General features: G+C 59.7%; 54 protein-coding genes, 2 tRNA genes and 4 pseudogenes (1 of these 60 only partly in view). 35 read left to right on the forward strand and 25 right to left on the reverse strand.

The window, feature by feature from the left end; genetic code table 11:
* Window positions 1–150: 150 nt before the first annotated feature.
* A complete protein-coding gene (locus tag ACODSJ_RS08745; RefSeq protein ID WP_489101341.1) occupies window positions 151–432 on the reverse strand; it encodes a DUF3077 domain-containing protein in 282 nt (93 codons plus the stop codon).
* A 577-nt stretch (window positions 433–1,009) separates the two neighbouring features.
* Here ACODSJ_RS08745 and ACODSJ_RS08750 point away from each other — a divergent pair.
* Window positions 1,010–1,204: a hypothetical protein gene (locus ACODSJ_RS08750; protein ID WP_489101342.1), complete on the forward strand. Its 195-nt coding sequence runs from the start codon at window positions 1,010–1,012 to the stop codon at window positions 1,202–1,204.
* A gap of 115 nt (window positions 1,205–1,319) precedes the next feature.
* On the forward strand, window positions 1,320–1,505 hold the full coding sequence (locus tag ACODSJ_RS08755; RefSeq protein ID WP_489101343.1) for a hypothetical protein: 186 nt from the start codon (window positions 1,320–1,322) through the stop codon (window positions 1,503–1,505).
* Window positions 1,506–1,592: 87 nt separating this feature from the next.
* Here ACODSJ_RS08755 and ACODSJ_RS08760 read toward each other — a convergent pair whose 3' ends face one another.
* From ACODSJ_RS08760 to ACODSJ_RS08790, 7 genes and pseudogenes are all read right to left on the reverse strand, one after another.
* Window positions 1,593–1,982: an SH3 domain-containing protein gene (locus tag ACODSJ_RS08760; RefSeq protein WP_489101344.1), complete on the reverse strand. Its 390-nt coding sequence runs from the start codon at window positions 1,980–1,982 to the stop codon at window positions 1,593–1,595.
* Window positions 1,983–2,222: 240 nt separating this feature from the next.
* Window positions 2,223–3,134, reverse strand: a pseudogene (locus ACODSJ_RS08765) (DUF3800 domain-containing protein).
* A gap of 357 nt (window positions 3,135–3,491) precedes the next feature.
* A tRNA-Gly gene (locus tag ACODSJ_RS08770) sits at window positions 3,492–3,565 on the reverse strand.
* A 156-nt stretch (window positions 3,566–3,721) separates the two neighbouring features.
* A complete protein-coding gene (locus ACODSJ_RS08775; RefSeq protein ID WP_489101345.1) occupies window positions 3,722–4,606 on the reverse strand; it encodes an alpha/beta fold hydrolase in 885 nt (294 codons plus the stop codon).
* 311 nt (window positions 4,607–4,917) lie between these two features.
* Window positions 4,918–5,610, reverse strand: coding sequence for a pseudouridine synthase (locus tag ACODSJ_RS08780; RefSeq protein WP_489101346.1), 693 nt, complete (start codon window positions 5,608–5,610; stop codon window positions 4,918–4,920).
* A 33-nt stretch (window positions 5,611–5,643) separates the two neighbouring features.
* Window positions 5,644–5,862 (reverse strand): cysteine-rich CWC family protein, encoded by a 219-nt coding sequence (locus ACODSJ_RS08785; RefSeq protein WP_489101347.1) that lies wholly within the window; start codon window positions 5,860–5,862, stop codon window positions 5,644–5,646.
* Window positions 5,855–6,463, reverse strand: a pseudogene (locus ACODSJ_RS08790) (GGDEF domain-containing protein); the annotation flags it as partial. The pseudogene ACODSJ_RS08790 and the gene ACODSJ_RS08785, both read right to left, overlap by 8 nt.
* Window positions 6,464–6,843: 380 nt before the next feature.
* On the opposite strand from ACODSJ_RS08790, the gene ACODSJ_RS08795 reads away from it, so the two are divergent.
* Window positions 6,844–7,230 carry a hypothetical protein gene (locus ACODSJ_RS08795; RefSeq protein WP_489101348.1) on the forward strand — a complete coding sequence of 129 codons (387 nt, stop codon included), beginning with the start codon at window positions 6,844–6,846 and terminating at the stop codon, window positions 7,228–7,230.
* 280 nt (window positions 7,231–7,510) lie between these two features.
* Here ACODSJ_RS08795 and ACODSJ_RS08800 read toward each other — a convergent pair whose 3' ends face one another.
* Window positions 7,511–8,623, reverse strand: coding sequence for an enoyl-CoA hydratase/isomerase family protein (locus ACODSJ_RS08800; protein ID WP_489101349.1), 1,113 nt, complete (start codon window positions 8,621–8,623; stop codon window positions 7,511–7,513).
* Window positions 8,624–8,754: 131 nt separating this feature from the next.
* On the opposite strand from ACODSJ_RS08800, the gene ung reads away from it, so the two are divergent.
* The gene (gene ung / locus ACODSJ_RS08805) at window positions 8,755–9,447 is read left to right on the forward strand and encodes a uracil-DNA glycosylase (RefSeq protein ID WP_489101350.1); all 693 of its coding nucleotides are present in this window, start codon (window positions 8,755–8,757) and stop codon (window positions 9,445–9,447) included.
* Between the two features lie 52 nt (window positions 9,448–9,499).
* Here ung and ACODSJ_RS08810 read toward each other — a convergent pair whose 3' ends face one another.
* The 4 genes from ACODSJ_RS08810 to ACODSJ_RS08825 are packed head-to-tail and all read right to left on the reverse strand — an operon-like array spanning window position 9,500 to window position 13,560.
* Window positions 9,500–10,540, reverse strand: a complete 1,041-nt coding sequence (locus ACODSJ_RS08810; RefSeq protein WP_489101351.1) for an AbrB family transcriptional regulator — start codon at window positions 10,538–10,540, stop codon at window positions 9,500–9,502.
* Window positions 10,533–12,047, reverse strand: coding sequence for a tripartite tricarboxylate transporter permease (locus ACODSJ_RS08815; RefSeq protein WP_489101352.1), 1,515 nt, complete (start codon window positions 12,045–12,047; stop codon window positions 10,533–10,535). The genes ACODSJ_RS08810 and ACODSJ_RS08815 overlap by 8 nt, the downstream gene beginning before the upstream one ends.
* Before the next feature lies 1 nt (window position 12,048).
* Window positions 12,049–12,510: a tripartite tricarboxylate transporter TctB family protein gene (locus ACODSJ_RS08820; protein ID WP_489101353.1), complete on the reverse strand. Its 462-nt coding sequence runs from the start codon at window positions 12,508–12,510 to the stop codon at window positions 12,049–12,051.
* A gap of 57 nt (window positions 12,511–12,567) precedes the next feature.
* Window positions 12,568–13,560 (reverse strand): Bug family tripartite tricarboxylate transporter substrate binding protein, encoded by a 993-nt coding sequence (locus ACODSJ_RS08825; RefSeq protein ID WP_489101354.1) that lies wholly within the window; start codon window positions 13,558–13,560, stop codon window positions 12,568–12,570.
* 394 nt (window positions 13,561–13,954) lie between these two features.
* Here ACODSJ_RS08825 and ACODSJ_RS08830 point away from each other — a divergent pair, with 394 nt between their 5' ends.
* Both ACODSJ_RS08830 and ACODSJ_RS08835 read left to right on the forward strand, forming a co-directional pair.
* Complete coding sequence (locus ACODSJ_RS08830) at window positions 13,955–14,626, forward strand: response regulator (protein ID WP_489101355.1); 672 nt, start codon at window positions 13,955–13,957, stop codon at window positions 14,624–14,626.
* The gene (locus ACODSJ_RS08835) at window positions 14,619–16,010 is read left to right on the forward strand and encodes a sensor histidine kinase (protein WP_489101356.1); all 1,392 of its coding nucleotides are present in this window, start codon (window positions 14,619–14,621) and stop codon (window positions 16,008–16,010) included. The genes ACODSJ_RS08830 and ACODSJ_RS08835 overlap by 8 nt, the downstream gene beginning before the upstream one ends.
* A 135-nt stretch (window positions 16,011–16,145) precedes the next feature.
* Here ACODSJ_RS08835 and ACODSJ_RS08840 read toward each other — a convergent pair whose 3' ends face one another.
* Both ACODSJ_RS08840 and ygfZ read right to left on the reverse strand, forming a co-directional pair.
* The gene (locus ACODSJ_RS08840) at window positions 16,146–16,967 is read right to left on the reverse strand and encodes an HDOD domain-containing protein (RefSeq protein WP_489101357.1); all 822 of its coding nucleotides are present in this window, start codon (window positions 16,965–16,967) and stop codon (window positions 16,146–16,148) included.
* A 35-nt stretch (window positions 16,968–17,002) separates the two neighbouring features.
* Window positions 17,003–17,944: a CAF17-like 4Fe-4S cluster assembly/insertion protein YgfZ gene (gene ygfZ, locus ACODSJ_RS08845; RefSeq protein WP_489101358.1), complete on the reverse strand. Its 942-nt coding sequence runs from the start codon at window positions 17,942–17,944 to the stop codon at window positions 17,003–17,005.
* A gap of 149 nt (window positions 17,945–18,093) precedes the next feature.
* Here ygfZ and ACODSJ_RS08850 point away from each other — a divergent pair, with 149 nt between their 5' ends.
* A complete protein-coding gene (locus ACODSJ_RS08850; protein ID WP_230153101.1) occupies window positions 18,094–18,348 on the forward strand; it encodes an FAD assembly factor SdhE in 255 nt (84 codons plus the stop codon).
* Window positions 18,332–18,784, forward strand: a complete 453-nt coding sequence (locus tag ACODSJ_RS08855) for a protein YgfX (protein ID WP_489101359.1) — start codon at window positions 18,332–18,334, stop codon at window positions 18,782–18,784. Before ACODSJ_RS08850 ends, ACODSJ_RS08855 begins: the two co-directional genes overlap by 17 nt.
* On the opposite strand, the pseudogene ACODSJ_RS08860 reads toward ACODSJ_RS08855, so the two are convergent.
* Window positions 18,753–18,944, reverse strand: a pseudogene (locus tag ACODSJ_RS08860) (L-aspartate oxidase); the annotation flags it as partial. The gene ACODSJ_RS08855 and the pseudogene ACODSJ_RS08860 overlap by 32 nt on opposite strands.
* Window positions 18,945–18,987: 43 nt before the next feature.
* Here ACODSJ_RS08860 and ACODSJ_RS08865 point away from each other — a divergent pair.
* The 6 genes from ACODSJ_RS08865 to ACODSJ_RS08890 all read left to right on the forward strand — a co-directional run bounded on the left by ACODSJ_RS08865 (window position 18,988) and on the right by ACODSJ_RS08890 (window position 28,292).
* Entirely contained in the window at window positions 18,988–20,448 is a 1,461-nt protein-coding gene (locus ACODSJ_RS08865; protein WP_489101360.1) for a tyrosine-type recombinase/integrase, read from the forward strand.
* Window positions 20,445–21,728: a site-specific integrase gene (locus ACODSJ_RS08870; RefSeq protein WP_489101361.1), complete on the forward strand. Its 1,284-nt coding sequence runs from the start codon at window positions 20,445–20,447 to the stop codon at window positions 21,726–21,728. The genes ACODSJ_RS08865 and ACODSJ_RS08870 overlap by 4 nt, the downstream gene beginning before the upstream one ends.
* A gap of 219 nt (window positions 21,729–21,947) precedes the next feature.
* The gene (locus tag ACODSJ_RS08875; protein WP_489101362.1) at window positions 21,948–22,193 is read left to right on the forward strand and encodes a hypothetical protein; all 246 of its coding nucleotides are present in this window, start codon (window positions 21,948–21,950) and stop codon (window positions 22,191–22,193) included.
* Between the two features lie 263 nt (window positions 22,194–22,456).
* Complete coding sequence (locus tag ACODSJ_RS08880) at window positions 22,457–23,185, forward strand: BRO-N domain-containing protein (protein ID WP_489101363.1); 729 nt, start codon at window positions 22,457–22,459, stop codon at window positions 23,183–23,185.
* A gap of 3 nt (window positions 23,186–23,188) precedes the next feature.
* On the forward strand, window positions 23,189–27,286 hold the full coding sequence (locus ACODSJ_RS08885) for a transglycosylase SLT domain-containing protein (RefSeq protein WP_489101364.1): 4,098 nt from the start codon (window positions 23,189–23,191) through the stop codon (window positions 27,284–27,286).
* A gap of 424 nt (window positions 27,287–27,710) precedes the next feature.
* Window positions 27,711–28,292, forward strand: coding sequence for a hypothetical protein (locus ACODSJ_RS08890; RefSeq protein WP_489101365.1), 582 nt, complete (start codon window positions 27,711–27,713; stop codon window positions 28,290–28,292).
* Between the two features lie 317 nt (window positions 28,293–28,609).
* Here the strand turns inward: ACODSJ_RS08890 and nadB are convergent, their stop codons facing one another.
* Window positions 28,610–30,214: an L-aspartate oxidase gene (nadB, locus tag ACODSJ_RS08895; protein WP_489101366.1), complete on the reverse strand. Its 1,605-nt coding sequence runs from the start codon at window positions 30,212–30,214 to the stop codon at window positions 28,610–28,612.
* Window positions 30,215–30,773: 559 nt separating this feature from the next.
* On the opposite strand from nadB, the gene rpoE reads away from it, so the two are divergent.
* The 4 genes from rpoE (at window position 30,774) to ACODSJ_RS08915 (ending at window position 34,593) form a co-directional block, all read left to right on the forward strand.
* Complete coding sequence (rpoE, locus tag ACODSJ_RS08900; protein ID WP_085585129.1) at window positions 30,774–31,355, forward strand: RNA polymerase sigma factor RpoE/AlgU; 582 nt, start codon at window positions 30,774–30,776, stop codon at window positions 31,353–31,355.
* A gap of 31 nt (window positions 31,356–31,386) precedes the next feature.
* Window positions 31,387–31,974 carry a sigma-E factor negative regulatory protein gene (locus ACODSJ_RS08905; protein ID WP_489101367.1) on the forward strand — a complete coding sequence of 196 codons (588 nt, stop codon included), beginning with the start codon at window positions 31,387–31,389 and terminating at the stop codon, window positions 31,972–31,974.
* A gap of 10 nt (window positions 31,975–31,984) precedes the next feature.
* Entirely contained in the window at window positions 31,985–32,932 is a 948-nt protein-coding gene (locus ACODSJ_RS08910) for a MucB/RseB C-terminal domain-containing protein (protein ID WP_489101368.1), read from the forward strand.
* A gap of 230 nt (window positions 32,933–33,162) precedes the next feature.
* The gene (locus ACODSJ_RS08915) at window positions 33,163–34,593 is read left to right on the forward strand and encodes a DegQ family serine endoprotease (protein WP_489101369.1); all 1,431 of its coding nucleotides are present in this window, start codon (window positions 33,163–33,165) and stop codon (window positions 34,591–34,593) included.
* Window positions 34,594–34,656: 63 nt separating this feature from the next.
* Here ACODSJ_RS08915 and ACODSJ_RS08920 read toward each other — a convergent pair whose 3' ends face one another.
* Window positions 34,657–36,090 (reverse strand): M48 family metalloprotease, encoded by a 1,434-nt coding sequence (locus ACODSJ_RS08920; RefSeq protein WP_489101370.1) that lies wholly within the window; start codon window positions 36,088–36,090, stop codon window positions 34,657–34,659.
* A 241-nt stretch (window positions 36,091–36,331) separates the two neighbouring features.
* On the opposite strand from ACODSJ_RS08920, the gene ACODSJ_RS08925 reads away from it, so the two are divergent.
* Both ACODSJ_RS08925 and ACODSJ_RS08930 read left to right on the forward strand, forming a co-directional pair.
* Window positions 36,332–36,571 carry a sulfurtransferase TusA family protein gene (locus ACODSJ_RS08925; RefSeq protein WP_260963081.1) on the forward strand — a complete coding sequence of 80 codons (240 nt, stop codon included), beginning with the start codon at window positions 36,332–36,334 and terminating at the stop codon, window positions 36,569–36,571.
* A 29-nt stretch (window positions 36,572–36,600) separates the two neighbouring features.
* Window positions 36,601–37,671, forward strand: coding sequence for an AI-2E family transporter (locus tag ACODSJ_RS08930; RefSeq protein WP_489101371.1), 1,071 nt, complete (start codon window positions 36,601–36,603; stop codon window positions 37,669–37,671).
* A gap of 81 nt (window positions 37,672–37,752) precedes the next feature.
* Here the strand turns inward: ACODSJ_RS08930 and ACODSJ_RS08935 are convergent, their stop codons facing one another.
* A complete protein-coding gene (locus ACODSJ_RS08935) occupies window positions 37,753–38,226 on the reverse strand; it encodes a peroxiredoxin (RefSeq protein WP_489101372.1) in 474 nt (157 codons plus the stop codon).
* 10 nt (window positions 38,227–38,236) lie between these two features.
* Complete coding sequence (locus ACODSJ_RS08940) at window positions 38,237–38,797, reverse strand: glycine cleavage system transcriptional repressor (RefSeq protein WP_489101373.1); 561 nt, start codon at window positions 38,795–38,797, stop codon at window positions 38,237–38,239.
* A 313-nt stretch (window positions 38,798–39,110) separates the two neighbouring features.
* Between ACODSJ_RS08940 and dapA the strand changes: the two genes are divergently transcribed.
* From dapA to ACODSJ_RS08975, 7 genes are all read left to right on the forward strand, one after another.
* The gene (dapA, locus tag ACODSJ_RS08945; RefSeq protein WP_489101374.1) at window positions 39,111–39,989 is read left to right on the forward strand and encodes a 4-hydroxy-tetrahydrodipicolinate synthase; all 879 of its coding nucleotides are present in this window, start codon (window positions 39,111–39,113) and stop codon (window positions 39,987–39,989) included.
* Window positions 39,990–40,007: 18 nt separating this feature from the next.
* Window positions 40,008–41,123: an NlpB/DapX family lipoprotein gene (bamC, locus tag ACODSJ_RS08950; RefSeq protein ID WP_489101375.1), complete on the forward strand. Its 1,116-nt coding sequence runs from the start codon at window positions 40,008–40,010 to the stop codon at window positions 41,121–41,123.
* A 4-nt stretch (window positions 41,124–41,127) separates the two neighbouring features.
* A complete protein-coding gene (locus tag ACODSJ_RS08955) occupies window positions 41,128–41,886 on the forward strand; it encodes an MBL fold metallo-hydrolase (RefSeq protein WP_489101376.1) in 759 nt (252 codons plus the stop codon).
* 28 nt (window positions 41,887–41,914) lie between these two features.
* Window positions 41,915–42,628 (forward strand): phosphoribosylaminoimidazolesuccinocarboxamide synthase, encoded by a 714-nt coding sequence (purC, locus tag ACODSJ_RS08960; protein WP_489101377.1) that lies wholly within the window; start codon window positions 41,915–41,917, stop codon window positions 42,626–42,628.
* 83 nt (window positions 42,629–42,711) lie between these two features.
* A tRNA-Ser gene (locus ACODSJ_RS08965) sits at window positions 42,712–42,801 on the forward strand.
* A gap of 331 nt (window positions 42,802–43,132) precedes the next feature.
* A complete protein-coding gene (locus ACODSJ_RS08970; protein WP_489101378.1) occupies window positions 43,133–43,333 on the forward strand; it encodes a hypothetical protein in 201 nt (66 codons plus the stop codon).
* A 2-nt stretch (window positions 43,334–43,335) separates the two neighbouring features.
* Window positions 43,336–43,845: a type II toxin-antitoxin system YhaV family toxin gene (locus tag ACODSJ_RS08975; RefSeq protein ID WP_489101379.1), complete on the forward strand. Its 510-nt coding sequence runs from the start codon at window positions 43,336–43,338 to the stop codon at window positions 43,843–43,845.
* A gap of 201 nt (window positions 43,846–44,046) precedes the next feature.
* Here ACODSJ_RS08975 and ACODSJ_RS08980 read toward each other — a convergent pair whose 3' ends face one another.
* Window positions 44,047–44,319, reverse strand: a complete 273-nt coding sequence (locus ACODSJ_RS08980) for a short-chain dehydrogenase (protein ID WP_489101424.1) — start codon at window positions 44,317–44,319, stop codon at window positions 44,047–44,049.
* A gap of 320 nt (window positions 44,320–44,639) precedes the next feature.
* Here ACODSJ_RS08980 and ACODSJ_RS08985 point away from each other — a divergent pair.
* The 3 genes and pseudogenes from ACODSJ_RS08985 to ACODSJ_RS08995 all read left to right on the forward strand — a co-directional run.
* Window positions 44,640–45,416: pseudogene (locus tag ACODSJ_RS08985) on the forward strand (MCP four helix bundle domain-containing protein); the annotation flags it as partial.
* Between the two features lie 78 nt (window positions 45,417–45,494).
* Entirely contained in the window at window positions 45,495–46,274 is a 780-nt protein-coding gene (locus ACODSJ_RS08990; protein WP_489101425.1) for a methyl-accepting chemotaxis protein, read from the forward strand.
* 13 nt (window positions 46,275–46,287) lie between these two features.
* Complete coding sequence (locus tag ACODSJ_RS08995; RefSeq protein ID WP_489101380.1) at window positions 46,288–47,034, forward strand: phytanoyl-CoA dioxygenase family protein; 747 nt, start codon at window positions 46,288–46,290, stop codon at window positions 47,032–47,034.
* A gap of 11 nt (window positions 47,035–47,045) precedes the next feature.
* On the opposite strand, the gene ACODSJ_RS09000 is transcribed toward ACODSJ_RS08995, so the two are convergent.
* The 3 genes from ACODSJ_RS09000 to ACODSJ_RS09010 form a co-directional block, all read right to left on the reverse strand.
* Window positions 47,046–47,417, reverse strand: coding sequence for a cupin domain-containing protein (locus ACODSJ_RS09000; RefSeq protein ID WP_489101381.1), 372 nt, complete (start codon window positions 47,415–47,417; stop codon window positions 47,046–47,048).
* A gap of 92 nt (window positions 47,418–47,509) precedes the next feature.
* Window positions 47,510–48,322, reverse strand: coding sequence for an AraC family transcriptional regulator (locus ACODSJ_RS09005; protein WP_489101382.1), 813 nt, complete (start codon window positions 48,320–48,322; stop codon window positions 47,510–47,512).
* Between the two features lie 173 nt (window positions 48,323–48,495).
* Window positions 48,496–48,687, reverse strand: a complete 192-nt coding sequence (locus tag ACODSJ_RS09010) for a YegP family protein (protein WP_489101383.1) — start codon at window positions 48,685–48,687, stop codon at window positions 48,496–48,498.
* Window positions 48,688–48,909: 222 nt separating this feature from the next.
* Between ACODSJ_RS09010 and ACODSJ_RS09015 the strand changes: the two genes are divergently transcribed.
* On the forward strand, window positions 48,910–49,824 hold the full coding sequence (locus tag ACODSJ_RS09015) for a LysR family transcriptional regulator (protein ID WP_489101384.1): 915 nt from the start codon (window positions 48,910–48,912) through the stop codon (window positions 49,822–49,824).
* A 123-nt stretch (window positions 49,825–49,947) separates the two neighbouring features.
* On the forward strand, window positions 49,948–50,313 hold the full coding sequence (locus tag ACODSJ_RS09020) for a 5-carboxymethyl-2-hydroxymuconate Delta-isomerase (RefSeq protein ID WP_489101385.1): 366 nt from the start codon (window positions 49,948–49,950) through the stop codon (window positions 50,311–50,313).
* Window positions 50,314–50,316: 3 nt separating this feature from the next.
* Here ACODSJ_RS09020 and ACODSJ_RS09025 read toward each other — a convergent pair whose 3' ends face one another.
* On the reverse strand, window positions 50,317–51,249 hold the full coding sequence (locus ACODSJ_RS09025; protein ID WP_489101386.1) for a LysR family transcriptional regulator: 933 nt from the start codon (window positions 51,247–51,249) through the stop codon (window positions 50,317–50,319).
* A gap of 280 nt (window positions 51,250–51,529) precedes the next feature.
* Here ACODSJ_RS09025 and ACODSJ_RS09030 point away from each other — a divergent pair, with 280 nt between their 5' ends.
* The 3 genes from ACODSJ_RS09030 to rnd form a co-directional block, all read left to right on the forward strand.
* Entirely contained in the window at window positions 51,530–53,179 is a 1,650-nt protein-coding gene (locus ACODSJ_RS09030) for a phosphoethanolamine transferase (RefSeq protein ID WP_489101387.1), read from the forward strand.
* 70 nt (window positions 53,180–53,249) lie between these two features.
* Window positions 53,250–53,891 carry a class I SAM-dependent methyltransferase gene (locus ACODSJ_RS09035; RefSeq protein WP_489101388.1) on the forward strand — a complete coding sequence of 214 codons (642 nt, stop codon included), beginning with the start codon at window positions 53,250–53,252 and terminating at the stop codon, window positions 53,889–53,891.
* A 134-nt stretch (window positions 53,892–54,025) separates the two neighbouring features.
* Window positions 54,026–54,768, forward strand: partial view of a ribonuclease D gene (rnd, locus tag ACODSJ_RS09040; protein WP_489101389.1) — the 5' portion only. The gene runs 391 nt beyond the window's last position; the window shows 743 of its 1,134 coding nt (coding positions 1–743); its start codon is at window positions 54,026–54,028; its stop codon lies off the right edge, out of view.

Below are 54,768 nucleotides of genomic sequence, written 5' to 3' on the forward strand. Positions count from 1 at the left end.
GAGGGAGCTTGCTCCCGCTGGGCCGCGAAGCGGCCCCAAAACCTGCTGAATGCGGAGCATCAGGCCCACCGCATCCAACCGGGTCACGACTGCTTCGCAGCCGAGCGGGAGCAAGCTCCCTCACCACAGTGTGCCTACTGTTGCTCAGCGTTAACGGGTTTGCGCTTCTGGCCTGGGCGTAATGACTTTCACCACGTCATCGATCACCGCCTTGCTCATCTCCAACAAAAAATGCGCGGCCCAGGCGTAGCGGTCGGTGCTCTTTTCAAATGCCGCGTCTTCGGCAAGCCGATGGGCGAGATGCAAAAGATCCGATGCCCGCTCCAAAGCTTCTTGGATGGGCACGCCGCTGTTGACACGGAACAGTGCTCGATCAGCGGAATAGTTGAAGGGGGTGTAGCCGATGGTTTTGAGGGAGGAGGCTTCGTTCATGGCCTGCCTCCGAAGATTGGAAGGTTGTTGGCCTGCAACTGAAGCTTGTTTTGGTAAAGGTGGAAACAGGATGGAATTACGTTTTGCATGGTTTCACTCCTTGATTTGAGAAACCGCCGCCATCCTTTCCTAGATTCGGGTGGCGACCGTACGTGGGCTAGGAACCGGGAATCAAGGCACCCGGCACACCCGAAGGTGTCCCACGCACAGCCGCCATAAAACGTCATCGCAAACACAAAAAGCGCCTGCAATTTTATGGGCGCTGTGCGCCTTGATTCAACGGGTTCCTAGGCCCGGTCGCTGAATTTGCAGCGACATCGAAAGAGTAGCCATCGAAAGACAAGGGCAACAAGGCGAAAACTCGCCGAAAAAGCAAAGAAGGCACACCCCTACGCAACTCTCGGATTTTGCCCACAAACTAAGCGGGAGCCGACCGCTATCCACCGCCACTCAGATAGGAAATAGTGCTTCGCGAACGGACTACAGGATTGGCAATGAGCGATTGACGTCCGACGGATTTTGCCGGCTTCGCAGAAAGCGACGCTTAGGACGGCGGCTCAAGCTGGAAGGATGATCGATGCTTCAGAACGACCGCGATAATTTAGAACTCGATAAACTCTTGGTCGAGACCCGAAAATTGTTGGCTGAAACTCGCAAGCTTACGGCTGAGGAAACGAAGCTGAAGCACGAAGCCTTTTGGTACCCATACGCAGTAGGGGCAGCGGTAGCGACCGCCATTGTCGCCATTGCGGGTTTTGGGATTAAAATTTGAGCGCGGGTTCGCTCTACCCAACATTACGGGGACTTGAGTGTTGCAAGCACACGACTCATATTGCTCAAATGGTCCACAAACTCACCACGGCCCGCAGCCTCGAAGGGAAAGAGACATGCCCACACATCGCAGTTATCAAGCCAGCATCGAGCAATTGCATCAAGAGGTAGAGGCGTTAGCTGAAGAGATGAGGCGCCCGACCCCGACCGCGATCCGCGTTACGTTGCTGCCGTTCAGCATCGGCGCTGCCTTCGCCCTGACCCTGTTTGCCGTTGTCGCGTTTGTCGCAAAGCATGTTTGATTCTCTGTCATGCGCCGACGAATAAGGCCAGATGGGCATCAATAACGGACATCCGTGTTCTCCTTCACATGGCCTCGACGGCCCGGATCACTGGGCGTCATCCGCCGGCGCGTCGTCCTCACCCTCCGGTGGCGCCCCGTAAGGCCTGCCAATCTCGACCCGGTCGGCCTTCACCCAACCGGTATAGTCCTCGCCATCTTTTGCGATGTAATTCACCTCCAGCCATGACTCGTCTTCAAGACTGGAATAAACAGTGAGGGAGTCGCCGGGTATGACGAAAATCTTCTTATTGGCACAGGCCTCGTCCGGCGCTTCGTGGAAATGCACACGCCCGGTGCCAATGACTTTGCCTTGCACGGACGGATGAAACTCAGGAACCGTTCCCGAGAGTTTCTCCGCCAAGGCAGAACAGTCGACAGCCGCCTGGCTCAGGCTGCTGAAAAGGCACAGGCACAACAAGCTTGAACGCAGCTGCATCTTGGCAAATTCCGTTTTTGAGGGAGGCGTAGGATAGAGAAATCGGGAGTTATTGGGGAAGCAGCGTCTACCGAATGATCAACAGCGGTGTTGGAATGACGCTAGGAAAAAACAAAAAACCGGATTTTTTACATCCTCTGTCCCGTGCCCCCTCAATGTTTCACTGTCTATGCAGAAAAAACTCCCTCCTTAGACGGGTATGGCTTTCAATCCGGGCCGCAAATAATAGCGCCAGACAATCTATGCGCTCCCATCATTGGAGCTGGCTTGTAGTGGGACGGCAACTTGTGCCGGTGCTCGTGCCGGAGATCGTGATTGAGGGAAAATCGAAGTCCGGCGACCGTGCGGGTCTTCCACCGTGATTCCCCAGCGCCGTTGACCGTTCTCTGCGCAGTGATATTGCATAGCTTTGATGCGACGCGAGTATCGCTGGACAATCGCGTCATAGTTGGCATGGGTATGGACGTTGGTAAAAGGACCATCACAAACAGTGCGACCGGCGATCGGGTAAAGGATGGTCGAACAGATCAAGTCAGCGATTTGCAAGCAGGCGTGGTTGTCGCTGATACCGAAAACGGCGGCTTCCTCGACCGAGGGATAGGCATCTCCGCCTCTGCCGAGTTTGTGCTTCTGGGTGAAGATTGAGTGAGCCACGTAACGGTTGCGCGCAGGGTCGCGAAAGTCCGCGATGATCATGCCCCGAGACTCTTGGTCGATCAGGAAATGCTGGAACCGCTTCGCAATGTTCTGCGCGGTGATAGTGTAGATTGATCGGTCTTCGAGGGCTTGACCGTACTGTTTCACTCAGACTCGCGCTACTAGCTTGATGTCGTGCGTCTTGCAGATACTCAACACGCCATCCATAAACTTGAAATGATGCTCGACCAGTGAATGATTTGCGGGATGGCGTCTGATGTCGCTCCTCAGATCCGACCCTTTGATTTCCTTGAGTAGCACGTTAAGCGCGTGTCGTTCATCTTTGAAGAGCTTGGGGTAAAACTGACGCTTGAGGCTGATGAACTCATCAGTGATCCTGCTGATTCGTTGCGCATCTACAAAGAGCCCTGCAATGATCAGCATGGGTTGCTTGTTGTCAACGTCACTTAGGATAGGTTGTGAATCACCAGATTCGTCGATATAGCAGATATGCATAACGAACCCCAGAAATAGAACAGCCACCTTAAAGGTGGCTGTGGTCTGCTTTCGCAGTATGTTGCATCGGACTTAACCGATACTTAGGTCAACCGTTCGACGGTTGTGAGCGCATCTTGGGCAGAGTCTATCTGCTTGTCAACCCTTGTGGCTCCTTGCAGACCGGAATTGGATATCTAATCAGCTCAAAACGGGTAGGTGCCACTGAGGCTTTCTAGACGCGTTGCGATTTTGCGACGGCCATGGGGCAAGGGAGGGCAGCAGGCTGGCGTTTCCGCACGAATCGGGTAACTGTCACGAAACTGTCACCTGTTTCGCCTGACGCCGATTGGATATCGCTGGAGGCCTTGAAAACAGTGGAGCGGGTGAAGGGAATCGAACCCTCGTTATCAGCTTGGGAAGCTGGAGTAATGCCATTATACGACACCCGCTCGGAGCGGCTGACTTTGTACCAGAAGTGGACACGGATTTGAAGTTTTTCTTTACCGGCGGTGAAGTGACTCGTTTGCGCAGGCCCCAAACCAGAGCGGTCGTTCGCGGCAACCCCCGTCGCTGAAGAGACGGGGGTTGCTCGCGAGGACGCGGCTTCAGATTGCCAGTGCATGGTAACCCTGCACGTAGTTGTAGCGCGGGCGGCTTTCGTGATGGGCCGGGGTGAGGAAGCCCAGCAGCGCGTCGCGGCTGTCGCGGCAGGCGGCCTTGTGTTCCATGTCCAGGAAGTGCCCGGTGGCTTGCACGGTGCTGAAGCTGCTGTGCTGCACGTGGTTGGCAAAGAGCCTGGCGTCGCCGGCGGTGGTGTATTCGTCCCATTCGCCGTTCAGGAACAACACCGGTATGTTGATTTTTTTCGCGGCCTCCACGTAGCACTGCTGGTTGCTTTGCAGCACATCAGTGATGTGGAAATGCATCTGCCCGTACTCATGCTCGGCCAGGCTGCTGACGTGGCGATAGTTGAAGCGCTTGAACAACGGCGGCAGGTGTTTGCCGATGGTGTTGTTGACCAGGTGCCCCACGCGATCGCGGTCCAGGTTGCCCAGGTAATCGACCCCGCGTTCCAGATAGTCGCGCATCGGTGCGTTGAGCACCGGCGAGAACGAGCTGATCACGGCTTTCTCGATGCGCCGCGGACGCTGGGCGAGGGCGCTCAGGGTGGCAGCGCCGCCCCACGAGAACGACAGCACATGCTCGGCCGCGAAGTGGTCGATCAGTTCCAGGAGGATCTGGCCTTCGATTTCCTTCGTCAGCATTCTCTCGTGCCGGTTGTGTGCTTTTGACTTGCCCGCGTAGGGCTGGTCGTACAACACGACGTTGAATTGCGGATGGAGGTTTTTGACGGTCTGTGCAAACGACGCAGTAGTGGCCATCGAGCCGTTGACCAGGATGATGGTCTTTTGTGCGGCATCTGCGCGATAGAACTCCGTGTAAACCCGATACTGACCCTGTATATCCAGCACAGCGATTTCTGGCCTCATGTCATAAGACTCCTGGCAAGCGGGTATGCGCGCAATGAGATTGCACGACCAATGTGACAGCTAGGCATACGCCTGGAAGATAAGGCCCATGTCGATCCGAGCAGACTGGTCGACGGGTATTGTTATAGGCGGGCATTTCGCCGGCTAACGAAGCGGAAACCGAGGGTTCCGACCGGCAAAAGGTTTCTTAGAGGTATAAGGTGACTCATCGGTCACATTTTGTCCGACGGTTTGATTCAAGCAGGGGGTCGGCAGATGCGCAAGTCCCCATTTGAAAATTGTTCGACACTTCTGCCCAGCGGTAGTGGGCTTCAGATAAGACCGATTTCTTCCGGACTCAGCGCGCGGTATTGGCCGGGCGCCAGGTTGGCGTCCAGCAACAACGGGCCCATGCGCTCGCGATGCAGGCGCAGCACCTTGTTGTCGAAGTGGCCGAACATCCGCTTGACCTGGTGATAACGCCCTTCAACGATGCTCAGTCGCGCCGACCTCGGCCCCAGCAGCGTCAGCTCTGCCGGTTGTGTGGTGAGGTCTTCGAAGGTGAAGTACAGGCCCTGGGCGAACGTGGCGGCGTACTCGGCGGTAATGTCTTGCTCAGTCTCGACGTAATAGACCTTGGGCAGTTTGGTCTGCGGTTGGGTCAGGCGCCGCGACCAGGCGCCATCGTTGGTGATCACCAGCAAACCGGTGGTGTTGAAATCCAACCGCCCGGCGATGTGCAGGTCTTGTTTATCCGGTTCCTCCAGCCAGTCGAGCACGGTGCGATGTTGCGCATCGCGGGTCGCACTGACGCAACCGGGCGGTTTGTGCAGCATGAAATAGCGCGCCGGACGACCGGCTTGCAGCACCTCGTCGTTCACTTCGACGCGACTGAATTCGCGCACTTGAGCATGAGGGTCGCTCACGGTTTGGCCGTCGATCCGCACCCGGCGTTCCACCAGTAACAGGCGGACCTGCTGACGATTGAAACGCGGCAGATTACTGAGAAAACGATCGAGGCGCATGAGCAGTACGGGCAAGAAATTAGGCGGGGTATCTTACGTGATCGATCGGGGCGTGGCGTTTAATTGGGCTTGGACCTGGGCGCAACGCGGGCACAGGCAGGATTGATCCCGCAGCTCGGCCGGCAAAGCTTCGAGCACCGCCGGGTCGATGCGCACGCTGTAGCACCAGCAGGCTCGGTCAACGGTTTGCGGGTTGGCCAGGGTGCAGTCATTGGCCCCGCCGCAGGCTGGGCAACATTCGGGTTTATTCATAACTGGAGTGAGGCATTTCCACGCAGGTTCGGTTGCACCCAGTCTGTCGGGCGCGTTGCAAGGCATGATCGGCCCGGCAGAGCAGGCTGTGCAAGGAGTCTTCGTCCTGCAGTGTCGTCAGGCCGATGCTGACGGTGACCTGCAATTGCTTGCCGCTGCAGAAATAGCGCTGTTTTTCGATGTACAGGCGAATCTTCTCGGCGACGGTCAGGCCGGTGTGTCCGTCGGTGTCCTTGAGCAGTATGACAAAAGCCTCCGTGCTCCAGCGACAGACAATGTCGGAGTGCCGCAGGTTGTCTGCCAAATCCCGAGCGAAACCGGCCAGCAACTGATCACTGGCGATGTGGCCGTAGAGGGTGTCCAGCCGCTTGAAATCATCGAGCTCCAGCAACAACGCGGACAGTGGTTTCGGTTCGCGTTGGGCTTCGTGCAACGCTTGCACCGCCAACAGGTTGAAGCCATGGCGGTTGGGCAGCTCGGTCAGGGTGTCGAGGGTGGCTTGGGCTTCGATGCGGCGTTGGTAGCTGTTGATCAATCGATAAACAATGACCACCACGGCCAGCGTCACGAGCAGGCCGAGCAGCAGGCTCAGGTACAGCGCCTTGAAAAGATTGTCCCTCGCCGAGGCTGGGGCGGCGTTGTAGCCCAGCCATGCCGTTATCAGGAAACCCGTACCCAGCAACAGTGCCACGGCGATGAGCGGCTTGTGCCGGGCATGCAAAGGTGAGCGAAGCGACATGGCGATCCCCTTGGCGCAGACCCAATGGAGTCAGTTTAGTGGCGTTGCGGGAAAAGACAGGCGGATTTCGGTTTGAGTGTCGGGGGTGATGGCCGAAAAACGGCAAAGCGCTACATGTTTCAACTTATTGCAAAAACGCACCAGATTCCGATTTTGCTGTCTGAATATTCGTCAGTCACCCAAAGATGACTGCCGCTCATCAGCGTTGCTGATGTGGCCCATTCGCGGTCCAGGAGGCCGCCATGTATCGACGACTGCTTCTCCTTGCGCTTCTCGGTTTGACTCTTTCGGCCTGCGTGCCTTACTACGACGGAGACTCGAGCTATTACCGTTCCGAGGTCTACACCTCACCGACACCCATCTATTACGGCGGAAGCTATTATTCGTCGCCGCGCGGCTACTACGCTCCGCGGTACTACCAGCCGGCGCCACGTTACTATTCGGCACCGCGCTACTACCAACCCGCTCCCCGCTATTATTCACAACCGCGGGGGGGCTACTGGTCTAATCCCGATAGAGGTGGCTGGGGCGGCCACGACCGGGGCGGCTGGGATAACGACCGTGGTGGTCGAGGCGGGCGTGATCATTGGGGGCATGGTGATCGCGACGGACGGGGCAACCATCGTTGATCCCGGGGCAGCGAAAAGCGGCGCATTGAGCGCCGCTTTTTTTATGTCTGTGTGCCTGCCCGCGATGACGTCAGCCCAGACAACCCAAACCCCGTGGCGAGGGAGCTTGCTCCCGCTCGACTGCGCAGCGGTCGCAGAACCAGGCAATGGGGTCTACCTGGAACAATGCAGGGGCCTGCTGCGCAGGCCAGCGGGAGCAAGCTCCCTCGCCACGGGGGATCGGTTGAGGTTTGCGATCGCGAGCAAGCTTTGCTCCCACCGGAGACACTCCCGGGGTTCTTCACTCGTTGGACAAATCCGCCAACGGATGCCGACCTTCCCAGGCCTTGTGAAAATGCGCTTCGACCGCCGCCTCGGGCACGTGGTTGATGTCTGGCCAGTGCCAGTGGGGTTTGTGGTCCTTGTCGATCAGCCGCGCCCGCACGCCTTCGCTGAATTCCGGGTGACGACAGCAGTTGAGGCTCAGGGTGTATTCCATCCGGAACACACCGGCCAGGGACAAATGTCGGGCCCGGGCAATCTGTTCCCAGACCAGATGAGCGGTCAGCGGGGCGCCTTCGGTCATGGTCTTGGCGGCCCGGGCGATCAGCGGATCAGGATGGTCCACCAACAGGCTGAGGGCTTTCCAGGCGCAGTGCACGTCGCTGACGTCCAGCCATTCGTCGATTTGTTGTCGGCGCGGTAGCCACTGGGCTTCGGGCCATTGCGCGACGGCCTCCTGCTGCAAGGCCTTGAGCAAACTGTTGAGCTGCATCTCGGTCTGTTCCTGCCAGTTGAGTTGCAGCAGCCCTTCGATCAGCTCGTCTTGTTGTTCATCCAGCAAGAAACGGTCGGCCAGGCCCAGGTCGATGGCGTCTCGTGCATTCATGTGGGCACCGGTCAGGCCGAGAAACAGCCCGAGCTTGCCCGGCAGGCGCGATAGAAACCAACTGGCGCCGACATCCGGGTACAGGCCGATGCTGATCTCCGGCATCGCCAGGCGACTGCTTGGCGTGACAATGCGGGTACTCGCGCCTTGCAGCAGGCCCATGCCGCCGCCCAGTACATAGCCGTGGCCCCAGCACAGCAGCGGTTTGGGGTAGGTGTGCAGGTTGAAGTCCAAACGGTATTCGGCCGCGAAAAATTGCGCAGCCAGCGGCGGCACTTCTCCGGGATGGGCACGGCAGGCTTCCACCAGGCTGCGCACTTCACCGCCGGCGCAGAAGGCCTTGGCGCCGTTGCCGCGCAATAACACGCAAACAATTTGGGATTCCTTGGCCCAGGCGTCGAGACGTTCGCGCAGGGCGTTGATCATTGGCAGGGAGAGGGCGTTCAGGGACTTTTCGGCATCCAGCGTTGCAATGCCGATGCGGGCACCGTCGATGCCGGTGAGTTCTTCGAAGTGCAGATTCATCGTGACCTCGATCGGAAATTTGAATGATCAGTATGACCGCTGCGTGGGAAAGTGCCGGATCTACGTCAGATCAATTGACAAGCCATGTAGGCTTTCCTAGGGTGCGCCCAATGATTTTACCGAGTGCAACCATGACCTCTGACGACCGTATCAAACTCGAACCAAGCTGGAAGCAGGCATTGCGTGCCGAGTTCGACCAGCCCTACATGGCAGAGTTGCGCGAATTCCTGCGCTTGGAACACGCGGCCGGCAAGGAGATTTACCCACCCGGGCCGCTGATTTTCAATGCCCTCAATTCCACTCCGCTGGATAAGGTCAAGGTGGTGATCCTTGGCCAGGACCCGTACCACGGCCCGGGCCAGGCTCACGGCCTGTGTTTCTCGGTGCAGCCAGGCGTGCCGGCGCCGCCCTCGCTGGTGAACATCTTCAAGGAGTTGAAGCGCGATTTGAACATCGACATCCCGAATCACGGCTACCTGCAAAGCTGGGCCGACCAGGGCGTGTTGCTGCTCAACACCACCATGACTGTCGAGCGCGCCAACGCCAACGCCCATGCGGGCAAGGGGTGGCAGCATTTCACCGATCGGGTCATCGAGGTGGTGAGTGAACACCAGCCACACCTGGTGTTCCTGCTGTGGGGCGCTCATGCCCAGAGCAAGCAGAGGCTGATCGACGCCACCAAGCACCTGGTGCTGACGTCGGTCCATCCGTCGCCGTTGTCGGCGTATCGCGGGTTCCTGGGATGCGGGCATTTCAGCCGGACCAACAAATTCCTCGAACAACAGGGCGAGGCGCCGATCGACTGGCGGTTGCCGCCGGTTTAAGCAATCGGCAGTCAGGGCCTCATCGCGAGCCTCGCGATGAAGGCCTCTCGGTCTATAGTTCCGAACCCGGCCTGCGAACCCAATACCTGAACAACGGTTCCGCCAGGAACAACACGAACAACAGCCGCATCACCTGCAACGCCGTCACCAACGGCACCGACAGTTGCAGCGTCTGTGCCGTCAGGCTCATTTCCGCGATGCCGCCGGGCATCATGCCCAGCGTCAATGAACGCAGGTCCAGGTGAGTCAGGGCGCTCAGGCCCAAGGCCGCCAGGGTGGCGATCAGCATCGTCAGGAACGTGCCGATGAGGGTGCGGCCCATGAACGACGGCGCGCGCCGGAAGAACTGCCGGTTGAAATGGCAACCCAATCCGCTGCCGATCAGCCACTGGCCGATCTGGCTGGCGCCGTTGGGCAGGCCGATGTGCAGGTCCCAGCCAATGCTCACCGCCGCGCTCACCAGCAGCGGGCCGAACAACCAGGGGTTGGGTTGGCGCAAGCGTTCCCAGACCCAGGCGAGCAGGGCGCCCGCGGGGAACAGAAGCGCCAGCCACCACCAGTCCACCGTCGTGGCGTGTTGCGCCGGGGCGCCTTCGCCCAACAGGTACTTGAACGCCGCCGGTACACACAGCACCACCACCAGCACTCGCAAGCTTTGCCCTGCGGCGACACGACTGAGGTCTGCACCATTGCGGGCGCCCAGGTTGACCATTTCACCGGAGCCGCCCGGCATGCTCGAAAAGAAAGCGGTGGCGGGGTCCTCGCCGGTGCGACGCATCAGCCAGACCCCCACCACGCTGGATACGCTGGTGATCAGCGCACCGAAAAAAATCAGGCCGAAGTGGCTCAGCACCTGCTCCATCACCACCGGGGTGAAGTGCAGGCCGATGCCGATGCCGACCACCCATTGGCCGCACTTGCGGCCGCCGGGGATTTCCATCAACTGCCACGGCGTCAGGCAGCGCACGAGGATGATCGCCAGCAACGAGCCGACCATCCACGGCAAAGGCCAGCCAACCAGGCTGGCCAGATAACCGCCGGCCAGGCCGACCAGCGGTGTTCCCCACCATTGCTTGAAGGATTTATCAGGCATTGGCCAAGGCACGACGTTGAGCGCTGCGCCGACGCCAGATCCGCAACAATGGCATGAGCAACATGATCGCCGTCAGGATCCAGCAACCGAAGGTGATCGGGCTCGACCAGAGGATTTCCAGTGCACCGTTGGAAATCGACAGCGCGCGACGCAGGTTCTGCTCCATCAGGCCGCCGAGGATGAAGCCCAGCAGCACGGGCGACAACGGGAAGTCCAGCTTGCGCAGGATGTAGCCGAAGATGCCGATGCCGATCATCAGGAACAGGTCGAACGTGGTGGCGTGCACTGCATAGACACCGATCCCGGTGATGATCGCGATGACCGGCACCAACGCCCAGTTCGGTACCGCCAGGATGCGGGTGAAGACGCGGATCATCGGGATGTTGAGGATCACCAGCATGATGTTGGCGATGAACAGCGACGCGATCAGGCCCCAGACGATGTCTGGCTGTTGCTGGAACAGCAACGGCCCCGGGGTGATGTTGTACAGCGACAGCGCGCCGATCATCACTGCCGTGGTGCCCGAACCCGGAACGCCGAGCGTCAGCATTGGCACCAGTGCGCCGCACGCCGCGCCACCGATGGCGGTTTCCGGGGCGGCCAAGCCGCGTTTGTCACCCTGGCCGAACGTGCCGTTGGTGCCGGCGATGCGCTTCTCGGTCATGTAGGCCACGGCACTGGCCAGGGTCGCGCCAGCTCCCGGCAACACGCCCATGATGAAACCGAGCACGCCGCACCGCAGGTTCACGATGAAGACCGATGCCGCTTCCTTGAAGTTGAACATCATTCGCCCGGTGGCTTTCACTGCTTCCTGGCCGCGATGGGTTTTCTCCAGCAGCAACAGGATCTCACTGATGGAAAACAGGCCCAGCACCAGCACGACGAACTGGATGCCGTCGGTCAAGTGGATGTTGTCCCCGGTGAAACGGTAGACACCGCTGTTGGCATCGATCCCGACGCTGGACAGGAACAGCCCGATCAACGCCGCAATGAACGTCTTGAGCGGTCGATCGCCGGCCATGCCACCGAGGCAGACGATGGCGAACACCATCAGGACGAAATACTCCGCCGGTCCGAAGGCAATCGCCCATTTGGCCAGCAGCGGTGCGAACAGCACCATGCCGCAGGTGGCGATGAACGCGCCGATGAACGAACTCCACGCCGACAATGACAGCGCCACGCCGGCCAGGCCTTGGCGAGCCATCGGGTAACCGTCGAGCGTGGTCATCACGGTGGAGGCTTCGCCCGGGATGTTGAGCAGGATCGAGCTGATGCGCCCGCCGTATTCGCAACCCAGGTACACCGCCGCCAGCAGGATCAGCGCCGACTCCGGGGGCAGGCCCAGGGCAAAGGCGATCGGGATCAGCAGGGCCACGCCGTTGATCGGCCCCAGGCCCGGTAACAGGCCGACTACGGTGCCGATCAGCGTGCCGGTCAAGGCCGTCACCAGGTTGTAGGGCGTCAGTGCAACGCCAAAACCCTGGCCGAGATAATTCAGGGTATCCATATCAATTCTCCAGGATGTCGAGCAGGCCCAGGGGCAGTGGCACGTCCATCAGCTTGTCGAACAGCAGGTAAAGACCGATGGCCATCAGGCTGATGATCACGACGCTGGGGACCCAGCGCCCGCCATACAGCCGTGCCATCGGTACACCGATAAGGATGCTGGACAGGATGAAGCCCAAGGGCTCGAAGGCACCGGCGAAGATCAGCAGCAGCACGATGCAGAGGCCGATCTTGTGCAGGGTTTCGCGGTCCAGTTGCGGGTCTTCATCGCTGTGCACGATGGGGACGGGACGGAACACCATGTACAGCAGTGCCAGGGACATCAGCCCGAGCATCAACAAGGGAAACGCGCGCGGGCCGACCGGCTCATAGGAAAAGGCGGCCTGATAAGGCCAGGCCATCAGCGCCAGCCCTAGGCAGACCAGCAGCAGTATCGAGGCGAAAATGCGTTGGAGAGTGAGCATGACTAACTCCTGGACGGCGCCGCAATCAGGTCGGCGCCGTCGCGAGAACAGAGACGGTTACTGGATCAGGCCGAACTCTTTGGCCAGTACCTTGTAGTCGGCGACCTGCTTCTTCACGTAGGTGTCCAGCTCCGGGCCGGTCATGGCGAACGGGAACAGTTCGCGCTGGTCACGCAGCTTGGCGAACTCTTCGGAAGCCAGCAGTTTGTCGAAGGCGTCTTTCCACCAGGCGTAGTCTTCGTCGCTGACCTTTGGCCCGAGGTAGAAGCCGCGAACCACGGGCCAGACGATGTCGTAGCCCTGTTCCTTGGCAGTCGGGATGTCTTTCATTTCCGGCTCGTCGATACGCTTCTCGGCGAACACGGCGAGCAGGCGCATGTCACCGCTCTGAATGTGGGGCATGGAGTCGGAAATGTCTGTACTGCCTACCTGGATGTGTCCACCGAGCAGGGCAGTGGCGATCTCGCCGCCGCCTTCGAGGGCCACGTAGCGCAAGTCCCTTGGGTTGATGCCGGCGGCTTTGGCGATGAGGGCGGTCTGCATCCAGTCCTGGCTGCCCACGGTGCCGCCGGAGCCGATCACCACCGAGCCGGGATCTTTCTTCAGCGCCTGGACCAGGTCGTCGAGGGTCTTGTAGGGCGAATCGCTCTTCACGGCGATGGCGCCGTAGCTGGTGCCGACCGCGGCCAGCCAGCGCACTGCGCTTTCATCGAAACGACCGAACTTGCCCTGGGCCAGGTTCAACAGTGAGCCACTGGACCAGGCCACCAACGTACCGGCATCGGCAGGACGCTGGGCAACCACTGCGTTGTAGGCCACCGCGCCGACCCCGCCCGGCATGTAGGTGACGCGCATCGGTTTGGTCAGCAGCTTCTGGTTGACCAGCGCGCTCTGGGCCAGTTTGCACGTCAGGTCGAAACCGCCTCCAGGGGAGGCTGGGGCGATGCATTCCGGACGCTTGGGCTCTTTGGCTGGATCAGCGGCGAGCAATTGCCCGGCGAACATCAGGCAACCAGCGGCCAGGGCTACTTTGCGCAGTGATAGGTTCATGATTGTCTCCACAGGAAATTGTTGTTGTGTGTGGTGAAAACGGGTTGTTGACAGGTACGCGTGCTCATCGCCGATGGCGGGCGAAAATCGTTGCCAGGTTCGAAGGCGCGACGGCAGTGGGGGAAGCGGTGAGGATAAGCAGGCGCTGGGCCGGGGGCTGCATGGACAGCATGATAGGACTCCGCGTTGTTTTTCTTATAAGTCGAAAACACATCAGGGTGTTTTTCGTGCGTGACAGGCAGTCAAAACTGTCCGTGAGAGGACTCTAATGGCCTAACCTTTCGCTAACCTTTCAATGGCTTTCAGAGCGTTTTCGGGCTTCACAGTGACGGATGCGGCTGTAAACTCCGCGCCAAAGAATGGCGCCGGCCATCCCTGAATCGAGGAAAAACCCATGCGTGTCCTGCTCGTCGAAGACCATCTGCAGCTCGCTGAAAGTGTCGCCCAGGCGCTCAAGAGCGCGGGTTTGACCGTGGATGTGCTGCACGATGGGGTGGCCGCCGACCTGGCCCTGAGCAGCGAAGAGTATGCCGTGGCGGTGCTCGATGTCGGGTTGCCGCGCATGGATGGTTTCGAGGTACTGGCCCGGTTGCGTGCTCGCGGCAAGACGCTGCCAGTGCTGATGCTGACCGCTCGCGGCGACGTCAAGGACCGGGTCCACGGGCTGAACCTGGGCGCCGACGATTATCTGGCCAAGCCGTTCGAACTGACGGAGCTCGAAGCCCGGGTCAAGGCCCTGCTGCGCCGTAGCGTGCTGGGCGGCGAGCGTCAGCAGCGTTGTGGTGGGTTGGTGTATGACCTCGATACCCGCCGCTTTACCCTCGACGATGAACTGCTGACCCTGACATCCCGCGAGCAAGCCGTGCTGGAAGCGCTGATCGCTCGGCCCGGGCGGGTGATGAGCAAGGAACAGCTGGCGGCCCACGTGTTCGGCCTGGATGAAGAGGCCAGCCCCGATGCCATCGAAATCTATGTCCACCGCCTGCGCAAGAAGCTCGACGGTCATGCCGTGGCCATCGTGACGTTCCGCGGCCTGGGCTATCTGCTGGAAAGTCGTGATGCATAAGCCCGACAGTTTGCGCTGGCGGTTGCTGCGTAACCTGGCGCTGTTGCTGGTGGTGCTGATGATTGCCAGTGGCTTGAGCGCCTACTGGAATGGTCGCGAGGCCGCGGACACCGCTTACGACCGAACCCTGCTGGCTTCGGCCAGGACCATCGCCGCCGGTCTTTCGCAACGCGACGGCAGCCTCAGCGCGGACGTGCCATATGTGGCCTTGGATACCTTCGCCTACGACAGTGCCGGCCGTATCTATTACCAGGTCAATGACATCAACAAGCAGTTGATTTCCGGCTACGAGAACCTTCCTGGCCCGCCACCCGGCACGCCGCGCACGGACGATTACCCGGCCTTGGCGCGTTTCTATAATGCGCGCTACCAGGGGCAGGACGTACGGGTGGTGAGCCTGCTCAAGCCAGTGAGCGAGCCGAACATGAACGGCATGGCGGAAATTCGCGTGGCGGAAACCGAAGAGGCGCGGGTCCGCATGGCCCGCAGCCTGATGGCCGACACCCTGCTGCGCCTGGGCATGCTGGCAGTGGGGGCCTTGTTGCTGGTGTGGTTCGCGGTCAGCGCCGCACTGCGACCGCTGGAGCGGTTACGCACTGCGGTGGAGGAGCGTCAGTCGGACGATTTGCGCGCCTTGCCGCTGGTGGAAGTGCAGCATGAACTCTGGCCGCTGGTGCGCGCACTCAATCATTTCACTGAGCGCCTGCGCGTGCAGTTCGAGCGCCAGGCGCAGTTCATTGCCGATGCGGCCCATGAGTTGCGCACGCCCCTGGCTGCGCTCAAGGCCCGCCTTGAGCTGGGCTTGCGCGCCAGCGAGCCGGCGGTCTGGCGGGAGACCCTGGAAACGGCGGCCCAGGGGACGGACCGACTGACCCACCTGGCCAACCAATTGTTGTCCATGGCACGTGTGGAAAACGGTGCCCGGGCCATCGCCGAGGGCGGTGCGCAGTTGCTCGATCTGAGCCGGTTGGCCCGGGAACTGGGCATGGCCATGGCCCCGCTAGCTCATGCGCGGGGCGTGGCGCTGGCCCTGGAGGCTGACGAACCGGTCTGGCTGCGGGGTGAGCCGACCTTGTTGAACGAACTGCTGAGCAATCTGGTGGACAACGCCTTGGCCCACACGCCTTCGGGAGGCAATGTGATCCTGCGGGTCTGTGCGCCGGCGGTGCTGGAAGTCGAAGACGACGGGCCCGGCATTCCGTTGCATGAGCGGGACCGGGTATTCGAACGCTTTTATCGACGCAACCAGCAAGTGGCCGGTTCCGGGCTGGGGTTGGCGATCGTCGGTGAGATCTGCCGTGCGCACCTGGCCGAGATCAGCCTGCACGACGGGCAAGAACGTGGGTTGAAGGTGCGGGTGAGCTTTATCCCTAGCTCAGACTGACTTGTGGGAGCAAGGCTTGCCCGCGATGGCAGCGATGCGGTCTTTGGCGAGACCGAGGCGCCTGTTTCGCGAGCAAGCTTTGCTCCCACAAGTCCTTGAGCCAAAGGTGGATGCCCGGCTCAAGTTCATGGGCATTTAATAGAACATCGACCGCGCTTCTTCGATATCCGCGCACCGATCCTTGTTGTCCGGGTCGATGCCCAGCTTCCTGAAGGCCGGCACGGCGAACACGTCGACCCGGCTCAAGGGGTGGTCAGTGTCCTTGTAGCAAAGCAGCGCAGCGACCTGCACCAGGTCGACATAATCGAGTTGCTTCGAATCCCGGGTCAAATCCTGATACAGCCCCGGGAGCTTCACCAGCCGTTCCGGAAACTCCCAGACGCTGAGCAATTTGTCGCCGAGTACTGGATGGATCGTTTCGATGACATGGTTGAGGCTGATGGGGTCCGACAGCAATTCATTGTTGTCTTGTGCGTACGTCAGGATCGGCAGCACGCCGATCTGGTGCACCAGCCCGCCCAGCGCGGCCTGGTCGGGCTTGAGTTGCGTATAGCCACGGCACAGCGCGTAGCTGACGCCGGCGATCTCCAGGCTTTTGCGCCAGACGTCGCGCATCTTCTGTTCCACGACCTCGGAGCGGGCGTGGAAAATCTGCTCCATGACCAGGCCAATCGCCAGGTTGCTGCTGTAGTTGACCCCCAGTCGGGTAATCGCCGTGTGCAGGTCCGTGACTTCCTGGGTGGCGCGCAACGAGGGGCTGTTGACCACTTTTATCAGGCGAGCCGACAGCGCCGTGTCCCGGCCGATGACTTTGCTCAGGTTGCTGACACTGATTTCCGGGTCTTCGGCGGCCCGGCGAATCTGCAGGGCCACTTCCGGCAACGTTGGTAGGACCAGGTCATCGTTATCGATGGCCTCCACCAAATCCCGTTGGACCTTCTCCGCCAAATCGCTCATTTACATTCTCTAGGGTGTAGCAATAAATGCTGCGATCAACGCTGGATTTCGCGGTCGCGGTCCAGTTCGTAAGGCAGTTCCAGCAGTTGCAAGGCCGGGCCTTCCAAGGTGCCGAGGTGCACGTCGCCATCTTCCGCCGCCTCGGCCTGCAACACCGCCAGCAGTTCGATGTGCGGTTCGGCGCGGGCTGCAATCACCACTTCGCCGATGGAACTGGCGTGGGTGGGGGAAAACAGGGCGGTGCCGGGTTCCGGCAGTTCACTGGCATCCAGTTGCAGGCGATAAAGACGTCGCTTGAGTTTACCCAGGTACTGCATGCGGGCGACAATTTCCTGGCCGGTGTAGCAGCCTTTCTTGAAGCTTACGCCACCGACGGCTTGCAGGTTGAGCATCTGCGGGATGAACAGTTCGCGCGTGGCTGGCATGACCTGGCCGATCCCTGCACGGATCTGGCCGAGCAGCCACGGGCTCAGGTCCTTCTCTGCGAGGTCGGCGCGCAGCTGGTTCTTCAACGTATCGGCCTGGTCGGCGGGCGCCCACAGTTCGGCGCGGCCAGGGGAAACGCGAATGGCGATCAAGGCTTGATGCCGTACCACGCTGTCGGCATCGCCCGGCAGCTCAAGGCCCAGGCCGAGCAGCGCCTTGTCGGCGTTTTCCAGGCCGAAACGAACCCAGGCGGCGCTTTCATCGGTGAGCTTGGACTTGGAGAACACGGCGTATTTCTTCAGGTCCGCCAATTGCGGCTCAAGCAGGGGGCTGGCCATGGCCATCAACACGCCGTCGCCTTCGAGCAGGATGCGGAAGCTCGATTGCATCCGTCCTTTCTGGGTGCAGCGGGCACCGAGGCTGGCCTGGCTGTCGCTCAGGTAGTTGAGGTTGCAGGTCAATTGACCTTGCAGGAATTTGCCGGCATCCACGCCGCGGACTGCAAGAACGCCTTCGTGGGACAGGGTGCAGAAAAAAGCGGAATCAGCCATGGGTCATCGCAGGATAAAAAGTCTGGAGGACATCATAAGGGCGCGCCCTTGAAATGGGTAGTTCACAAAGGATCGATGATGACCGAACAAAGCGGTCTGTTGCGCTGCGGCTGGGGCTGTATACTTGCGCTCTATTTGAGGAGCGCTCCATGGTCGAAGACGTTGAACTGAATCGCCTCTACTGGCACAGCCGCCGCGGCATGCTTGAGCTGGACGTGTTGCTGGTGCCGTTCGTGAGGGAGGTCTACCCCCATCTGAATGAAGTGGACCGTGCGTGCTACGTGCGCCTGCTTGAATGCGAAGACCAGGACATGTTCGGCTGGTTCATGGAGCGCAGCGAATCCGAAGACCCTGAGCTGCAGCGCATGGTCCGGATGATCCTGGACCGTGTCCAACCCAAGTAATCGCTTCGAATGCCGCTGGCAAGCCTCCGGGCAACTGCTGGCGGCCTATCTCCTGACCCAGGGGTTCGCCCTGGTGGCGTTGCTGGCGCTAGCTGTTCCTTCCTGGCTGACCGCGCTGGGCATTGTCCTGTGCCTGGCCCATGGCGCCTGGACGATACCGCGACAGATATTGCTGACCCATCGCCAGGCGTTCTGCGGGTTGCGTCGCGATGCCAGCGGCTGGCAGCTCTTCAGCCACGCGGGCGGCTGGCAAGCGGTGCAGTTGCGCCCTGACAGCCTGGCGCTGCCCTTGATCATCGTATTGCGCTTTCGCCTGTCCGGTGAGCGACGGGTCCGCTCGCTGTGCGTGCCCCGCGACGCGCTGGCGCCGGATATTCACCGGCGCCTGCGGGTGCGGCTCAGGTTCAGCCGGCGTAGGTGGGCGGCACCAGAATAGTGTCGAGCGCCTCGGGCAGCAGGCCAGGATAGTCGAGGGTGTAATGCAGGCCCCGGCTTTCCTTGCGCTCCATGGCTGAGCGGATCATCAGTTCGGCCACCTGCGCCAGGTTGCGCAGCTCGATCAGGTCGCGGCTGACCTTGTAGTTGCTGTAGAACTCAACCGAAGAGGCTTTAACCCAATGAGATCAGGGGTTCCAGCCGATGCGTTACAAATCAAAGCCCGCTTCTGTAAAAGTTCTGTTAGAAACTCCTCTTGCGAAGCCGTGGCACTATCGCCGCTCTGGGGTCTATTACCTTCGGATTAGACCGCAAGGATCCGCAGAATCCTGCACACTTTCCCTCCGCACCAACGACAGATCGATTGCAATGTCCTCAAGTAAACAGCTCCTGACGACCCTACGCGCCTTTCATCTCGAAAATCCTGATTCAGAATGGGGAGCGCTCCGGGATTATCTGCGGGAGATCGCTGAGACCATCTTGGCTACTCCTACTGAATGGGATTTGATGGATTGCATGGGACTGGTCTATTCCGATCTTCGAGAAGACCTCCACCGACTGGCGGTTACCCAACCGCTTACCGTTCCGCAGGCGAAGGCCGTGACTTTAGGGCAGAAGATCATGCAGGCTGCTGAAGCACGTGTAGGAGGAGACCCCAGGGCGCTTGTAAGCGTAATTGAAGGCATCGATCGAGAGGCAGCCCGTGAAGCCGCTGGCAGTGTCTCGGCGTCACTATCTGTAGGAGCCACTCCGGGTCAGTTACCGGTGACGTTCGACTACCTTGCGAGCCTTTACATAGCCGAGCAGGCAACTAATGTCGAAGCGAGCACTATGCGAGACATTCGGTCTACCTGTGCTGGCCTTGGCGAGGCGCTGGGCGATCTTGATCTCCGCCGCCACACGCGGGAGGACCTTGTGAGTCTGAAGGCGGCTCTCCTTGAAGGCAGAAGAGCATCCACCGTCAATAAATACCTCACACGTCTGTCCTCCATTCTTAGCTGGGCATCCAACAACGGCTATATAGAACGATCGTTTGATAAGGGGCTGAAGATCACAAAGGGTGCCGACAGCGCCCGAGCAGCTTTCTCTCAGGAGCAGGTCCACGCGGTAATGAAGTACGCCAACAGTCTGGATAGCCGGTCATGGGAGCGCTGGGGGTTGTCTCTGGGCGCGATCACTGGCGCCCGGATTGCCGAGGTACGTCAGTTAATTAAGCGCGATGTGCGGCAAGTGGGGACGTCCTGGGTAATCGATATCAACGATAATGATGGGAAAAGCATTAAAAATCGCCATTCAGTCCGTATTGTTCCCCTTGTGGATGGGGCCTATGGGTTCGACCTCGAAGCGTTCCTTCAGTTTGTTGATGAGCTGCCTGAGGACGGGCCTTTATTTAATTTCAGTGCAGGATGGTTCTCCCAGGTCCTGAATGGCGCTCTAAGGGATGTTCTCAGGCTCGAAGCAGACGGAGACTTATCATTCCACTCTTTTCGGCATTCCCTGGCGTCCCTCCTGAAGTTTCAGGGCATTGCTGTTGGTATTGCGCAGAGCATCCTCGGTCATAGTTCGCAGTCAATTACCTTCGATCTTTATGGGGGAGGGGAGCAGGTCGGCTTGGAGCGACTGGTACAGGCTCTGGTTGCAGCCTACGGGAGCATCACTGAATGAACGCCTTTGTAACCGTAAGTGCCGAGGCCGCAAAGCTCCGCGCAAGTTTTGATGCTGAAGGAATGTCCAATCCCATAGGTATCTTTACCTGCCCACACTGCCACCAAGCAGCGGACATGGAGTATGGACTGACTTTTTTTGACTTCCCCAGTGGTCGGGACGGGAGGGGGCGCGCTAATTCCGTGGATGCCGCCAGATGCTTCCTATGCGGCGAGGTGTCCTATTGGCTAATGGTCGATTTCCACCTCCATAACGAGGGTGGAAGAGATTGGCGGGATTTCCCCAGGGTCTTGCTCTACCCTCTTGCCGAGCACTTGAGGGAGGCGAGGGCGCCACAGCCTGTTGATGCCCCTCAAGATCCAGAGGTCCTAACCTACAGCCGTCTCTCTGACCTTTATATGACCGAGCAGAAGGACAACTTTGCCGCTAAGTCCGTAAAGGACATCACCAGCTCCAACCGAGTGATAGCGAAGGCGCTAACCGATGAGCATGGCGTAGAGCTGAACCTCCTGAAGCACACAAGGGAAGACATGGTAAACCTCAAAGCTCGCCTCCTGGCTGATGGGCGTAAGCCTTTGACGGTGAACAAACTACTAACTCGTCTCTCTACGGTCCTGACCTGGGCGACCAACAACGGCTACCTCGACAGGACATTCAATAAGGGCCTGAAGATCACCAAGGGCGCTGAGAGTGGCCGTAAGGCGTTCACAGTTGACCAGATCCAGAAGGTAATGGACGAGATGGCTCGCCTGCCCGAGGACAACTGGAAGCGCTGGGCTATGTCCCTCGGGGTTATCACAGGGGCGCGCATAGGGGAAATCTACCAGCTCACTCGGGAGGACATCCGTAGGATTGGGGACATTACCGTCATTGACTTGAATGAAGGTGATGGGAAGACCCTAAAGAACAAACACTCACGCCGCCTCGTGCCTCTCGTGGATGGGGCCTATGGGTTTGACCTTGAGGCATTCCTTCGGTACGTGGACGGATGTGAAGGACGATTGTTTGACCGCGTAGCTCATAACTTCACTCGGGTCCTCAATGAAACCCTAAGGGACATCGGACAGCACGACTCGGGGGAAGGCTTGACGTACCACTCACTACGTCACTCCCTCGCTGGCTTGTTGAAAGCCAACGCGGTTCCTGTAGGGATAGCCCAGGACATCCTCGGTCACAGCTCCCAGACGATCACCTTTGACCTATACGGTGGTGATCAACGACTGGCGTTGGGGACGCTTGAGGCTGCTTTAGAGCACGTCTTTCGGGTCGCTGCCTCATGAGCCTGATAACCACAGGCACCAGACTACTCTCACTGATTGATGCCCTTGTCAAAGTCGTCTCGCTCCTATTGGTGCTTTTCCTGATTGCTCTGATGGTCCTCGGGGCTCCTATGACGATGATCGGAGGGGGCGCGATGTTAACTCTGGTAATCAATTGGCCGCTGATGGGGTACAGGCGAAAGAAACAACAGATGAGCCGTTTGGGTGGGGAGTGAACACATGGATATTCTCCACGGGATCAGGAAAACCTCACCGTTTACAGTCTGCTGGTTTCTCTTCTATGTCATGGTTGGGGCTGGCTTCCTCGTCCCTGATGAGTTGCTCAAGTGGCTCACATACGTCATGGCAGCACCGGGTGCGATCCTATTGGTAGCCATATCGTTCGTCCTGCTGGTGTGTCTGGTTGAACTGGGGTTGAAGTTAGTCTTGGTTGTGTTCAAAAGGCTGACTGCACCGTCGAGCTGAATCTGGGGATGTTCAAAAGGGTGTCTCAATTCGGGACACCTGCCCATGACCCAGAAAGCAACTACTACTGCTCGGTCGATCAAGTTCTACTGTACGGTCCCTCAGTCAGAGGCACCAAAGTCCACCTTCCACACCCCGAGCGGTAATGAAGTTCTGACCTATAGCATTGACACCGGGGCCTCGGGGACGCTTACCGTTAACCTGGGCAGCTTGATCTACATCTACAAGCTGTCCGATATCGTGGGCCGTATCGAGGTGGCGGTATGAAGTTTGTAAAGCAAAGTTTCATGGGGATCGAACTGGATATTCTGACCGGGCATCCCGAGCATGACATCCTGTTCGTTGCTACTCAGGTCGCACGGGCCGCAGGGTTGAAAGACCCGAGTACAGCTGTGTTCGCTCAAGCCAAGAAGACCTCGGGAATTCGTTTCGCATCTCTCGGTAATCTCCCGAGGGACGGCCATATGGTGAAGTCGAATTCTTGGCTCTTCACTGAGTCCGCCACCTACCAAATGCTCCTCCGGGGCCACGCTCCGCAGTCCGAGCCATTCCGTAAGTGGGTCACCGAAGAGGTCCTCCCTGCGATCCGCAAGACCGGCTCTTATAACGTCAACGAAAGCGAGACACCCGAAGCCCTTCAGTTTTCCGGGGAGTTCGCAGCATTGCACCAAGCTCTCGCAGAGCTGACCGGGGAGGTCCGAAGCCTCAAGGATGTCATAGTAGGTCTCCAAAACTCCTCGCTCAAAGCGGCCCCAGAGTCCAGTCCATACGAGGGGCAGGCAGCGGTCGCGGTGTGTGACCCTGCGGGCTTCCAAAAGCGCCTCTATGTCGAACTGGCCGAGCCATACCTTGACCAGATTGCGTCCGAGCGGGTCATGAAGCGCGCCCTGGTTCAAATGGACCTCAACTTGATCCGGCTGTGGAAGGAGGAAGACGGTCGGCAACTTGGCAAAAACCCTCACTGGTATCGGAACCAGCGCCCCAGGAGGTGAACCATGCAGCAACAATTGAACGGCTACGACAAGATCAAGGCCGAGGGTGGACCGTATGACTCGCTCATTCAGGCCGCCTCGGAGCAGCAAGGGGTTCCTTACGACCTCCTGCACAAGCAAATTTTCCTGGAGTCGTCCTTTAATGCCAAGGCGGTGAGCCCCACCGGCCCTCGTGGTCTCGCACAGATGACCCGAGCCACTGGCTTGGCCTATGGCCTGGAGCGGGATGAGGACTTCTTCGATCCCGTTAAGTCCATTGACGCTGCCGCTCGGCACATGAAGGACAACATCAAGATGGCCGGGGGCGACCAGCTCAAGGCCCTCCTGATGTACAACCAAGGGGCAGGACCCAAAGGTTCTCCCCAGCTCCAAGCGTATGACCGTGGGGACTTCTCCGGGGTCAGCGAGGAGGGCTTGAACTACATGCGCAAGCTCATGGACGTTACCAACACCGGCAAGAGAGCCGAGCTGGATGGTTTCGTAAAGCCAGCAAGCGGGTTTGAGGCTCCCGCTGGACTGGAGGCCCAACCTAAGGCCACTCCGGGCAACGCACCGGACACCTATGCCTCCTTCGGTTTTCAGGGCAAGGACATTGCACCTAAAGCCCCGACCTTTGCCCAGGAGCTGTTCGCTACCACAGGCAAGACCGAAGAGACCGACCCGGAGGGTTTGTTCTACAAGCTCGGGGAAACAGCCGATGATGCTCTTCAGAACTCCCAGATTGGCGTAATGCTCCGAGCGGCCTCCCAAGGCGCCCAGGATGCAGACTTCATGTCGGCCTACCAGATGGTGAAGGATGTGTTTAACGATCCTTTCCAGGGTGGCCGACTGGAGCGCTGGGAGGAGTCCGACTACGAGAACCTCAGGAACTCGAAGCTCGACCCGCAGTTCTACGATGTGGTCCTCCGTGGCCGCAAGCAGGACTTCGACAGTAACGTAGCGTTGGCCCTGCGGAACCAGGAGCTGTCCGCACAAGCTGAAGGTGCCGGTATCGGGTCCCAGCTCTTGGGTGGTGCCGCTGGCATTCCCCTCGACCCTTGGACCTACGTGTCCCCTGGCCGGGCCGCTGCGGGTGGTCTCGGGGCGCGCTTGGCTGGCGGTGCGTTGGCCGGTGGAGCCTTGGGTGGTCTTTCGGAACACGGAGCCGCCAAGGCTTCTGGCCGGGAGGAGAGCCTGGGGATGGCTATTGCCGGGGGCGCTGCGTTCGGGGGAGTCCTCAATGGACTCCTTGGGGCTCGCCCTGCGCGGAACTCCTGGGACGGCCCTGCGCCTCTTGAGGGTGAGCTTCTGGGCCCTGAAGGTGGGCCCACAGGCCTCGCCCAGGATCTTCCTCGACTGGAGGTGGACTCGCTGGAGGGGATGCTTGGTCAAGCTCAGTTACCCAGTCCTGATGCCCCACTCAAGGGATCCATTAGACGCCTTCAGATGCGTGAGGCTGCGCGCTTGGCGGATCGCGATGATCCCTCCGGGATGCCCTTCAGGGACGGCGACGAGATCAAGGAGAGCCCGGCAGGGCGCTACATGGATGTTCCTTTCGATCCCGAGGCTGCCCGCACTGCTGAAGGTTCGATCCTGAGTGGTGGCAACCCGATCAACCCCAAGACCTTGGAGACTTTCAAGGACCTCGACCCGTTCGGTAACAGGGCAAACCCTGGGTTCAAGCTGGGTGGTGAAACGGAGATCGGATTCAAGCTGGCGTACTCTGACAACCCAGAGATCCGTGGTCTGGCCTATGACCTCTTCAGGTCCACCACCGGCTACCAGACTGGCTCTAACGGTAAGTTCGGGGCGACCGCTTCGGACATCGTTGAACGCCTTCGGTCGCAGGACAACGTGGCCCACAATACGTTTTCTGATCGGTTCGATGAGATCCTGAAGGATCCCTACTGGCGCGCCCAGGATGGGACATCTGCTGGTAAGCGGGAAACCGCAAGCCGTCGCATCGTGGAGGCCATGGAATCAGGCGACACGAGCAAGGTCAAGTTGACCCCTGCGGAGACGCAGTTACTCAACGAGCTGCGGGACCACATGTCGCAGAAGTGGGACTACATCGAGAACCCTGGGCAGTTCGGCAACATGAACGCCAAGAGTCTCCTCGAAGAAACCCGACACGCTGGCTCCTACTACCCACAACGCTACAGCACCGCAGCGAAGCAGGAGATGATCCGGCGCCTGGGCAGCGGGGAGGCCCTCCAAGAAGCGATCACGAGGTCCTGGCTGGCAAGCTACATGAAGCGCCCGGAGGTCCGTGCTCGGGTCGATAAGCTGATCCAAGAGCGCGCAGGGGAAACCCCAATGACACCTGAGGCCATCCATGAGGCTGTCGCCAAGTACGCTAACGATAAGGCCTACGGTATCGCTCAGACCGAGCAGTTCAACCGAAGCTCCCTATTGGACGAACACTTGGACGACGGGGTTGGCATTGAGAACAACGACTACCTCGAAGCTCGGAACCTGTTCGATTCGGACGTGGAGATCAACCTCCCGGATGGCTCTTTGTTCTCCGTGAACGATCTTCGTGAGTTCGACGTCATGCGGGTGGTCCCTCAGTATGACCGCAGGGTTAACGGCGACGTGGCCTTGATGGGCGGCACTGGGAAGACCACGAAGCAGATCAAGGACATGGCTACCAAGATACGGGGCAAAGGCGAGTCGCTCGACTCAGATTTAGCGATCGAATCTAACGCCCTCATGGAAGCCCTGAAGATGTTCACGGGGCGGGCCCGTAGAGATCCTGATGACGCTTGGGCGACCGCTGCACGCTCCCTGAATGACATCGGGTTCACCACGAAGAACGCCTACATGGGCCTTCAGAACTTCACCGAGGCTGCCAGTATCATCGTCAAGGGCCACCAGAAGATGCTCCTAAAGGGTATCCCTGTGCTCAAACGCTGGACGACCGCCAAGGAGAAGCTGGAGCCTGAAGACATCAAGCAGATGCATGGCTTGATCTTTGGGCGGGAGCTGGATGACATCTTGCGCCCAACCCGTCAGGACATCGTGGACCGCCTTCGGCAGACCAGCAGTCTTGAAGTGTCCCAGGTAGCAGGGTCCATCAAGTGGGCGACCGGTGAGCTGTCTGCAAGGTCCCCATTTACTTGGCTCCTGCGAGAGTCCGGTAACTACATTCTGGACGCTGGACGCCAGGGCCTGATGGTTGACCTCATCGACCACACCTTGAACAAGACGGCCTCAACCCTGTACAGCCCTGAGCGGCTCCGTTCGGCCTCCATCACCCCTGAGCAATTCAAGGGGATTCAGGCGCTCATCAAGAAGCACTTCAGGCAGGACCCAGAGTCCGGCAAGTGGCGCATTGAGAACGCCGAGAAGATGGCTGCTGATACCCGCTCTATGGACCTGTGGCGTCTTGGGGATCGGATCGCTGATGAAACCATGCTGCGTCCCCACAAGATGTCCTCGGCCTCTATGAAGGCGGGGAGCGCCTATTGGGACATGGCTCTTCAGTTCAAACGGTTCGTCCTAAGGTCCCTGAACTCCCGAGTCATTCGCGGCTGGGCAGAGGCTACCCGCAATGGGCAGGCTCTCGATCAGGGGCTTCAGGTCCTCGTTTCCCTCGGGTTGGCTACTGGTTTCTATGCGGCCTCCACGCAGCTCAAGGCGCTATCAATGCCCGACCGGGCTCGCAAGGAGTACCTGGATAAAGCGATGACCCCTGGAATGCTGGCTTATGCAGGGATCTCCCGCAGCTCCCACGTAGGTGCCCCTCTTGGCGTCCTCAACTTCTTCACGGCGCCGTTTGGCTACGATCAGGCCGCCATGGTGCGCACCTCGATCCTGCCCCGTGAGCCCAAGGAGAAGCAGAGTGACAAGCCAATCAAGTTCAGTCCCCTCCAGTCGGACCTCATGACCGGCTTCATGGGCCGTGTAGGCGAACAGATCCCGGCTGCGGGTGTGGTTGGGTACGGTGCTCAGGCTGCCAATGGGGCAATCCATTTGCTCCGGGGAGATCGCCGGGATGACCTTCAGGGCCACCGGACAGGCATGTACAACGCTCTCAAGCAGTTCGTTCCCAACGATCCTGCCACTCAGTTCCTCATGCAGAAACTGGCTGAGTCCCAAGGTGTGGAGATCAAGCGCTAAAAACCCTCACTTAAAGGGAAGGGGGCCTAAAGTTTACTTCTTAAAGTCCTCTTCCCTGCTTTCTTCAGGTCGTTGCCGATGATGGTCTGTTCATCCGTGTACCGATCATCATCGTTAATCAACCTCGTTACCCGTCGCTGGGTGTATCAACCACACAGTCTTTCCGATTGCTCCTTGTGCTGATTGCCAATCCCGTTGTCGTGGGACTGTGTGCTGGCTATTGGGAGCGAACGCGGGGAGCAATCGAAAGGAAAAACGACATATGGATACTGATTGTATGGATGCTGAACAGTCCGATCATCTACCTATCATTATTGAGGGACACGTTTTTAAACCAGACTTGGAGGGTCTCTGGTCCCTCAATGAAATACACAGGGGGTTGGCCCTTCCGGAGTCAAAAGCTCCTTCTGAGTGGAACAACTCCGTGTCCAACGAACTGACAGCATCCGGAAATTTCCGGAAGGTTGATAAGGTCGGTTCCTTTGCTGATGAGCTTGGCACCATTGCCTATGCCATGTGGGTCTCAACCGATTTCTATCTGATGGTGGCTCGTGCTTTTGTTGTCATGCGCAATGACGCCATATTGTCCGCTCGCATGGCCTCCCTTGCGTTGGTCGAGAAGGAGCGGTTACTGACCGACAATATGCCAAAGGCTGATGCTTTTATGCACAAGGCTGGGGCAATTGGTCTTTCGTGGTCGGAGGCATGTCGTGCTGCTGGTATCAGGTTTCCCAGGTTGGCCGTCGATTACCTTACGTTAATGGGCAAATTTACGAGGTATGTCTCTGGAACCTTGGAGCTACGTGAACGCCCCGTCCCTATGCCTAAGGGCTACCAGGGTGGCTACTTCAAGCGCTGTGAAACCTCTTTCGGAAACCGGGAAGGATTCCGAGTAACGCCGAAGGGACTGGTATGGCTACAAGGGAAGGCACTGAAGATCAACGAAGCCACTTATGGCATGAAGCGCCGGAACCGTGAAGCTGCAAGACGCCGCGCTGCCAAGTGAGTCTTCGCACCTCAGAAGCAGCAACTGGAGATACCTTTCGATGCTCTAAGGTCCTATAAGGTCTTGGGGCATTCTTTTGGAATACCTGACTAATTTAGTATGCTTTATGGTGGCGACACCCCAGCTCAATAGGCATCGTTGAGAAAACACAGCAAAAATCCGAGACCTCATGTCAAGAAGGAACCCAGGCTGAGTCCCCCCCCTTGTGCCCGCCTCGATGAGGGGCCCGAAAGCCCTCTGGAATGGGCGTTACCGTTAGAAAGGTGTTCCAATGCTGTAAGAAATGCTGCTACGCTGAGCGCTCCTAATGTGCCTCTTCAGGTCGGGGTAAGGATCGTATCCTTCGCCTCGGGCAGCAGGCCAGGATAGTCGAGGGTGTAATGCAGGCCCCGGCTTTCCTTGCGCTCCATGGCTGAGCGGATCATCAGTTCGGCCACCTGCGCCAGGTTGCGCAGCTCGATCAGGTCGCGGCTGACCTTGTAGTTGCTGTAGAACTCATCGATTTCATCCAGCAGCAGGCGCACCCGGTGTTCGGCCCGTTGCAGGCGCTTGTTGGTGCGCACGATGCCGACGTAGTCCCACATGAAGCGCCGCAGTTCGTCCCAGTTGTGCGCAATGATCACGTCTTCGTCCGAATCGGTGACCTGGCTGGCGTCCCAGCAGGGCAGGGCGGTGGGAATACTGACCTGCGGCAATTGCTCCAGGATGTCCGCCGCCGCCGACCGGGCATAGACGAAACATTCCAGCAATGAGTTGCTGGCCATGCGGTTGGCACCGTGCAGGCCGGTGAAACTGGTTTCGCCGATCGCGTACAGGCCCGGCACGTCGGTACGACCCTGTTGGTCGACCATTACGCCGCCGCAGGTGTAATGCGCTGCTGGCACCACCGGAATCGGCTCTTGGGTAATGTCGATGGAAAATTCCAGGCAGCGTTCGTACACCGTCGGGAAATGGGTCTTGATGAAGGCCGCTGGCTTGTGGCTGATGTCCAGGTACACGCAATCGATGCCCAGGCGTTTCATTTCATGGTCGATGGCCCGGGCGACGATGTCTCGCGGCGCCAGCTCCGCCCGCGGGTCGAAGCGCGGCATGAAACGTTCGCCGTTGGGGAGCTTGAGGTGGGCGCCCTCGCCGCGCAGGGCCTCGGTCACCAGGAAACTCTTGGCCTGGGGATGGTAGAGACAGGTGGGGTGGAACTGATTGAATTCGAGGTTGGCCACCCGGCAGCCAGACCGCCAGGCCATGGCGATGCCGTCGCCGCAGGCGCCGTCGGGGTTACTGGTATAAAGGTAGACTTTCGCAGCCCCCCCGGAAGCCAGGATCACGAAGCGTGCGCCGTAGGTGTCGACCTCGCCGGTGCTGCGGTTGAGCACGTAGGCGCCAAGGCAGCGATCGCCGTCCAGGCCCAGGCGTTTTTCGGTGATCAGGTCGATGGCGACGCGCTGTTCCAGCAGCTCGATGTTGGGGCGCTTGCGGGCCTGGGCCAGCAACGTCTTGAATATCGCCGCGCCAGTGGCATCGGCGGCGTGGATGATGCGCCGATGGCTATGGCCGCCTTCGCGGGTCAGGTGAAACTCGAAGCCGCCGTCTTCCGTTGCGGATTGCTCGTCACGGGTAAACGGTACGCCCTGGTCGATCAGCCACTGGATGGCCTCCCGGCTGTGCTCGACGGTGAAGCGCACCGCTTGCTGATCGCACAAGCCACCGCCGGCATTGAGGGTGTCTTCGACATGGGATTCAATGGTGTCGGTGTCGTCCAGAACGGCCGCCACGCCGCCCTGGGCCCAGAAAGTCGAACCGTTGGCGAGGTCACCCTTGCTCAAAACGGCAATGCGCAGGTGCTCCGGCAAGGTCAGGGCAAGACTCAGTCCGGCGGCGCCGCTGCCGATGACCAGAACATCGTGTTGGAACTGTTGGCTCATTCGAATAGTTTCCGCTCAAGGCGACCCGGGTCGGGGTTGGCGCGTGATCACCGTTTCAACGGGGCACACAGCCATGCAGCCCACTAGTATATAGAGGGGGGGAGCGGCACAATAGCCGGGCGTTCATGGCAATGTGAAACCCACGTGACAGAAAAAGCGGGACGCTTCGTCGGATCACGATTTTGTCGGATAGGCGATGAGGCGGTCGTTTCGAAGACAAAAGACTGTGTATCTCGTCACGGTTGCTCAATATTCGTTTCGAAGAGCTGCAAGTGGCGGGAACTTTTGCCAAGCGCCTAGGTTCAATAGACGGTTGTCTGCAGAAGGGAGCAGAGTCGGGTTGGTGCAGGATTTCCGTTGGAAATCTGCCCGCAGGCCCGGTGACAGATTATTCGCGCGGCCGGGGAATCTCGTGCTGCGTTTTTCGTGCGTGCCAGGATCAGCGCGCGCCGGAAACTTGCTTGAAAGGGGGAGAACTTTTGCGAAAAGCCCGAGTCTATGTTTGCAAGCCCGGTCGTTTAGTACTGCAAGCCTCCTTCGAGCTTATCGAGGAGTGTTCATGCTAACCCAGGAAGAGGATCAGCAGCTGGTCGAGCGCGTTCAGCGCGGCGATAAGCGAGCGTTCGATCTGCTAGTGCTGAAATACCAGCACAAAATTCTCGGGTTGATCGTGCGTTTCGTGCACGACACCCATGAAGCCCAGGATGTTGCTCAGGAAGCCTTCATCAAGGCATTCCGGGCACTGGGGAATTTTCGCGGGGACAGCGCGTTTTACACGTGGCTTTACCGCATCGCCATTAACACGGCGAAAAATTATCTGGTTTCACGCGGCCGCCGGCCGCCGGATAGCGATGTGAGTTCGGAGGATGCAGAGTTCTACGATGGCGATCATGGCCTCAAGGACCTCGAGTCACCGGAACGCGCATTGCTGCGGGATGAGATCGAAGGCACTGTCCATCGCACCATCCAGCAATTGCCTGAAGATTTGCGTACGGCTTTAACTTTACGTGAGTTCGACGGTCTGAGTTACGAGGACATTGCGAGCGTCATGCAATGTCCGGTGGGTACCGTGCGCTCCCGGATCTTCCGCGCTCGGGAGGCCATCGACAAAGCCCTGCAACCGTTGTTGCAGGAAAACTAAAGACAGCGGCGATAGCCAAGAGAGGAACGCCATGAGTCGTGAAGCCCTGCAGGAATCGCTGTCCGCAGTGATGGATAACGAAGCGGACGAATTGGAATTGCGTCGGGTGCTCAATGCCTTCGACGATGTTGAAACCCGCGAGACCTGGGCTCGTTACCAGATTGCCCGGGCGGTTATGCACAAGGACCTGTTGCTTCCGCGCTTGGACATCGCTGCGGCTGTTTCTGCTGCATTGGCTGACGAAGCGGCTCCGGTGAAGGTGTCCCGCAGTGCATGGCGCAACCTCGGTCGCCTGGCAGTGGCCGCTTCGGTCACCGTCGCCGTGCTGGCCGGTGTGCGTTTGTACAACCAGGATGAGATTGCCGGCGTGCAATTAGCGCAGCAGTCCAACCAGCCAAGCCTGGCCGCTCCGCAGGTCAAGGGCCCGGCGGTACTGGCGGGTTACAGCGAAGGTTCGGAAACCGCAGGCCCTATGGTCAACGGCGTTCTGCAAGGCCAGCCAGGCTGGCACGACCAGCGTCTGCCCAACTACCTGCGCCAGCATGCCCAACAAGCTGCCTTGAAAGGTACTGAAAGCGCACTGCCTTACGCCCGTGCGGCCAGTCTGGAAAACCGTTAAGGAAGGACCCTTGCGCGCCATACCTCTATTTACGCTGTTGCTGGGTGGCTGGTTTGCGATCCCAGCCTATGCCGATGAGGCTCAGGACTGGTTGAACCGTCTGGGCCAGGCCGAGCAACAGCAGAGCTTTCAAGGCACTTTCGTTTACGAGCGCAACGGTAGTTTCTCTACCCATAACATCTGGCATCGCGTCCAGGATGGCAAGGTCCGCGAGCGGTTACTCCAGCTCGATGGCTCGGCACAGGAAGTCCTGCGCATTGATGGGCATACTCAATGCGTCAGCGGCTCCCTGATTGCGGGACTGGGCAACACGCCCGACGCAAGTACCCGCACCCTCGATCCCCAAAAACTCAAGAATTGGTATGACCTTGGCGTCATTGGCAAGTCGCGTGTGGCCGGGCGTCAAGCGGTTATCGTTGCCCTGACCCCCAAGGACCAGCATCGCTATGGCTTCGAGCTGCATGTGGACAAGGAAACCGGCCTGCCGCTCAAGTCCCTGTTGCTCAATGACAAAGGCCAGTTGCTGGAGCGATTCCAGTTCACCCGCTTGAATATCGCGGCCCCGACGGATGACGATCTGCAGGCCAGCGCCGAATGCAAGGTGGTCGCGCCGGATTCCATCAAGGCCGCCACGGCGAAAGCGGCCTGGCACTCGGACTGGCTGCCGCCGGGCTTTGAACTGATCGGTAGCGCCGTGCGCAAGGATCCGGACTCCAAGGTCGAGGTCAATAGCCTCATGTACGACGATGGCCTGGCACGCTTCTCGGTTTTCCTGGAGCCGCTGAACGGTGCGACCGCCAGCGACACTCGTACCCAGCTCGGCCCGACGGCGGCGGTGTCCCGTCGACTGACGACGCCCCAGGGCGAGATGATGGTCACGGTGGTTGGCGAGATTCCCATCGGCACCGCGGAGCGGATTGCACTCTCCATGCGTTCCGACGTCACGGCGACTCAGTAATGGGTCGCCGGGGGCATTCGATTGGGTCGAAGGCAGCTGGCATCAGGGCCTGATCGAAATGCCGAAACTTTCTGACAGCATTTTCATTTGCAAAAAATCGGCTTTTTTTCTATAGCTCAGAGCCGCTCGGCCCTGGCCTAGTCTGTTCCCGGAACAAAAATACCGGCGTATCGTTTCTCGGTATTTCTTGGTCCATATCGCTTAACCCTGCTCGTCGTAACGGGAGCCGTATGTCGATACCACGCTTGAAAACCTATCTCTCCATCTTTGCCACTGTGCTAGTGCTCGGTCAGGCCGTGCCTGCGATGGCGGTCGAGTTGCCTGACTTTACGCAGCTGGTCGAGCAGGCGTCGCCCGCCGTGGTGAACATCAGTACGACCCAGAAGCTGCCGGATCGCCGTGTGTCGGACCAGCAGATGCCCGACCTCGAAGGCTTGCCGCCGATGCTGCGCGAGTTCTTCGAGCGTGGGATGCCGCAGCAGCCGCGTTCGCCCGGTGGTGGTCGTCAGCGCGAAGCGCAATCCTTGGGGTCGGGCTTCATTATCTCGCCTGACGGGTACATCCTGACCAACAACCACGTGATCGCTGACGCCGACGAAATCCTGGTTCGCCTGGCCGACCGCAGTGAGCTCAAGGCCAAGCTGATCGGCACCGACCCGCGCTCCGACGTGGCCCTGTTGAAAATCGATGGCAAGGACCTGCCAGTGCTCAAGCTGGGCAAGTCCCAAGACCTGAAAGCCGGCCAGTGGGTGGTCGCCATCGGTTCGCCGTTCGGCTTTGACCATACCGTGACCCAAGGCATTGTCAGCGCCATCGGCCGTAGCCTGCCGAACGAAAACTACGTTCCGTTCATCCAGACCGACGTGCCGATCAACCCGGGTAACTCCGGTGGCCCGCTGTTCAACCTCGCCGGTGAAGTGGTGGGCATCAACTCCCAGATCTACACCCGCTCGGGCGGCTTCATGGGTGTGTCCTTCGCGATCCCGATCGACGTGGCAATGGACGTGTCCAACCAACTGAAAAGCGAAGGCAAGGTCAGCCGCGGCTGGTTGGGCGTCGTGATCCAGGAAGTGAACAAGGACCTGGCCGAGTCGTTCGGGCTGGAAAAACCGGCCGGTGCGCTGGTGGCACAGATCCAGGACGGTGGCCCGGCTGCCAAGGGCGGCCTGCAAGTGGGTGATGTGATCCTGAGCCTCAATGGCCAGCCGATCGTCATGTCTGCCGACCTGCCGCACCTGGTCGGTGCCCTCAAGGCGGGCGCCAAGGCCAACCTGGAAGTGATCCGCGAAGGCAAGCGCAAGAACGTCGAGCTGACTGTTGGCGCCATCCCTGAAGAAGGCAAGGAGCTGGATTCGCTGCCTAAATCCGGCGTCGAGCGCAGCAGCAATCGCCTCGGTGTGGCGGTGGTCGAACTGACCGAAGAACAGAAGCGCACCCTGGAACTGCAAGGCGGCGTGGTGATCAAGGAGGTGCAGGACGGTCCTGCCGCCCTGATCGGTCTGCAACCAGGCGACATCATCACCCACTTGAACAACCAGGCCATTGGTTCGGCCAAGGAGTTCACCGACATCGCCAAGGCACTGCCGAAGAATCGCTCGGTGTCGATGCGGGTCCTGCGCCAAGGGCGAGCGAGCTTCATCACCTTCAAGCTGGCCGAATGACCGGTTAGTGGCTCCACGAAAAACCGCCTCGAAAGAGGCGGTTTTTTATTACCTGGCGATTACTCAGCCCATCATGTCCTTGACCATGCGCTCCTGTTCCATGAGCTCTCGTTGCCGTGCGTCGATGCGTGACGACAAGGGGAAGTTAGTGCCGGCGCGGCGTTTGGCGAAGTCCAGTTGCTGGATGGCCTGGCGATAATCGCCCACCAGCGCGAAGTACTCGGCCCGGGCTTGGTGCAGGCCGATGATGTTGCCTGACAAGCCGCGGGTCTCGGCCACCATGTACCAGACATCCGGATCGTCCGGACGGCTCTTGAGCAGGGTTTCCAGGGCCTTCTCGGCGTCGGCGGCGCGGTTCTGCTTGAGCAGCAGGTCGACGCGCACCTGGTTGAGTGGATAGTTGCCCGGGTATTGGCCCAACATCCGGTCCACGCGCGATTGAGCGTCGGCCAGCTTGTTGCTGGTGATGTCCAGGTCCACCTGGGCCAGGTTGTAGATGATTTCGTTGGGCGATTTGGCCAGCAGCGGCTTGAGGTTCTCGCGCGCCTCATTTAACTGGCCGCCCTTGATCTGGGCGATTGCCAGGCCATAGCGGGCCACGTCGTTCTTCGGGTTCTCATCCAATTGCGCCCGGAAGCGCTTGGCGCCCAGGCCGGGCGTTTCTTCGTAGGTCAACTGGACGCGTGCGCGAATCAGTTGATAGCGCATGCTGTCCTCGATGCCGCCCGGCTTGGCCTGTTCGGCGCGGTTGCGGGTGTCGGCGATCCGCGATTCCGTGACCGGGTGGGTCAGCAGGAATTCGGGTGGCCTGGCGTCGAAGCGGTATTGGCGCATCAGGCGTTCGAACATGGTCGGCATGGAGCGCGGGTCGTAGCCGGCCTTTTCCAGGTTCTGGATGCCGATACGGTCGGCTTCCTGTTCGTTCTGGCGAGAGAAGCGTCGTTGCTCCTGGATCGCGGCGGCCTGGGTCCCGGCAATGGCTGCGATCCCGGCGTCACCGCCACCGGCCGCGGCGATCACGATGCCGGTCAGCAGTGCCGCCATCATGGGCACCTGCATGCGTTGCTGGGCTTCTACGCCGCGGGCGAAGTGGCGTTGCGACAAGTGCGCCAGTTCGTGCGCCATGACCGAGGCGTATTCGCCTTCGGTCTGTGCGTTGAGAAACAGGCCGCCGTTGACCCCCACGATGCCGCCGGGTGCGGCAAAAGCGTTGAGCTGCGGGCTGTTGATCAGGATGAACTCCAGGCGCCGGTCATTGACCTGGCTGGTTTCCACCAGCTTGTAGACGCTGGATTCAACGTAGTCCTTGAGCTGTGGGTCATTGAGCTGCGAGACCTGGCTGCGCAGCAGGGCCAGCCAGGCGCGACCCAACTGGTGTTCCTGTTCCGGCGAGACAATGGCGGAGCTGGCATCGCCAAGTGACGGCAGGTCGTCGGCGAAGCCCGGTGAGGCCAGCAGGCAGGCGAGCGTCAGCAAAGTAGGGCGCAGGAATGTCATGCACGAAGCCTTAGTCGACAAAGACTCTAATGTAGCCGGACGCCAGGCCGGGGACCAGATATTCTAGGCTTTGAACGAAAAGTGCCTGCGCGACGATCATGCTGCGCTGAAAACAGGCTCGGAATGCTCATTTACTAAAGTAAACTGCGCTTGCTCGCCTGTTTTCGCCTTGCCTGATCGCCGCTCGGCGACTTTTCGTGCAAACCCTAAGGCGCTCAACCACCTGTCGCGGAGTGAACCGATGTCCGATGCTGTAGCCCACGATGCCGAGCTGGACGCCAGCGGCCTGAACTGTCCATTGCCGTTGCTCAAGGCCAAGCTGGAACTCAACCGCCTGGCCAGCGGCGCTGTGCTCAAGGTGACCGCCACGGATGCGGGTTCCCAGCGCGACTTCCGCACCTTCGCCCGATTGGCCGGTCATACGCTGCTGCTTGAAGAAGACGATAACGGCGTCTATCGCTATTGGTTGAAAAAAGCCTGATCACCGACGGCTCCCCTTAAGGATTTTTAATGTTCAAAGTGTTACGCGACTGGATCCAGCGCTACTTCTCCGATGAAGAGGCGGTGGTGCTGGCAGTGCTGTTGTTCCTGGCGTTTACCGCCGTGCTCACCTTGGGTGGCATGTTGGCACCGGTGCTGGCGGGCATGGTGCTGGCGTACCTGATGCAAGGGCTGGTCACGACGCTGGAGCGCCTGCGGCTGCCGGGCACCGTGGCGGTGGGGTTGGTGTTCGCGCTGTTCATGGGCTTGTTGGTGGTGTTCATCGTGGTGCTCGTGCCGCTGCTCTGGCACCAGTTGGTGACGTTGTTCAACGAATTGCCCGGGATGCTCGCCAAATGGCAGTCCCTGTTGCTGCTTTTGCCGGAGCGTTATCCGCACCTGGTGTCCGACGAACAGGTGCTGCAGACCATCGAAGTGGTGCGCGGCCAGATCGGCAAGTTCGGCCAGTGGGCGTTGACGTTTTCGCTGTCCAGCCTGCCGCTGTTGGTCAACATGATGATCTACCTGGTGCTGGTGCCGATCCTGGTGTTCTTTTTCCTCAAGGACCGGGAAATGATCGGGCGCTGGGTGAGTGGCTATCTGCCTCGTGAGCGGACGCTGATCACCCGGGTGGCCCAGGAGATGAACCGGCAGATCGCCAATTACATTCGCGGCAAGGTCATCGAGATTTTCATTTGCGGTGGCGTGACGTATATCGGCTTCGTGGCCCTGGGGCTCAATTATGCCGCGCTGCTGGCGTTGCTGGTGGGCGTTTCGGTGGTGGTGCCTTATGTCGGCACCGTGGTGGTAACCGTGCCGGTGGCGCTGATCGCTCTGTTCCAGTGGGGCTGGAGCGATCAGTTCATTTACCTGATGGCGGTCTACGGGATCATCCAGACGCTCGATGGCAACGTGCTGGTGCCGTTGCTGTTCTCCGAGGCGGTGAACCTGCACCCGGTGGCGATTATCTGTGCGGTGTTGTTGTTTGGCGGGTTGTGGGGCTTCTGGGGGGTGTTCTTTGCGATTCCCCTGGCGACATTGATCAAGGCGGTGCTGGATGCGTGGCCGAGCAAGGAGCCGATTGTGGCGCCGTTGTTGTGAGGCGGGCTTGGTTGCTTTGTGAAGCTGACGCCTTCGCGATCCGACTTGCTCGCGAAGGCGTCCGCTAATGCACCCAGAACCTCAGGCCTTGTTGAGCGCCTGGGCCGCTGCCAACACCGCCTCCACATGCCCCGGCACCTTCACGCCGCGCCATTCCTGGCGCAGCACACCGTCCTTGTCGATCAGGAACGTGCTGCGGTCTACGCCCAGGTATTCCTTGCCATAGAGCTTTTTCAGCTTGATCACGTCGAACAGCTGGCAGACGGCCTCGTCCTTGTCGCTGATCAGCTCGAACGGGAACGCCTGCTTGCACTTGAAGTTCTCGTGGGACTTGAGGCTGTCCCGGGAGACGCCGAACACTTCGGTGTTGGCGGCCTGGAACTGCGCGTACTGGTCACGGAAACCCTGGCCTTCGGTGGTGCAGCCGGGGGTGCTGTCCTTGGGGTAGAAGTAGATCACCACCTGCTTGCCCTTGAGGGCGGCGAGGCTGACGGTCTGCCCGCTGGTGGCGGGCGCCTGGAAATCGGTAACCGGTTGGTCGACGGCAACGGCCATGAGCGCTTCCTTACATTGGGTTCTGTGGACGCCACGGTTCGATCAGGGCATCCAGGTTCATCGCATCGGCGAAGTCCAGGAACTGATCGCGCAGCCAACTGATCTGGGTGCCGGCCGGCAGCGTCACGGTGAAGGTGGCGTTGAGCATGGTGCCGCCGGTCTGCGGAGCCTGGTAGGTGTCGCAGGTCAGGTTTTCCAGCTCGACGTGGTGGTCCATGAAGAACTGGCACAGCTCGTTGATGATGTCAGGACGGTAGGCCGAGCTGACATAGGCCACGTAGGGCAGGGCCTGGGGACGGTTCTCCAGGGCGGCGCTGCGCACCACGTTGACGGTGAAGGCGTACTTCTTGGCCAGCATCGGCAGGCTGCCTTCCAGGCGGGCCAGGGCGTCCCAGCTGCCGGAGACCTCGAGTACGAGCGCACTGCATTCGCCATGGCGGGTCAGGCGTGAGGTCACGACGGCGCAGCGGTTTTCATGGCTGGCGCGGCACAGGACGTTAGTCAGCTCCATGGGGTTGGCGCCAAGGGCACTGATAACTAGGAATTGTTCGCGGACTGTGGGGGTGGACATGCAGCATTCCTAAAGCGATGAGCGGTCGGCACTTTTGCAACAAGGCGCGGCGCCAGGCCCGGAAACGAACGGCTCAAGCCCTGTTCCCGGGGTTGCACTGCATTTCCGGGAGAGCGGGATGCACCCGGACAAACACAGGATCGGGGCTTGTGGCGACGAAAACGGAGGCTGGAAACCGGCGTATGAGCTTATCGGTACCGATCAAAGTCTGAAGGGTAGCGAAAACCATCGCCAAGGGGAATGGTAGTTCGCTTGTACAAGCATCTTGGCGCCAGTACCATTACCGCTCTCTTTTTCCGGCAGGAGCGGTTTCATGATTGCGGGCAGTATGGTGGCACTGGTCACACCCATGGATGCACAAGGGCATCTTGACTGGGCCAGCCTCAGCAAACTCGTGGACTTCCACCTTGAGAACGGCACCCACGCCATTGTTGCCGTTGGCACCACGGGCGAGTCGGCGACCCTCGATGTCAATGAGCACATCGAAGTCATCCGGGCCGTAGTCAAGCAGGTCAACGGTCGCATTCCGGTCATCGCCGGTACGGGCGCCAACTCGACCCGCGAAGCCGTCGAGCTGACCCGCAATGCCAAGGAAGCCGGTGCCGACGCCTGCCTGCTGGTCGTTCCGTACTACAACAAGCCGACCCAGGAAGGCTTGTACCAGCACTTCAAGCACATTGCCGAAGCGGTCGACATCCCGCAGATCCTCTACAACGTTCCCGGCCGTACCTCCTGCGACATGCAGGCCGAGACCGTGATCCGCCTGTCCACCGTGCCGAACATCATTGGTATCAAGGAAGCCACTGGTGACCTCAAGCGCGCCAAGGCCATCCTCGATGGCGTGAGCAAGGACTTCATCGTGCTGTCCGGCGATGATCCGACGGCGGTCGAGCTGATCCTGCTGGGTGGCAAGGGCAACATTTCCGTTACCGCCAACGTCGCTCCGCGCGAAATGGCCGACCTGTGCGAGGCTGCGCTGCGGGGCGACGCCGAAACCGCACGGGCCATCAACGAAAAACTGATGCCGCTGCACAAGGACCTGTTCATCGAAGCCAACCCGATTCCGGTGAAGTGGGCTTTGGTCGAGATGGGCCTGATGCACCCAGGTATCCGCCTGCCGCTCACCTGGTTGAGCAAGGCCTGTCATGAACCGCTGCGGCAGGCCATGCGCCAGTCCGGCGTCCTGGTTTAATTCGAGGAAGTACAACGCATGAAGCGAATGGCCGGACTTTCCGCACTTGCCTTGATCATCTCCAGCACCAGCGGCTGCGGATGGATCTGGGGGCCGGAGGGTTACTTCCGCGACCGTGGTAGCGACTACCTGCAAGCGCAACAGACTGCACCGATGCAACTGCCGCAAGACGTCAACGTCTCCAAGCGCCTGGACCCGCTGCTGCCGATCCCGCGCAACGTGGCTGACGACACCGCCAAGGGCGAATACGTCGTGCCGCGTCCGCAACCGCTGTCGGCAATCGCCGACGCCAGCGACTACACGCTGCAAAAGAGTGGCGATTCGAGCTGGGTCATGGCCCAGCATCCGCCGGCCGAAGTCTGGCCTGTGGCGATCCAGTTCTTCCAGGACAACGGTTTCCGCCTGGACGAGCAGCGCCCGCAAACCGGCGAATTCAGCACCACCTGGCAGCGCTCCGATGAACTGTCCGCCTCCATGGGCAAGCGCCTGAGCGCCGCCGGTGTCGCCGCCGACAGCGAAACCCGCGTGCGGGTGCGCATCGAGCCGGGCGTGCAGCGCAACACCAGTGAAATCTATGTGGTCAGCGCCGAGCGTCCCGCTGGCAGCACTGCCGACGTGGCGTTCACCAATCGTTCGGTCAATACCGGCCTCGACGCGGCACTGGTGGACGACATGCTTGCCAGCATGAGCCGCACCGCAGAGCAGGGCGGTTCGGTCTCGATGCTGGCTACCCGGGACTTCGATGCGCCGAGCCGCGTCAGCCTGAGCGAAGACGGCAGCGGCAACCCGGTGCTCAACGTCGGCTCCGACCTGGACCGTGCCTGGTCGAGTGTGGGCCGAGCGCTGGAGCAGGGCGAATGGCGAGTTGAAGACATCAACCGCAGCCTGGGCCTGTACTACATCAACCTCGCTGAAAAAGCCGAGAAGAAAGACGAGAAGCCAGGTTTCTTCAGCAGCCTGTTCGGTGGCAAGCCCGACAAGGAAGAAATCGAAGCCCGTGCCGAGCGTTATCAGGTTCGCCTGAGCAAGGTGGGCGACAGCGTTCAGGTAACCGTCGAGAAGAACATCAACACCGTGGCGCCGGCCGATGTGGCCCGCAAGGTGTTGAGCGTGATTCAGGACAACCTGGGCTGATCCGATGCGTTTTGCCGTTCTCGGCAGCGGTAGCCAGGGAAACGGCACGCTGGTAGCCAGTGCCGATACCTATGTGCTGGTCGATTGTGGTTTCTCCCTGCGGGAAACCGAGAAGCGCCTGTTGCGCCTGGGTGTGCATCCGGCGCAACTGAGCGCGATACTGGTAACCCACGAACATGCCGACCACGTGCATGGCGTGGGTTTGCTGTCTCGGCGCTACAATCTGCCGGTGTACCTCAGCCGTGGAACGCTGGGCGGCCTGCGCAAGCCCATCGAGCCGGCTGGCTTCGTTGCCGGTGGCGAGCAGTTGCGCATTGGTGCCCTGGACATCAGTGTGGTCAGCGTGGCACACGATGCCCGCGAACCCACGCAATACGTGTTCAGCGACGGGGAGCGACGCTTCGGCTTGCTGACCGACCTGGGCTCCTATTGTGACAGGGTCATGGACAGTTACCGGGACCTCGATGCGTTGATGATCGAGTCCAACCATTGCCGCGACATGTTGGCGCGAGGGTACTATCCGTATTTCCTCAAGCAGCGGGTCGGCGGGGAACATGGACATTTGAACAACCACCAGGCGGCATTCCTGGTGGCCGAGTTGGGCTGGCAAGGCTTGCAACACCTCGTCCTGGCCCATCTGAGCAGCAAGAACAACCTGCCGCAGCTGGCCCGGCAATGTTTTGTCGACACCCTTGGGTGCGACCCGGACTGGCTGCAACTGGCCGATCAAGATTCAGGGCTCGACTGGCGACACATCGCCTAGCCCATCTACTTAGCAAGCGGAGCCCATCATGGAAAAACGTGAAGAACTCTACCGCGGCAAAGCCAAGTCGGTTTACAAGACCGACGACGCCGACCGCTTGATCCTGCTGTTTCGCAACGACACTTCGGCGTTCGACGGCAAGCGCATCGAACAACTGGACCGCAAGGGCATGGTGAACAACAAGTTCAACGCCTTCATCATGCAGAAACTCGAAGCCGCCGGCGTGCCGACCCAGTTCGACAAGCTGCTGGGCGACAACGAATGCCTGGTCAAGAAGCTGGACATGATCCCGGTCGAGTGCGTCGTGCGTAACTACGCCGCCGGCAGCCTGGTCAAGCGCCTGGGCGTGGAAGAGGGCATGAAGCTCAACCCCTACACCTTCGAACTGTTCCTGAAGGACGACGCCAAGGGCGACCCGTTCATCAACGAATCCCACGTCGTGGCGTTCGGTTGGGGCACCGCCGAGCAACTGGCGCGCATGAAGGAGTTGTCCCTCAAGGTCAACGACGTGCTGAGCAAGCTGTTCGACGACGCCGGCCTGCTGCTGGTGGACTTCAAGCTTGAATTCGGCGTGTTCAGCGACGGCTCCATCGTCCTGGGCGACGAGTTCAGCCCTGACGGCTGCCGCCTGTGGGACAAGGACACCAAGAAGAAGATGGACAAGGACCGCTTCCGCCAAGGCCTCGGTGGCGTCATCGAAGCCTACGAAGAAGTCGCCCAGCGTCTGGGTGTGCCGCTGTAATCGACGCAAACATCTGATAGCACAGAAAAATTTTCGCTCGGGGGTTCGCTTCCGGCGAATGTGCTGGTATGATGCGCGCCACTGGAGAGATGCCGGAGTGGCCGAACGGGACGGATTCGAAATCCGTTGTACTGGCGACAGTACCTAGGGTTCAAATCCCTATCTCTCCGCCATATATAGAAGCCCCTGAAACCTTAGGTTTCAGGGGCTTTTTGGTTGTGCGTCCCACGTAGACGCAGTCTTGTGGAAGGTCTCGCCGTTAGCTGACCTCAGCAGGGCGCGCACGCTTGTGTGACACCTTCATCGGTACAGACATTGCTCTTTGTTACATGATCGAGCTTTCTTTATCCGGTTTTGATGGTGTTAAATGCTCTCCTCGTGAACCCAAGTGATCTACAGTGATCCTACAAAGGACGCTGGGATTCCTATAGGCCACGCTCACCATGAGGCCTTCAGGCCATGTCCTGCTGACATTGCAGGAAAAAATTGTGTTGGAGAGAAGTCATGTCTAAAGGCAATGTCGTCTCGTTTACCGAAAAAAAGGCCGAGATTCAGGCCGGCATCGAGTTCCTTGATTTGCTCGATAGGGATATCAGGGAAAATCCTGAGGATGTCCAGCCTATCCCTCGTGGCCTATTGCAGCGGATTCAAGCTGTTCGCAAGCAGGCAGACGACAATCGTCGTCGCGAGCTTCAAGAAGGCTAAGCGTGACTGAAAGCACGATCCATATCGAAAACGGGTGGGCACTTTATGCCCACCCGTTGTTCATTGCGCGCCTCGAAGAAATCACCACCACCGTTGAGAGGCTGGTGGCTAATGATCCGGACGGCTTTCATCATCATCCGACTTATAAGCTTTTCGACGCAATGAGCGAGAACATCCTGATAAATGTTCCATCGGACCCGGCCCATACCTGCTATCGCCAGGGGAAAACGTTGGGGCGTGACTTCAAGCATTGGTTCCGAGTAAAGAAGCAAGGGATGCCGCCACGGTATCGCCTGTTTTTTCAGTTCAGGTCCGAGGCCCCGAAGACCATCATCTATGCATGGCTCAACGATGAGAAGACATTGAGGAAGGATGGCGACAAAAGCGATGTCTATGCAGTTTTTACCGCAATGCTTCAAAACGGAAAAATGCCGAACACTTACACCGACTTGATCGCGGCTTGTGCTGTCTTGGAATATGGAAGCTCTACGACAGGAACGAAAGAAGACTAGATCAGTCTGCTTCCAACCATGCTCGTTTCGGCGAAATGGGACTCTAGGCCTGATGCCGGTCAGTTAGCAGCAAATCTGTGGGAGCAAAGCTTGCTCGCGATTGAGGTAAGCCGGTCGACAATGATATTGCCTACTCTGCCGCTATCGCGAGCAAGCTTTGCTCCCACAGGATTTACGCTGTTTACTCCTAACTGGCAGGCATTACTCTAAGGCCGGCTCTGCGTCCAAGCGTCGGGCTATGACATCGAGTACGTCGCAACCATCCCTCAAGGGAATGCAGCACAGTTGTGCAAAGTCCTGAAGGACCACCGAATCACTCGGAATGTCTCCACGCATCGCGAGGTTTTCTAAGAATTGGGTGACAGCGCGGATTCTATAGCCTGCTGTATCAAGCAGGATGTGCAAAGGCGTAGAGGTATCGACGAAGAGGGGTTGATCGTCGGCATTACTGGTAAGAGCCATATATCTATTCATTTCAAACTCCATTTGATCGAGGGCTTTCTTACCATTTGTCATTGAGTCGCCAAACCCAAGCCGCTCTTACGAGCGACGTTTGGACTATAGGGTCTTGTTGGAGAAACCATCAATCAGATGATGCGTAAGAAGATTCCCAGAATTCCGTGAGCAAGAAACGTCAGAAAATTCCCCATTTCATTGGCCTCCACCCCGTCATATTTATCCCGCCTGACCCCCTCCGTAACCCGCACAAACATTGTCGCAACCGGACTGATGGTCTATAGCTCAAGGCATGGCTGCCGATAGGCAAGTTAATTCCCCTGCAAGGAGTGCTCCTCATGCCGCGGTTTTTTGCCGATCTGGGCTTTCGTTGGAAGATCACCCTGCCGATTGCGTTCCTGGCACTTCTGTTGGTGCTAATGGGGTGGTCGGGTGTGCGCGGTATCGGTCAGGTGACGGCGTCCAGTACGCAGTTGACCAACCGTTATTTGCCCGCCATCAGTCTGTTGCTCAATGCCGATCGTGACCTTTACCAGGCTTTTGTGGCCGAGCGGAGCATGCTCAACAGCGGTGCCAGTGAGCATCTGCAGGCGTTGCGTGCCAGTCATGGGGAAAACCTGAAGCAGGCTTATGATCGCGTGCAGAAATATGCAGCATTGCACCCGAGTGCCGATGCGTTGGCGTTGGTCAGTCAGTTCAATGATCGTTTTGCGCAGTGGTCGCAGGTTTCGCGGCAGGTGGTCGAGCAGGCCGTGAGCAATCCGCAGGCGGCCAGTGCGCTGAGTTTTGGTGAGGGTGAAAGCAAGTTCGACACCCTGCGCGATGCCATCGACAAGCTCGGTGAGCTGGAAGACGCCGCCGCGCAGGGCGAAGGCCAGGCGGCGATCGATCATGGTGAGGCGGTGGGCATGCAGCAGGGTGGCATCCTGTTGGTCGGTCTGCTGGGTTGCATCCTGCTGATCGTGGCCTTGCCCATGGTCGTGCTGCGTCCCATGCGTCGGCTGTTGCACCGTGTCGAGCAGATCGCCGAGGGTGGTGGTGATTTGAAGGGGCGTCTGGAGGTGCGTTCGGCTGACGAGTTGGGGCAGTTGGGCGGTGCGTTCAACCGCTTTCTCGATAAGCTGCAACCGTTGATTGCCGAAGTGGGTCGGGTGACCGGTGAGGTCGATGCCGCGGCCCGCGCCATGGCGAACATGGCCGCGACCAATGATCAGTTGATCAGCAGCGAGCATGCGGCGCTGGACCAGGTCAGTACGGCGGCGACGCAGATGAGTGCCGCGGTGCATGAGGTGGCGCACAACGCCGTCAGCGCTTCGGACGCCGCGCAGCAGGCCAGCGGACAGTCCCGCGATGGCGCTGAGGTGGTCAGCAGCACCATCGAGTCTATTCGCCAGCTGGCCCATGAAGTGGAAAGCGCCTCGGGGACGATCGAGGCATTGGCCCAGGAGACTTCCAGTATCGGTGCGGTGCTGGAAGTGATCCGGGGCATCGCCGAACAGACCAACCTGCTGGCGTTGAACGCCGCCATCGAGGCGGCGCGGGCCGGCGAGCAGGGTCGTGGTTTTGCCGTGGTGGCCGACGAAGTGAGGGCCTTGGCGGCACGGACCCAGGATTCGACCAAGGACATCCAGGTGCGCATCGAACGCTTGCAGGCCGGTGTCGCCAAAGCGGTGCAGGCCATGCAGGTCGGCAGCAGCAAGGCCCGCGACAGTGTCGAGCGTGCGGCGGGCGTCGATCAGGTGCTCAACGGCACCAGTGGTTCGATACAACGCATCAACGACATGGCTGCACAGATCGCCAACGCCTGTGAGGAGCAGAGCAGTGTCACCGAGGAGATCGCTCGCAACATTTCCGACATCCGCGACCTGTCCAACGAAGCGGCAGAGAATTCCGCCCAGAGCATGCATGCCAGCCAGCAGCTTTCGAGCCTGTCGAGGAGCCTGGCAGAGCTGACGGGCCGCTTCCGGACCTGAGGACGGTGCGCTCGTGTCCACCCAGGATAGCCTGAGGGTGCTGCATCAGGACGGTTTCGTCCTGTTGCCTGGAGTGTTGGACGCCGTACGCATTGCCGGTCTGCGCCAGGCCATCGACCAATTGAAGCCCCAGCATTGGGACTACAGCGGGGTCATTGATCACTACAAGTGCGTGTTCAATCGCGACCCGTTCTGGTTGGCATTTCTGGACGTGGCCGGGGTGATCGAACTGGCCGAAGCCGCGTTGGGGGAGGACTGCCACATCATCGGGCAGACCGCGTGGCGCTGCCACCCTGGCTACGTCGCCCCACCGCTGCATCTGGATTACCTGCCGATGGCATTGCCGCCTGGGCTGTTGGCCGACCCTGCCTTTGAACTGCCGATGCACGTTTTTACCGCGCAGTTCTACCTGGATGACATCGACGCTGACTTGAGCCCTACTCGGGTCATTCCCGGCAGTCACCGGGCGGGGCGGGCGCCCGTCACCGGTGAAACGCAATGGCAGGGGCGGGCGGCACAACCGATCTTGTGCCGCGCGGGTGACGTGCTGATCTTGCGCAGCGAGTTGTGGCACGCGGGCAGCGACAACCGGACCGCCGACCGCACGCGGTATCTGCTCCAGGTGCATTATGGCCGGCGGATGGTCGCGCAGAAGTTCTCACCTTACCTGCATTGGCAGTTCAACCCGGTTGTCCTGGCTGCCGCGACACCTCGTCAGCGGCGGCTGTTGGGCGATCATCAGGAAGCTGAATACGACTGAGCCCGGCTGCGTCAGATCCACACGTCATTGACGGCCGTGCGTTCGTTGGTTTCATCACCGGTATTGAGCACGCCGCGTGGCTCGATCAGCAGCAGTTTGACTTCCCGGGCGGCGCTGGGCTTGTGTTCGATGCCTTTCTTGACGACGTACATTTCGCCCGCGCCGATCGTGACCGCGCCGTCGCGAAATTCGATGCGAAGCTCGCCTTCCAGCACGATGAAGGTCTCATCGGTGTCGGCGTGGCTGTGCCAGATGAATTCACCTTCGAGCCGGACGATCTTGAATTGGTAGTCGTTCATTTCGGCCACGACTTTCGGGGTCCACTGTTCTTGGAACAGGGTGTATTTCTCGGCGAAGTTGATGGGGGCGTATTGGCTGGTCATCGCAAAACTCCTCGTGTGGTAAGGGGATGACCTTACTGCCCGGGCCTGGATGGGTCTTGCATGATCGTGCAGCTTTTTGCCGCGTGCGGTCGTTACCGTTGGCGCAGCATGTTCAGCCAGCGTGCCGGTGAGAGGCCGAAGGCTTGGGTATGCAGCCGGGTCATGTGGCTCTGATCGAAAAAACCACAAGCCAGGGCCGCTTCGCTCAGTGACAGGCCGCGCGAGGCCAGGCGTCGGGCTTCGCTCAGTCGCCGTTGGGTGATGTAGCGATAGGGGCTGGTGCCGTACAGGGCGCGAAAATCCCGGGACAGGCTCCATCGATCCCTGCCGCTTGCCTGCACCAGGTCGTCCAGGGTGATCGACTGGTCGAGGGCATCGTGGATGAACAGGCGGGCCCGCTCGGCCGCCGGGTAGTCGATCAGCCGCCGTCCCCGTCGGTTGCCCGCGGCGAGGTCGAGTGCCTGGGCCACATCGTAGATGGCGTCCTCTTCCTCCAGCGGATCGAGCGGGTTATCCATGCTGCTCAATAACCGGCGAGTCGCGATGTTGAGGCGCGGGTCGGCGGTCAATCCGCCTTCGATGAACGGCAAGGGCTTGCCACCTAACACTTGCTGGATCAGCGAAGGTTCGATGTAGAACATCCTGTAGCGAAAACCGTCCCTCGTCCCAGCCTCACCGTCGTGCACCTCGTCCGGGTGCAGGACGATCGTTCCCCCGGGCTGGCTGTGGCGCTTGCTGTGTCGGTAATGAAAGCTCTGGACACCGGCAAGCGTCACGCCGATGGCATAGGTGTCATGCCGGTGGGGCGTGTAGCCGTGGCCGCTGAAATAGGCCTCGATGCGTTCGAGCTTCCTTGATTCAGGTGCCCGCATCAGCCAGTCGCGCGGGGGGATGGATTGAGTCACTGGGGACGGCCTCTTGCCTTTCTGTACACCCTGCCGGATCTGCACACGATACCTGCACACGATAGCGCTCTGCTCATCCAGACCACAGCGAAAAAACCACCGGGCCGGCTCCAGGCCGCAAAAAAGCGGTTTGTCCCAAGGAGCCGCCCATGGGCCGTTACCGTGTCGGCGCTTCAGATTTCCTTCACTGGCGTTTCGCCGTGGGCGTTCTTGATCAGTTGGATGACGTGAAGGCAGTCGGACTTGTTCACGTAGGATTCGCCACTGGCGATCGTTTCGTGGTTACCGGCCCGCAGGCGCCAGCGCCACTGGCCTTTTCCGCTGCTGTGGGTGCCGCGGGTCTGTCGATAGATTTCAAAGTACATCGGGTTCGCTCCCTGCGATTGATTCAATCAAGACATGCGTTGGACATGTGGCTGCAAGCCTAGCCACAGGGAGGGTTTTGGCTACGAAAAAATCGTTTCCATTGATGATCGAGCGGTGCTGATGCGGTTCACGCTTCCTACAGACGCTTGGACTTTTTGCGCATAGACGGACGGCCCTCGCTGTTTCTACACTGGACCCCGTTCAGGGACCGGGGGCAATGGATGAACCGCAACGAATTGCGCAAGGCCGACATCAACCTGATGGTGGTGTTCGAAACGCTGATGCTTGAGCGAAACGTGACGCGGGTGGCGGAAAAGTTGTTCCTGGGCCAACCGACCATCAGTTCGGCCCTCAACCGATTGCGCAAGATGTTCAACGATCCGTTGTTCATTCGCGTCGGCCATCGCATGGAGCCCACGGCCCGGGCCGAGGAGATCATCCGGCACTTATCGCCGGCGCTGGACTCGCTGTCGGTGGCCTTGAGCCTGACCCATGATTTCGACCCCACCAGCAGCACCATGACGTTTCGCATCGGCCTGTCGGACGACGTCGAGTTCGGCTTGCTGCCGCCATTGTTGAGCAGCCTGCGCCAGGAAGCGCCGAACATCGTGTTTGTGGTCCAGCATGTCGATTACTGGCGCATTCCCGATCTGCTGGCGTCGGGTGATATCACCGTGGGCATCAGCCAGACCCGGGGGCTGCCGGCCAATGCCAAGCGCAAGCTGTTGCGCCACATACAGCCCCGTGTGTTGCGCGCCGATGCGTCGGACGCGCCGCTGACCCTGGACGAATACTGCGCAAGGCCCCATGTGCTGGTGTCCCATACCGCCAACGTCGCCGGTCTCGCTGACGAATGGCTGGCCGAGATGGGGCGAACGCGCCAGGTGGTGTTGTCCGTGCCGCAATACAGCGCCTTACCGGCGTTGCTGGCCGGCACTGACCTGATCGCCAGCCTGCCGGACTACACCGCCAGCGCCATGGCAGCTTCGGGCCAGCTGTTCAGCGAACCTTTTCCCTTCAAGACGCCGACGCTGGACCTGTCCATGGTCTGGCTGAGCCATGTCGACAGCGATCCAGCCGAGCGCTGGTTGCGGTCCCGGCTGGAGGCGTTCATGGGGGAGCGTGGAGTCGCTTAGGCTGCGCGCGAGCAGTGCAAGGGCTGGTGAGCCTTGAAAACAAACCTGCCTGAAACGCAGCGGTCGGGGTATGGTTGCCACCGCTGAAATCACATTGTCGTATTTCGAATGGGAGTCGAACACATGCCGCACCTGTACATGGAGTACACCGCCAACCTGCCTGGGCTCAATGCCGATGTCGCGCTGATGCGCTTGAACAATGCGCTGGTGGCGTCCGGTCAGTTCGCTGACGAGTTGGACATCAAGAGCCGCGCCTTGAAAGTCGAGACGTTCCGGGTGGGCACAAGTTTGGGCGAGCGTGGTTTCGTGCACATCAAGTTGGCCTTGCTCAGTGGCCGTTCGCCGGAGATCAAGAAGCAATTGGCCGACAGCCTGCTGGCCGTGCTCCAGGAATTGTGCCCGTGGCCGGCCGGGGTCAGCGTGCAGCTGTGCGTGGAACTCCTCGACATCGATCGGGAGCCTTACTCCAAGGCGTTGATCGGCCAGTAACGGTTAGGCGTCTCGCTCGGCACAGGCCTTGATGATCTGCTCGCGCAACCAGGTATTGGCGCTGTCCTGGTCGAGTGCCTGGCTCCACCGCATGTCCAGGGTAAACCCTGGCAAGCCCTCGGGCGCTTCGTGGTGGTTGAAGATCGTCTCGTTGGCCAGCAGTTTCTGGATGCGCCGGGGCAGCGTCAGGATGAGGTCGGTGCCGGTGATCATCTCCAGTGCCGCACCGTAGCTGTTGGCTCGGGCGGCGATCTGGCGGTGAAGGGCCTGCTGTGACAACCAGCCATCCACCATGTTGATGGCGGAGCTCCAGGGCGTAGGAAAAACGTGGCGACGCTGGACGAACGATTCCAGGCTCAGCCGTGGTTGCAGCGGTGTCGCCCGTTTATCCATGACACACACCAGGTCTTCCTCCAGCAATGGCCGGCTTTTTAAATCGGCATGGTTACTGTGGAAGTTCGGGCCGAAGCAGATCACCAGGTCCAGGCTGCCGTCGCGCAACTGTTCGGCGGGAATGTCCGCCTCGAACTTGTGTACGTTCACCACCACCGGCAGGTTGGCGTAGTCGAAGCGTTGCAGCAGTGTCGGCAGAATCAGGTGTTCGAAATATTCCGGTGCACAAATATTGAACGTGACAGCCTGGCGGCTTGGGTCGAAGGCGGGCGTACCGGCGTGGCACAGATTGATGCTCTGCAGGATGCTACGCACGTGATCGTACATGCCCTGGGCCTTATAGGTGGGGCGCATGCCGGTGCGGGTGTTGATGAACAGCTCGTCTTCGAAACAGGTCCGCAGTTTTTTCAGGCAATAGCTGACGGTGGACTGGCTGACACACAGCGCCTCGGACACGCCGGTGACGCTGTTCTGTTCGTACACGGCGCTGAACACCATGAGGTCTTGCATGTCGAGCTTTCTAAGGGCGTTGCTGTTTAGCATCCGGTCTGTCTCTTGCTGTGCTCCCTGCGTGGAGGCGGATAATGTCGCGAACGCGGCCTGTCGATCAACGCTTGATTGAGTCGCGCGATCTTCAGGCACGGTATGACGGCCCGTTCCAGCGTGTGGCCTGCTGGATAAAAAATAATTTAATAGCAACTTTTTCACGAAAAATTGATGGTGGGCTGTCTAGAGTCCGTGCTGCCGTGGGACATGAAATTTCCGCCTCTTCTTGCGGCATTCCGTTTTTAAAAGAGCAACTTTCAGGAAGCCGTCAACCATCATGCTGACTATTAAAGCCGTGCGCCCGGAATGGGTGACGCTGGTCGCCAGTGCCTTTTTTTTAGTGGGCTTCAACGTTGTTCTGTGGCAGCACCTGCTCACCATTACGGCGGCTGACGGCCGGGGCGTGTTGCTGAGCCTGACTTTCGGTCTGATGATTTTCTGCGCGTTCAACCTGGTGTTGACGCTCGTGGCCTTCCGTCCGGTGCTCAAGCCGCTGCTGATGTTGCTGTTTCTGGTCAGCGCCGGCGTGGCGTATTTCATGTCCCAGTACGGCGTGCTGATCGATGCCGGCATGTTTCGCAATTTCGCCGAAACCAACGCAACGGAAGTTCGCGACCTGTTGTCGCTGAAATTATTTGTCTACCTGGGTTTGTTGGGTGTACTGCCGTCCTGGTTGTTGTTCAAGACGCCCATCAACTACCGTCGCTGGCCCAGGGAGTTGTTAAGCAAGTTGATGGTCGGTGTCGCCTCCGCGGCGGTCATTGGCGTCGTTGCGCTGGCTAACTACCAAGGGTTGTCTTCACTGTTTCGCAACCATCACGAACTGCGCCTGATGGTGGTGCCGAGCAACTACATTGGCGCTTCGTTCGGCTACTTGCGCGAGCAAGTGGCCTCGGCCAAGCAACCGTTCCTCGCGCTGGGCGAGGATGCGAGCCGCAACCCGGCCTGGCAAGCCCACGCCCGCAAGTCCCTGACCGTGTTGGTGGTGGGGGAAAGTGCCCGCGCCGAGAACTTCGGCATCCTGGGCTACAACCGTGATACCACGCCGCAGTTGAAGAAAGAGGCCGGCCTGATCGCCTTCACCGACGTGCATTCCTGCGGTACCGAAACGGCTGTGTCGGTGCCCTGCATGTTTTCCAACATGGGGCGCAAGAACTATGACGCCAGCAAGGCCAAGAATGAAGAAGGCCTGCTGGATGTGCTCAAGCGCGCCGGGTTGGAGGTGATCTGGCGTGACAACCAGTCTGGCTGCAAGGGGACTTGCGATCGGGTCACCCTGCAGGACGTGAGCAACCTCAAGGATCCGGCCTTGTGTGCCAACAGCGAGTGCCGCGACGAGATCTTGCTCCAGGGCCTGCAGCACTTCATCGATACCCTCGACAAGGACACGGTGCTGGTGCTGCACCAAATGGGCAGTCACGGGCCGGAGTACTACAAGCGCTACCCCAAGGAATACGAGCATTTCACCCCTGTGTGTGAAAGCAACGCGCTGAACAATTGCAGCCGCGAGAGCATCGTCAACGGCTATGACAACACGCTGGTGTACACCGACCATGTGCTGTCGACCCTGATCGATCTGTTGCGGGCCAACCAGGACAAGGTCGACACCGCCATGCTCTACCTGTCGGACCACGGCGAGTCCTTGGGCGAATACAACCTGTTTCTCCACGGCACGCCGTACATGTTGGCCCCGGAGCAACAAAAGCACGTGGCAATGCTGGCGTGGTTTTCCGACAGCTATCAGAAGTCTTTCGCGGTCGACACCCATTGCCTGCAGATGAGCCGGGAAAAACCCCTGAGCCAGGACAACCTGTTCCACTCGATGCTCGGGCTGCTGGAGGTCAACAGCAAGGTCTACAACCAGGACCTGGACATGTTCTCCGGTTGTCGCGGCGCGGCGGTCGACGGCGTGCTGGCCCGCCAATGATCACTTGCACCTTTTTTTCACGCGTCGCCGGTTAATCTGTCATCCATTTCCACTTTCAAGAGCTGTTCGTATGTCTGGGTTAACCCCTTCCAATGTCGAGCTCGAGTTCGCCAGGCATCTGGACCAGGAGCATGCGCAAGTCTGCTGCCAGCCGGCGCCTCGACGGCTGCGCTTTGCGTTCTGGCGTGACGAGCACATGGTCCGCAACGCCTTGAAAGTGGCCGGCGAGCCCGGGCTGGTGCTGGATGTCGCCTGTGGGGCAGGGCGGTTCTGGCCGGTGCTGGCCGAACATGCCAACCGGGTGATCCTGGCGGCGGACCCGTCGCCCGACATGCTCGAACATGCGCTGACCCACCATGGCGGTGCGCTGCTCAAGCGAGTCAAGACGTTCCCCAGTTCAGCCTTCACCATCGGGCTGTCGGCCAACGCGGTGGATTGTATTTTTTGTCTGGAACTGTTTCGGCATGTCAGCGCTAGCGAACATCGCCTGGCGTTGCTGCGCGAATTTCATCGGGTCAGCCGTGACACGGTCATCGTTTCGGTTCAGCTGGAAACCCGCCTTAAAATCGGCCAGCCACCCCGGGGTAGCCTGGTCGGCAAGGCGGATGTCGAGGCCGAGTTTCGCCAGGCGGGTTTCAACGTGTTGTGGCATCAGGATTTCCTGCCCGGTTTTGCGTTGACGCGGGTGTATGTATTGCGCAAGACGAGCTAGGGTTAAACCCTACGTCCTGATGTAGGACTATTCTGGCATCTGCGCAGGCGATTTCTCTCAGGCTCTTGCTTTACGGATGCTCGCAATCGCCGGCGGCGATATATACTGCGCGCCATTCTTCAAGGGAGAGCCGTGTGGCCATCGATATTCACTGGATTCGCGACAACGATAGCCTCGGTCAGCTTTGCGCTGAATGGCAGCAGTTGCCATTCGTTGCCCTCGACACTGAATTCATGCGGGTCGATACCTTCTACCCCATTGCCGGTTTACTGCAGATCGGCGACGGCCAGCGTGCCTATCTGATCGACCCCTTGACCATCGACAACTGGCAACCTTTGGCCGCCCTGTTGGAGAACTCGGCCGTGCTCAAGGTGCTGCACGCCTGCAGCGAAGACCTTGAAGTGTTGCTACGGCTGACGGGCAGCCTGCCTGCACCTTTGTTCGACACCCAATTGGCAGCCGCCTACCTGAACCTGGGTTTCTCCATGGGTTACTCGCGGCTGGTGCAGGAAGTGCTGGGGATCGAACTGCCCAAAGGCGAGACCCGTTCCGACTGGTTGCAGCGACCGTTGTCCGAGACCCAGATCAGCTACGCCGCCGAAGACGCAGTGCATCTGGCGGAAGTTTTCGTACAACTGCGCCCCAAGCTTTCCGACGAAAAATACACCTGGGTCCTGGAGGACGGCGCCGAGCTGGTGAGCAACCTGCGCCGCGAAGTCGATCCATATGAGGTGTATCGCGAGGCCAAGCTGGCCTGGAAACTGTCCCGTGCCCAGCTGGCCGTGCTGCGCGAGCTGTGCGCCTGGCGCGAGCTTGAGGCGCGGGCCCGTGACCTGCCGCGCAACCGCATCGTCCGCGAACATTCGCTGTGGCCCTT

This window comes from Pseudomonas sp. FG6, from assembly GCF_057809015.1.

Coding starts and splice junctions, on each gene's coding strand:
- ACODSJ_RS08925 (WP_260963081.1), top strand. CDS start 36,332: ATGTCCGATGCTGTAGCCCACGATGCCGAGCTGGACGCCAGCGGCCTG.
- nadB (WP_489101366.1), bottom strand. CDS start 30,214: ATGAGCCAACAGTTCCAACACGATGTTCTGGTCATCGGCAGCGGCGCC.
- ygfZ (WP_489101358.1), bottom strand. CDS start 17,944: ATGGCTGATTCCGCTTTTTTCTGCACCCTGTCCCACGAAGGCGTTCTT.
- ACODSJ_RS08825 (WP_489101354.1), bottom strand. CDS start 13,560: ATGAACCTATCACTGCGCAAAGTAGCCCTGGCCGCTGGTTGCCTGATG.
- ACODSJ_RS08970 (WP_489101378.1), top strand. CDS start 43,133: ATGTCTAAAGGCAATGTCGTCTCGTTTACCGAAAAAAAGGCCGAGATT.
- ACODSJ_RS08850 (WP_230153101.1), top strand. CDS start 18,094: ATGGTCGAAGACGTTGAACTGAATCGCCTCTACTGGCACAGCCGCCGC.
- ACODSJ_RS08880 (WP_489101363.1), top strand. CDS start 22,457: ATGAAGTTTGTAAAGCAAAGTTTCATGGGGATCGAACTGGATATTCTG.
- ACODSJ_RS08990 (WP_489101425.1), top strand. CDS start 45,495: ATGGCCGCGACCAATGATCAGTTGATCAGCAGCGAGCATGCGGCGCTG.
- ACODSJ_RS08875 (WP_489101362.1), top strand. CDS start 21,948: ATGGATATTCTCCACGGGATCAGGAAAACCTCACCGTTTACAGTCTGC.
- ACODSJ_RS08840 (WP_489101357.1), bottom strand. CDS start 16,967: ATGAGCGATTTGGCGGAGAAGGTCCAACGGGATTTGGTGGAGGCCATC.
- ung (WP_489101350.1), top strand. CDS start 8,755: ATGACCTCTGACGACCGTATCAAACTCGAACCAAGCTGGAAGCAGGCA.
- dapA (WP_489101374.1), top strand. CDS start 39,111: ATGATTGCGGGCAGTATGGTGGCACTGGTCACACCCATGGATGCACAA.
- ACODSJ_RS08885 (WP_489101364.1), top strand. CDS start 23,189: ATGCAGCAACAATTGAACGGCTACGACAAGATCAAGGCCGAGGGTGGA.
- ACODSJ_RS08835 (WP_489101356.1), top strand. CDS start 14,619: ATGCATAAGCCCGACAGTTTGCGCTGGCGGTTGCTGCGTAACCTGGCG.
- ACODSJ_RS08780 (WP_489101346.1), bottom strand. CDS start 5,610: ATGCGCCTCGATCGTTTTCTCAGTAATCTGCCGCGTTTCAATCGTCAG.
- ACODSJ_RS08870 (WP_489101361.1), top strand. CDS start 20,445: ATGAACGCCTTTGTAACCGTAAGTGCCGAGGCCGCAAAGCTCCGCGCA.
- ACODSJ_RS09035 (WP_489101388.1), top strand. CDS start 53,250: ATGTCTGGGTTAACCCCTTCCAATGTCGAGCTCGAGTTCGCCAGGCAT.
- ACODSJ_RS09000 (WP_489101381.1), bottom strand. CDS start 47,417: ATGACCAGCCAATACGCCCCCATCAACTTCGCCGAGAAATACACCCTG.
- ACODSJ_RS08745 (WP_489101341.1), bottom strand. CDS start 432: ATGAACGAAGCCTCCTCCCTCAAAACCATCGGCTACACCCCCTTCAAC.
- ACODSJ_RS08750 (WP_489101342.1), top strand. CDS start 1,010: ATGCTTCAGAACGACCGCGATAATTTAGAACTCGATAAACTCTTGGTC.
- ACODSJ_RS09020 (WP_489101385.1), top strand. CDS start 49,948: ATGCCGCACCTGTACATGGAGTACACCGCCAACCTGCCTGGGCTCAAT.
- ACODSJ_RS09015 (WP_489101384.1), top strand. CDS start 48,910: ATGAACCGCAACGAATTGCGCAAGGCCGACATCAACCTGATGGTGGTG.
- ACODSJ_RS09010 (WP_489101383.1), bottom strand. CDS start 48,687: ATGTACTTTGAAATCTATCGACAGACCCGCGGCACCCACAGCAGCGGA.
- ACODSJ_RS08920 (WP_489101370.1), bottom strand. CDS start 36,090: ATGACATTCCTGCGCCCTACTTTGCTGACGCTCGCCTGCCTGCTGGCC.
- ACODSJ_RS09030 (WP_489101387.1), top strand. CDS start 51,530: ATGCTGACTATTAAAGCCGTGCGCCCGGAATGGGTGACGCTGGTCGCC.
- ACODSJ_RS08980 (WP_489101424.1), bottom strand. CDS start 44,319: ATGAATAGATATATGGCTCTTACCAGTAATGCCGACGATCAACCCCTC.
- purC (WP_489101377.1), top strand. CDS start 41,915: ATGGAAAAACGTGAAGAACTCTACCGCGGCAAAGCCAAGTCGGTTTAC.
- ACODSJ_RS08795 (WP_489101348.1), top strand. CDS start 6,844: ATGTATCGACGACTGCTTCTCCTTGCGCTTCTCGGTTTGACTCTTTCG.
- ACODSJ_RS08800 (WP_489101349.1), bottom strand. CDS start 8,623: ATGAATCTGCACTTCGAAGAACTCACCGGCATCGACGGTGCCCGCATC.
- ACODSJ_RS08775 (WP_489101345.1), bottom strand. CDS start 4,606: ATGAGGCCAGAAATCGCTGTGCTGGATATACAGGGTCAGTATCGGGTT.
- ACODSJ_RS08760 (WP_489101344.1), bottom strand. CDS start 1,982: ATGCAGCTGCGTTCAAGCTTGTTGTGCCTGTGCCTTTTCAGCAGCCTG.
- bamC (WP_489101375.1), top strand. CDS start 40,008: ATGAAGCGAATGGCCGGACTTTCCGCACTTGCCTTGATCATCTCCAGC.
- rpoE (WP_085585129.1), top strand. CDS start 30,774: ATGCTAACCCAGGAAGAGGATCAGCAGCTGGTCGAGCGCGTTCAGCGC.
- ACODSJ_RS08755 (WP_489101343.1), top strand. CDS start 1,320: ATGCCCACACATCGCAGTTATCAAGCCAGCATCGAGCAATTGCATCAA.
- ACODSJ_RS08865 (WP_489101360.1), top strand. CDS start 18,988: ATGCGTTACAAATCAAAGCCCGCTTCTGTAAAAGTTCTGTTAGAAACT.
- ACODSJ_RS08940 (WP_489101373.1), bottom strand. CDS start 38,797: ATGTCCACCCCCACAGTCCGCGAACAATTCCTAGTTATCAGTGCCCTT.
- ACODSJ_RS08905 (WP_489101367.1), top strand. CDS start 31,387: ATGAGTCGTGAAGCCCTGCAGGAATCGCTGTCCGCAGTGATGGATAAC.
- ACODSJ_RS08935 (WP_489101372.1), bottom strand. CDS start 38,226: ATGGCCGTTGCCGTCGACCAACCGGTTACCGATTTCCAGGCGCCCGCC.
- ACODSJ_RS08915 (WP_489101369.1), top strand. CDS start 33,163: ATGTCGATACCACGCTTGAAAACCTATCTCTCCATCTTTGCCACTGTG.
- ACODSJ_RS09025 (WP_489101386.1), bottom strand. CDS start 51,249: ATGCTAAACAGCAACGCCCTTAGAAAGCTCGACATGCAAGACCTCATG.
- ACODSJ_RS08815 (WP_489101352.1), bottom strand. CDS start 12,047: ATGGATACCCTGAATTATCTCGGCCAGGGTTTTGGCGTTGCACTGACG.
- ACODSJ_RS08955 (WP_489101376.1), top strand. CDS start 41,128: ATGCGTTTTGCCGTTCTCGGCAGCGGTAGCCAGGGAAACGGCACGCTG.
- ACODSJ_RS08810 (WP_489101351.1), bottom strand. CDS start 10,540: ATGCCTGATAAATCCTTCAAGCAATGGTGGGGAACACCGCTGGTCGGC.
- ACODSJ_RS08830 (WP_489101355.1), top strand. CDS start 13,955: ATGCGTGTCCTGCTCGTCGAAGACCATCTGCAGCTCGCTGAAAGTGTC.
- ACODSJ_RS08785 (WP_489101347.1), bottom strand. CDS start 5,862: ATGAATAAACCCGAATGTTGCCCAGCCTGCGGCGGGGCCAATGACTGC.
- ACODSJ_RS08820 (WP_489101353.1), bottom strand. CDS start 12,510: ATGCTCACTCTCCAACGCATTTTCGCCTCGATACTGCTGCTGGTCTGC.
- ACODSJ_RS08930 (WP_489101371.1), top strand. CDS start 36,601: ATGTTCAAAGTGTTACGCGACTGGATCCAGCGCTACTTCTCCGATGAA.